This is a genomic window from Thermus igniterrae ATCC 700962 (assembly GCF_000376265.1).
In the GTDB taxonomy this organism is placed as follows: Bacteria; Deinococcota; Deinococci; order Deinococcales; family Thermaceae; genus Thermus; species Thermus igniterrae.
Window position 1 is genome coordinate 1 of sequence record NZ_AQWU01000072.1, and the last position, 53602, is coordinate 53602.

Below are 53602 nucleotides of genomic sequence, written 5' to 3' on the forward strand. Positions count from 1 at the left end.
TTGGGTCCAGACGGTGAAGGAGGAGGGTGAGGATGGTGTGGCCCGGGGGGTTGCGCAGGCCCAGGTGGGGCAAGAGGTGAGGGTTGGCCCGGGCGAAACGTTCCACGCCGCGCAGGGAGTCCACGCGGGCGAGAAAGGCCACCAAGATGAGGGCCAACAAGCCCCACAAGGGATACCGCCGGTTGCGGGCCCTGGGGTCGGGGACTTGGGACAAGGCCTCGCGTAGGGTCATGCCCCCTCTTTACCCCAAGGCCGCATATCGGTCAAGTCTGGGCAAGAGGCTAGCCCTTTCCCCTCCCTGGGGGCTAGCATGGGACCATGCGCTGGCACGGGGTTTTCCGCCGCTGGGTCCTGGCCCGGCACTACCGCTTCGCCCGTGAGGCCCTGGTGCCCTACTTCTTTGACGCCCTCAGCGCCTACGCCCTGGAGCTTGCCCGCCTGGGAGTGCCCCAAGCCGGGGAGGCGGTGCGGGCCTTGCGGGAGCTCCGCACCCTGCCCCTTCCCAGCTTCACCGGGCAGGTGGAGGATGTCTTTTTCTCCATCCAGGCCCAGCTGGCGGAGCACTGGGGGGAGGAGGTGGCGGGGGCGGTACGCCGGGGCCTTTCCCGCAACGACCTGGACCTCACCGCCTTCCGGGCCTACTTGCGGGACCGGGTCTTGGCCCTTTTGGGGGACTTTCTCCGCCTGCGGGCGGTCCTTTTGCGGGTGGCCAGGGCCCAGGCCGGGGTGCCCCTCATCCTCCACACCCACCACCGGCCCGCCCAGCCCACCACCCTGGACCACTACCTCCTGGGGATAGAGGGCTTGCTCTTCCGGGACTACCGCCGCCTGGTCCGGGCCCTTTCCACCCTGGACCGTTGCCCTTTGGGGGCCAGCGCCCTGGCGGGAAGCCCCTACCCGGTGGACCGGGAGCGGCTGGCGGCCCTTCTGGGGTTTTCGGGCCCGGTGGAGAACACCCTGGACGCCGTGGCCTCGGGGGACTATGCCCTGGAGCTGGCCTTTGCCCTGGCGGGGCTTGGGGCAAGCCTTTCCCGCTTCCTCACGGACCTCCTGGCCTTTGCAGAGCGGGGGGCCTTTGTGGTGGGGGAAAGCTTGGCCCAAGGGTCCAGCTTCATGCCCCAGAAGCGGAATCCCGTGGTCTTGGAGCACGCCCGCATTTACGCTGGCCGGCTCACGGGAGGGATAGGGGTACTCCTTGCCCTGAACCACAACACCCCCTTCACCGACCTCAACGACCACTCCACCGGGGTGCTGGAACCCCTGGCGGGGCTTCTGGAGGACGCGGAGGCGGTTTTGGAGCTCACCCGGGCGGCTCTCGAGGAAAGCCACTTTGACCCCGCCTTGCTCCTGGTGGAGTTTTCCCCGGAGGTCCTGGCCTCGGAGGCGGTGGACTTCCTGGTGCGCCGGGGGGTGCCCCTGGGGGAGGCCTACCGCCGGGTGCAGGGGGCTTTGCCCGGGGTTAGGCCCGAGCTTCTGGGGGTGGAGCGAGAGGAGCTGCTGGCCTGGATGGGCCTCGAGGGCTTCTTCGCCCGCCGGGAGGTCCTGGGGGGCGTGGGGCCCAGGGCCAGGGCCGAGACCCTGGGCCGGGCCAGAGGGCGCCTGCGCGAGGACCAGAGGGCCTTAACTGCTCTTCGGGCCCGGGTGCGCCTGGCCCGGCGCCTCCTGGGGGCGCAGGACCTCCAGCCGCCCAAAGGCCAGCAGGCTCCGCAGGAGGAGAGGCAGGTAGAAGGCCAGGAGGAGGCCTAGTAGGAGGTGGGCCGCGGCCCTAAGGAGGAGGCTGGAAAGCCCCACGGCCAGGGTGTGGGTGGCCAAGGTGAAGGCCGCCAGGGGAAAGACCAGCCCCCAAAGGCCAGGCTGGAAGCGGGGCCGTACACGGTGCCAAAGGGGGTTTTCCAGGAGGAGGCCCAAGGAGAGGGCCAACCACCAGCCCCCAAGCCCCCAGAGGGCGGTGCCCAGGAGGTAGAGGGGTTTGGGGTCAACGGCCAAGGGCCCGATGGCCTCACTCCCCTGAAGAAGGGAAAGGGGAGCCAGGATGCCTGTGCCCAGGGGAGCCAGGCCGATGAAAAGGCTGGGTACCAGCTCCGGAGCCGGCCGCTCGTGGGCGTAGAGGCGGGCGAAGAGGCTGGCCCCCACCCAGAGGAAGAGGACCAAGCCCAGGCCCCAAAACATGAAGAGGGCGTAGGCCACCTCCTTGGCCCAGGGGCCCATCCAGGGCAGGAGGGGCCCCCCGGCCAGGGGAACCACCAGGGTGGAGACGGGGGGAATAAACCAGGTGCCGTTGGCCGCCTCAAAGGGCAGGCGCATCCGGGTGAAGATCAGGTAGGCCAGGAGGAGGCTACACCCCAGCACCAGGGGGTCCCCAGGAGGAAGGGAAAAAGGGCGCCCTCCCTTCACCCCAGCACCCTTTCGCTGGCCACCCCTAGGAGGAGGAGGGCTAAGGGGAAGGTAGCGTAAAGCTGGGAGCGCAGGGGGTGGTGGAGCTCTGCCCACACCTGCCTGGGGTAGCCCACCAGCTTGGCCAGGAAAAGGGCCAGGCTGAAGGCAAAGAATAAGCCCGTGAGCACGTAAACACCCAGGGCCAGGGGGTAGAGGCCAAAGGCCTTCAGCACAACGCTCACGCCACTACCCCCCATGACCGCCGCGAACCAGGCGGGATTAAAAAAGCGGGGGCTCATGCCCCCATCATGGTATAGGGGGTGGGGGTATGTCAACTTTTCCGGAAGTATTCCACAGTTAACCGGATGCCCTCCTGGAAGCCCACCTCCGGCTGCCAGCCGTGGGCCATGAGCTTCAGGGGAGAGAGGACGCTCCGCTCCAGGTCCCCGGGGCGCGGGGGGGCGGGGTTTACCTGGGGCTCCCGGCCCGCCGCCTGGGCCACGGCCAGGAGGACCTCCTGGGTGGTGTGCCCCTCCCCGGTGCCCACGTTGTAAACCCCCTCCAGGCCCCTCAGGGCCAGGTTGTGGGCCCGCACCACGTCCCCCACGTAGATGTAGTCCCGCACGCAGCCCTCGTCCCCCGGGGCCTTGCGGGCGTAAAGGGTCACGGGTTCCCCCTTCAGCACCCTTTCCGCAAAGATGGCCACCACCCCCGCCTCCCCGTGGGGGTCCTGCCGCGGGCCGTACACGTTGGCGTAGCGCAGGGAGACCCACTTCAGCCCGAAGTTCTGGCCGTAGGCGGAGAGGTAGTGCTCAAAGCCCGCCTTGCTGGCGGCGTAGGGACTTTTGGGCCTGGGGGGCCAGGTCTCCTCGGCCTTTTCCCCCTCGGGCACCTCCCCGTAGATGGCCCCACCGGTGGAGGCGAAGAGGACCTTTTCCGTGCCCCATTTGCGGGCGGCTTCCAGGAGGTTCAGGCCCCCCAGGAGGTTCACCTCAAAGTCCAGGAGGGGGTTTTCCACGCTTACCTTCACCGAGGCCTGGGCCGCCTGGTGGGAGATGTGGGTGGGGCGGAACTCGCGGAAAACCCGTTCCAGTCCCTCCCGGTCCCGCACGTCCACCCGGTAGAAGTACACCCCCTGGGGGACGTTTTCCCGCTTGCCCGTGGAGAGGTTGTCCAGGACGGCCACCTCCACCCCCTCTTTGAGGAGGCTTTCCACGATGTGGCTGCCGATGAAGCCCGCACCTCCTGTGACCAGTACGCGCATGCTGGACCTCCGGGCAAAACCCGCGCCATCCTATCATGGCGCGGGCCGGGTGGGAAGCGCCCGGAAGCCCCTTAGCCGATCTTGACCTCGGGCTCGTTCCCGGGGCGCCACTTGATGGTGCAGCCCAGGGCGGGGGCTTCCTTCAAGGGGGGGTCCTCCCCCCGTAGGAGAGCTTCGATGGCCGCCTCCAGGTCGTGGCTTTGCACCTCGTTGGGGAACTTGGGGTTGTCGTTCACCCGGCCGTGGTAGCGCAGGAGGCGCCTGGCGTCAAAGAGAAAGACCTCGGGGGTGCGGAGGGCCCGGTAGGCCTTGGCCACCTCCTGGGTTTCGTCCAGGAGGTAGGGGAAGAAGATGCCGTGCTCCTTGGCGAAGGCCACCATGCCCTCGGGGGAGTCCTCGGGGTAGCGCTCGTAGTCGTTGGGGTTGATGCCCACGAAGGCCACCTGGCCCCGGTAGCGCTCGGCCAGGGCCACCAGCTCCCGGATGGACCCCTTCACGTAGGGGCAGTGGTTGCACATGAAGACCACGGCCAAAAGGGGCTCCTGGAACTGGGAAAGCCGGTAGCGGCCGCCCCGGGGATCGGGAAGCTCGGCGTCAATCAGGGGGCTTTCCAGGGGAAGCTCCGGATACTGCAGCATACCCCCATGATACCGGGGAGGGTCTAGGGGGGACAATAAGGAACCCTTCTCCCTTGTATTCTGGACCCATGCAGGGTCTTTCCTCCGAAGAGGCCAGGCGGAGGCTTGAGGAATACGGCCCGAACGCCTTGCCCGAGAAGCCCCCGGAGCCCCTTTGGCGGAAACTGCTGCGCCAGTTTCAAAGTCCCTTGATCTACATCCTTCTCTTTGCCCTTGGGGTGGATTTTTCCCTTTGGCTCCACGAGGGGGCCCAAGGGCTTCCCGTGGAGTCCTTGGCCATCCTGGCCATCCTACTCCTCAACGCCGGGCTTGGAGCCTTGCAGGAAAAGCGCTCCGAGGAGGCCCTGCGCCGCCTGAAGGCCCTGGCGGAGCCCATGGTCTGGGTGCTCCGGGATGGCCATTTTAGGCGCCTTCCCAGCCGGGAGCTGGTGCCCGGGGATGTGGTGCGCCTCGAGGCCGGGGACCGCATCCCCGCGGATGGCCACCTCCTGGAGGCGAGCGGGGTTTTGCTGGACGAAAGCGTCCTCACCGGGGAAAGCGTCCCGGTGGAGAAGGGGGTGGGGGAGGAGGCCTTTGCCGGGACCCTTTTGGTGCGGGGAAGGGCCCTTTTGGAGGTGCGCCGCACGGGGCTAAGGAGCGCCATGGGGCGGATTGCCGGCCTGCTTGCCGAGATGGAGGAGGAGGCCACCCCCTTGGAGCGGCGCCTCCAGGCCTTCGGCCACCGGGTGGCCCGCTGGGTCCTCCTCCTGGCCCTGGCCCTGGTGGCCCTGGGCTTCCTGGTGGAGGGGTTTTCCGCCAAGGTGGTCCTCTTCGCCGTGGCCCTCGGGGTGGCGGCGGTGCCCGAGGGGCTTCCCGCCATCCTCACCCTGGCCCTGGCCCTGGGGGTGGAGCGCATGGCCAGAAGGAAGGCGGTGGTGCGCCGCCTGGCCGCGGTGGAGGCCCTGGGGAGCGTGACGGTGATCGCCACCGACAAGACGGGCACCCTCACGGAAAACCGCATGGAGGTGCAGGAGGTGGTGGGCCCGGATCCCGAGGGGGCGCTTTGGGCCATGGTCCTCTGCAACGACGCCGACCTGGCCACCGGGGCCGGGGATCCCCTGGAACTCGGCCTCCTGCGCTATGCCGCCCAGCACCTGGACGTGGAGGCGGTGCGCCGGGAAAACCCCCGCCTTTCCGAAAGGCCCTTTGACAGCGGCTGGAAGTTCATGCGGGTTACCACGCCCAAGGGGAGCTACCTCAAGGGGGCCCCTGAGGTGCTCATCCCCCGCCTGGACCTGCCGGAGGGGGAGAAGGCACGCCTCCTGGAAGAGGCCGAGGGCCACGCCCGCCAGGGGTACCGGGTACTGGCCCTGGCCTTCGGCCAGGGGGAGCGGGAAGAGGGCCTGGCCTTCCTAGGTTTTGTCCTCCTCCTGGACCCGCCCCGCCCCGAGGTGCCGGAGGCGGTGCGGCGGGTGCAGGAGGCGGGGGTGCGGGTGGTGATGATCACCGGGGACCACCCCGCCACCGCCTTGGCCGTGGCCCGCAGGGTGGGCATCCCCGCGGAGACCGTGGCCGTGGGGGAGGACCTGGCGGACCTTTCCGACGAGGAGCTTCTGGAGGTGGACGTGTTCGCCCGCGTCCGCCCCGAGGACAAACTGCGCATCGTGGAAGCTCTCCAGAAGGCAGGCGAGGTGGTGGCCATGACCGGGGATGGGGTGAACGATGCCCCGGCCCTGAAGCGGGCGGACGTGGGAGTGGCCATGGGCCAGCGGGGCTCAGACGTGAGCCGGGAGGTGGCCGACCTGGTCCTTATGGACGACAACTTCGCCACCATCGTGGCGGCCATTGAGGAGGGGCGAAGCATCTACGAGAACATCCAGAAGTTCATCCGCTTCCTCTTCTCCACCAACCTCTCCGAGGTGCTGGTGGTAGCCCTAGGGATGGTCTTTGCCGCCCTCTTGGACCTGCGGGACGCTTCGGGCCACCTCCTCCTCCCCCTCACCGCGGTGCAGATCCTCTGGATCAACCTGGTGACGGACGGCCTGCCCGCCCTGGCCTTGGCCCTGGACCAAAACCCCGGGGTGCTGAAGCGCCCGCCCCGGCCCAAGGAAAGCCCCCTTCTGGACCCCCCTTCCTTGCGCTTCATCCTCCTCACCGGGGCCCTCAAGGGGGGGATTGCCCTCCTCATCCTGGGGTTCCTTCCCGGGGGGGTGGGCCTCGAGGCCGCCCGCAGCGCTACCTTCCACTTCATGGCCATGGGCCAGCTCTTCTTCGCCTACGCTGCCCGCCACACCCACCTCGTTCCCCTGCCCAACGCTTACCTGCACGGGGCCGTGGCCCTGGGCCTCCTGGCCCAGCTTCTCGTGGGGGTTTTCCTCCCCCAGCCCTTTGAAGCGGTGCCCCTGCCCCCTGGGGTCTGGGGACTGGTGCTGGGCCTAGCCCTTTTGGCCTGGTTGCTGGCGGAGGCGGTGGACCGGATAGTATGGCGGCGAGGGAGGTAAGCGTGAAGGCCAGGGAGGCCATGGTAAGCCCGGTGGTGGCGGTGCCCTTGGGCACCACCTTGGACGAGGTGGCGCGGCTCATGGTGGACAGGCGCATCGGGAGCGTGCTGGTGGTGAACGGGGAGGGAAGGCTTGTGGGCATCGTGACGGAAAGCGACTTCCTGAAGGAAAAGGGCATCCCCTTCTCCACCTACCGCGCCCCCATGCTCCTGGGGCGTTTTTTGGCCCAGGACCAGCTGGAGCGCATCTTCCAGGAGGCCAAGAGCACCCAGGTGGAGGAGATCATGTCCCACCCGGTGCACGCCGTGGCCCCGGAGGACCCCCTTTCCCGGGTGCTGGAGCTCATGCTCCTTTACGACATCAACCACGTGCCGGTGGTGGAAGGGGGGAAGCCCATCGGCATCATCTCCCGCTTTGACCTCCTGCGGCTTCTGCGAGGGGTATGACCCTCCTGGCCTTCTTGGCCGTGGCCCTGGCGGTGGTGTTTGCCGGGCAACGGGTGGCCTTTTATGGGGACGCCCTGGCGGAGAAGCGGGGTTGGGGAAGGGCCTGGGTGGGGCTCATCCTGGTGGCGGCCACCACCAGCCTGCCCGAGCTCATCACCGGGACCAGCGCCGTCCTTCAGGGCCTGGTGGACATTGCCGTGGGGGACGTGCTGGGGAGCACCCTGTTTAACCTCCTCATCCTTTCCCTCTTGGATGCCGTGGGGGGGAGGATTCCCCTTTTGGGAAGGCTCCATGCGGGGCACGCCCTGGCGGTGGGCTTTGCCCTCATCTTTTTGGCCCTGCAGGGCGCGGCCCTCTGGTGGGGGGGGCCCGGGCTGGGACCGGTTTCCTGGTACACGCCCCTGGCCCTCCTCCTCTACCTCCTGGCCACCCGCCTCACCTTCCTCTACGAGCGCAGGCGGCCCGTGGCGGAGGTGGAGCGGCTGGAGCGCCTTTACGGCCATCTGGCGGAGGACCAGGTGGTCCGGGGCTACCTCCTCTGGGGAGGGATGGTGGTGCTGGCGGCCAGCCTCCTGCCCACCCTGGCCGAACGCCTGGCCCAGGAGACTGGTCTGGGGGCAGGCTTTGTGGGCACGGTCCTGGTGGGGGCCATCACCTCCTTGCCCGAGGTGTCGGTCACCCTGGCCGCGGCCCGCCTGGGGGCCTTTGACCTGGCGGTGGGCAACCTCCTGGGGAGCAACCTCTTCAACGCCCTGATCCTGGCCTGGGACGACCTCCTTTACCCAGGGGCTTTCTTCGCCGCTGCCCACGGGAGCCATCTGGCGGCCGTCCTGGTGGCCTTGGCCATGTACGGGGTGGTGCTTCTTGGCATGAGCTACCAGGCCCTGCGCAAGCTGGCGGTGCTCTCCTGGGACACCCTGGCCCTCCTTGGCCTCTACCTCCTGGGCCTCTTCTGGCTTTACGCCCTGCGGTAGGGGACCACCAGCACGGGCTTGGGGGCGCGGCGTACCACCTCCAGGGCCACGCTACCCAGAAGGACCAGGTCGGCCCCCGTGCGCCCGTGGCTCCCCAGGACCACCAGGTCGTGCTTGGCCGACTCGGCCAGGATGACCTCGGCGGCCCGGCCCTCGAGGAGGTGGGCCTCAAAGGGCACGCCCATGGCCTCCGCCCTCTGGGTGGCCCGGTCCAGGGCCTTAAGGCCCTCCCGGCGCAGGTCCTCCAGGAGGGCCTGGTAGTAGGGGAGGGTCTCCGGGCCCAGGAGTAGCCTGGGGCCCAGGGGCTCCAGGGCGTGGAGGAAGGCCACCCTGGCCCCCAGGGCCTTGGCCAGGCGGAGCCCTTCCTCCACGCCCCTTTCTGCCGCCTCGCTGCCGTCGGTGGGTAGGAGCAGGCTCCGGTACATGCCTCACCCCTCAATCACCACGGGCAGGATCACCGGGTCGCGGCCCGTGGCCTTCTTCAGGAACTTCTTCACCGGGTAGTAGATGTCGTCCCGGATGCGCTCCAGGGGCTTTTTCTCCCGCACGCCGTTGTGGAGGGCCTCGAGGGCCATGCGCCGCACCTCGCCCAGGAGCTTCTCCCCGGCCTTCACGAAGCCCCGGGACACCACCTCCACCACCGGGTCCTCCCCGGCCAGGGCGGTGATGACCACCAGGCCCTCCTCGGCCATGTGCCGCCGGTCGGCCAGGATTTCCTCGGTGATGTCCCCCACCCCCAGGCCGTCCACGTAGAGCACCCCATGGGGCACCTCCCCGGCCTTTTCAAAGGTGTGGGGTGTCAGGCGGTAGACGGCCCCGTTCTCCCCGATTAGGGTCTTCTCCGGGGGGCGGCTCATGGCCTCGGCCAGCCACTTGAAGTTGGTCTGGTGCCGCACCTCCCCGTGCCAGGGCAGGAAGAACTTGGGGGTGGTGAGGTTCAGGATCAGCTTCAGCTCCTCCTGGGAGGCGTGCCCCGAGGCGTGGACCTTGTAGGTGGGGGGATAGAGGACGTAGGCCCCCAGGGCGTAGAGGCGGTTGATGACCCGGTTCACCGCCTCCTCGTTGCCGGGGATGGGGCTACTGGAGAGGATCACCGTGTCCCCCGGCTTGATGGCCATCTTGGCGTGCCCCTCAAAGGCCAGGCGGGAGAGCACCGACATGGGCTGGCCCTGGCTCCCGGTGGCCAGGATGAGCACCTGGTGGTCGGGAAGGTCCATAACCTCTTCCAGGGTGTAGAGGCGGTCCTTCACCTTCAGGTAGCCCAGCTCCAGGGCGATGCGGCTAAACTTCAGCATGCTCCGCCCCTCCATGGCCACCTTGCGCCCGTACTTCTCCGCGGCCCAGATCACCGCCTGGATGCGGTGGATGTGGCTGGCGAAGGTGGTGACGAAGACCCGCCCTGGGGCCCGCCCGATGACCCGGTCCAGCTCCTTGGCAATCTCCATCTCGCTGGGGGTGTAGCCTGGCCGCTCGGCGTTGGTGGAGTCGGCGATGAGGAGCAAAACCCCTTCCGCCCCCGCCTGGGCCACCTTGGCCAGGTGGGAGACCTTCCCGTCTATGGGGGTGGCGTCCAGCTTGAAGTCCCCGGTGTGCACGATGGTGCCGATGGGGGTGCGGATGACCACGCCAGAGTTGTCGGGGATGGAGTGGGTCATGCGGAAGAGGTCCAGGGTGAAGTAGCGCCCCACCTGGATCCGGTCGTCGGGGGAGACCTCCTTGAGGTTGAAGCCGCCCGGGCGTAGCCCAAACTCCTCCAGCTTGCCCTTCAGGAGGCCCAGGGTGAGCCGGGCCCCGTAAATGGGCACCGGGCTCTCCTTGCCGTAGACCATGGGCAGGATGAAGGGTAGCCCCCCGATGTGGTCCTCGTGGCCGTGGGTGAGCACCCAGGCCTTGATGAGGTGGCGGTTTTCCACCAGGTAATCCACCCGGGGGATGAGGAGGTCCACCCCGGGCATCCCCTCCTCCGGGAAGGCCAGACCCCCGTCCAGGACGAAGATCTCGTCCCGGAAGCGGAAGGCGGTGATGTTCTTGCCAATCTCCCCCATGCCCCCCAGGGGGATGATCTCCACGAAGTCCTGGGTGCTTAAGGGTATCCCGGCGCCCTCCTGGGGTTTCCGGCGGCGCCGCCTTCTCGGTCTGCGTTCCTGGTTTTCCATAAACCTCCTATCTTCCCGGCGGGGCCGGGATATGCGCTAGGGAAATCCCCAGGGGCTAGCCCCGCCGCCTGGGGGGGATCTTGCCCTCCAGTTCGGGGCGGATCAGGTCAATCTTGCCCCGTTCGTCAATGCGGTGCACCTTGACCTTGATCACGTCCCCCACCTTGAGGTGGTCCTCCACCCGCTCCACCCGCCCCGGGGCGATCTGGCTGATGTGGAGGAGCCCCTCGGTGCCGGGGAAGAGGCTCACGAAGGCGCCAAAGGGGGTGATCTTGGTGACGGTGCCCTCGTAAACCTCCCCCACCTTGGCCTCCATGGTCAGCTCCTCTATGCGCTTCTTGGCCTTTTGCGCCGCCTCCATGTCGCTGGAGTAGATGCGCACCGTCCCGTCTTCCTCAATATCCACCTCTACCCCAAGCTCTTCCAGGGCGCGCACGTTCTTGCCGCCAGGCCCAATCACCAGGCCGATCTTGTCCACCGGCACCTTGAGGGAGAGGATGCGGGGGGCAAAGGGCTTGGGCTCGGGGCGGGGGGCGGGGAGGACGCTTTCCATGAGGGAGAGGATTTGTAGCCTAGCCTCCCTAGCCTGGAGCAGAGCCTCCTTGAGCACCTCCCGGGGCAGGCCTCCCACCTTGTTGTCCATCTGCAAGGCGGTGACGCCTTGGCGGGTACCCGCCACCTTGAAGTCCATGTCCCCCAGGGCGTCCTCGAGGCCCAGGATGTCCGTGAGGATCACCGCCCGGTCGTTTTCCCAGACCAGGCCCATGGCCACCCCGGCCACCGGGGCCCGGATGGGCACCCCGGCGTCCATCAGGGCCAGGCACCCGGCGCAGACCGTGGCCATGGAGCTACTCCCGTTGGACTCCAGCACGTCCCCCACCACCCGGATGGTGTAGGGGAAGGCCTCCTGGGGGGGAAGCACTGCCTTGAGGGCCCGCTTGGCCAGGTTGCCGTGCCCCACCTCCCGGCGGGAAACCCCCCGAAGGCGCTTGACCTCCCCGGTGGAGAAGGGGGGGAAGTTGTAGTGCACCAGGAAGGGGTCGGTCTCGTCTATCCCCAGGTCGTCAATGATCTGCTCGTCCCGGCCCGTGCCCAGGGTCACCGTCCCCAGCACCTGGGTCTCCCCCCGGGTGAAGATGGCGGAACCATGGGTCCGGGGCAGGACGTCCACCTCAATCCAGATGGGCCTCAGGTCCTTGGGCCCGCGGCCATCGGCCCGCTTCCCCTCCTCCAGCACCAGCCGCCTCAGCTCCCGGCGGACCACCTCGTCAAAAGCCCGCTCATAAAGGGGTTTTTGGGCCTCGTCCGGGGTGCCGTCCTCCTTTTTGGGCAGAGCCTCGGCGATCAGGGCCTCGGCGAAGGCGGCAAGGGCCTGGCTTCTCTCCCCTTTGCTGGCGGTCTGCAAAACCCCGGAAAGCCCCCGGGCCACCGCCAAGCGGTAGAAGGCCTCCTTCTCCTCCTCCGGCAGGGATTCCGGCGGGGTCCAGGCCATCTTGGCCTTGCCCAGGTCCTGGGCCATGGCCTCCTGCAACTCCAGAATGGGCTGCATCTCCCGGTGGGCGAACTCCAGGGCCTGCACCAGGGTCTCCTCGTCCACCTCCTGGGCCCCGGCTTCCACCATGAGGATGGCGTCCCGGCTTCCCGCCACCACCAGGTCCAGGGCGCTTTCCTCCATCTCCTGCAGGGTGGGGTTCAGGACGAACTGCCCCCCTATGAGCCCAACCCGTACCGCGGCCACCGGGCCCTCCCAGGGGATGTCCGAGAGCATGAGGGCGGCGCTGGCCGCCGTGGGCCCCAGGATGTCCGGGGGGTTCTTCTGGTCCGCGGAGAGCACGGTGACGATGACCTGCACCTCGTGGCGGAACCCCTTGGGGAAAAGGGGCCTTATGGGGCGGTCCGTCATGCGGGCGGAGAGAATGGCTTTCTCCCCGGGGCGGCCTTCCCGCCGCATGAAGCTTCCCGGGATCTTGCCCACCGCGTAGTGCCGCTCCTCAAACTCCACGGTGAGGGGCAGGAAGTCGGCCTCCACGGGGTTTTCCGAGGCCTGGGCGGTGGCCAGGACCACGGTGTCCCCATAGCGGACCAGCACAGAGCCCGAGGCCTGTTTGGCGTACTTGCCGGTTTCCAGGACCAGGGGGCGGCCGGCCACCTGGACCTCGTAGCGGAAGGCTTTGGGGGTGTTGGGTGTGGCTTCTGGCATGGCTAACCTCAAGGGAAAGGCGGAGCCCTAAGGCCCCGCCCCCGACCTGGATTCCAGTTTACTTCCTCAGGCCCAGCTTCTCAACCAGGGCCTGGTAGCGCTCGGGGTCCTCCCGCTCCAGGTAGCGCAAGAGCCTGCGGCGCTGACCCACCAGCATGAGGAGGCCCCGGTGGGAGTGGTGGTCGTGCTTGTGGTCCTTCAGGTGCTCGGAAAGCCGGTTGATGCGCAGGGTGAGGAGGGCCACCTGCACCTCGGTGCTCCCCGTGTCCCCGGGGAAGCGGGCGAACTCCGCAATTACCTTCTGCTTTTCTTCCTTGGTGATGGGCATCTTTTCCTCCGTCAGGGGGGAAGGCGCTCAGGCCCCTTCCTCCTCAAAGCCCCAAAGGGCCTTAACCAGAATAGGCCCTGGTTCTCCTCCCGTCAAGGAGAAAGAGGGAGAGGGCGGCCAGGGCTAAAAGGGCCCCTGCCAGGAAGGCCACCTCCGCTCCTAGCCCCTGCCAGAGCAGGCCGAAGAGGAGGCTCGCGGGCAGGAGGAGGAGGCCCACCACCGTGTGGTAAAGCCCGATGGCGCTGGCCTTGGCCTCTTCCGGCACCAAAGTGGCCAGGTAGGCCCGGCTGGCCCCTTCAAAGGCGGCGGAGTAGAGGGCGTAGAGGAGGAGAAAGGCCACTCCCCAAAGGGGTGCCTTTGCCCAGGCAAAGCCCAGGTAGACCAGGGCGTAAAGGGAAAAACCTAAGGCCACCACCCGCCTCAGCCCCACCCGGTCGGCCAGGCTCCCCAAGGGGTAGGAGAGAAGGGCATAGAGGAGGTTGTAGCCGGTGTAGGCCAGGGTGACCTCCCCTTCGCTCAGGCCCAGCTCCTTAAGCCTTAGGAGCAGGAAGGCGTTGGAGGAAAGGGCCAGGGCGAACACCCCGGAGACCAGGAGGAAGCGCCGGTAGGCGGGGGGCATGCCGGAAAGGCGCAAGGGGGGCAGGGGGCGCTTAGGAGCGGGTTTTTCCCGTATCCAGAGGAGGACCAAGGCGGCCAGAAGGGCGGGAAGCGCCGAGGCCCAAAACACCCCCCGCACCCCTAGGTGGGGGAGGAGGAGAAAGGCCAGCAAGGGGCCTAAGGTGGCCCCCAGGGTGTCCATGCCCCGGTGGAGGCCGTAGGCCCTGCCCAAGGCTTCCCGGGGAGCGCTTTCTGCCAGGAGGGCATCCCGAGGGGCGGTGCGCAGGCCCTTGCCCGTGCGGTCCAGAAAGCGGTAGAGGAGGACGTGCCAGGGGCTTTGCGCCAGGGCCAGGAGGGGGCGCAAGAGGCCGGGAATCCCGTACCCCAGGAGGAGGAGGGGTTTCCTTCTGCCCATGCGGTCGGAAAGCCGTCCCCCCACCACCTTGAAGAGGCTGGCCGTGGCCTCGGCCACCCCTTCTACCAGGCCGATGGCCCCAGCCCCCGCCCCCAGGCTGGCCAGGAAAAGGGGAAGGAGGGGGTAGACCATCTCGCTGGCCACGTCCATGAGGAAGCTGACCAGGCCAAGGAGGTAGACCACCAGGGGAAGCTTCATGGCCGGTACCTGAGGTAAAGCCCCACTAGCAGGGGCTCAGGAAGGACCATGAGCAGGGAGAGGGGGTCCAAAGGGGCGGGGGCGAGGACGGCCGGACCCAAGGGGGTGCTAAAGGGCAGGGGCAGGGTGCGGGTCAGGAGGAAAAGCAGGAGCATGGTGAGGGAAAGCCCCATTCCCAGCCGCCAGATTCCCAGGGCAAAGGGGGGGTCTTGGTCTGGATACATGAAGCGGAGCACCATGAGGCCTAGCGCATAGGTCACCTTCAGGGCCAGGAGGAGGAGGAAAAGCTGCCCGTACAGGTAGTACTCGCTCACCAGGCCGTACCGAACCGCCTCGGCCTCCGAGATTCCCAGGGCGCTTCCGCAAAGCCCCTGGCCCAGGACCTCGCCCAGGCTGAGGCCCAAAAACTGCAGGAAGAAGGGTAGGAGGGAAAGGGCCACCATCCAGGGGAGGGCAGGTCCGGCCACGAAGCGCACGCCCTTAGCCTTTCCCCTATCCGGAAAAAGGTCAAGGGCCAGGGCGCCCTGGCCCTTGACCCCACACGGCCTTACCAGAGGCGCAGCCCAGGCACCAGGTTCACGTTGCCGAAGAGCTGGACCAGGGTGGGCCCATAGGTGAGGGCCACCAGGATCACCGCCACCACGAACCAGAAGCCCACCCGGTCCAGGGCCTGGACCAGCCTGCGGTCCTCAGGGCCGGAGAGCACCTCGGCGAAGGGCACCGGGGCCTCGGCCAGCTCGGGCCTGCGCTCCCGCCCCAGGAGGACGCCGAAGAGGCCGTAGATGAAGAGGAGAAGGGCCACGAGGAGGATGATCCCGCCCAGGATGTTGAAGACCATGGGGACGGCGCTGTGGGCGTAGGCGTCGGGCACCTGGGCGATGTAGGCCCGCCGGGGCACGTTGAGAAGCCCCTGCCAGTGGAGGCCAATGGCCATGACCAGCATGCCGATGAACCACAGCCAGACCACCGCCAGGCCAACCCGCCTTTGGGCATCGGAGATGGGCTTGCCCGTGAGGTTGGGGATGAGCCACCACAGGGAGCCCATGGCCGTGAGGGTAACCAGGCTGGCCACCTGCAAGTGGAAGTGCCCGGCGATCCAGATGGTATTGTGGACGACGTAGTCCAGGGTGAAGCTGGCGTTCACCATGCCGCCGGCACCGCCAGGGATAAAGCCGATGAGGCCAAGCACCGGGGCCACGAAGGCTGGGTTGCCCCAGGGGAGGACCTTGATCCAGCCAAAGAGGCCCTTACCCCCCCGCATCCGGCCGGCGAACTCCAGGCTGGCGGCGATGGTGAAGGCGGTCATGAGGCTGGGCACCGCCACGAACATGGTGAGGATGGAGTGGATCATCTTCCAGGTGGGGTCAATCCCAGGGTCGGCGAACTGGTGGTGGAACCCCACGGGGGTGGAGAAGAGGAGGAAGAGGAGGAAGACGATGCGGGCGATGGGGTCGGAGACCAGCTTGCCCCCCGCCTGCTTGGGCAGGATGGTGTAGATGATGACGTAAGCGGGCAGGAGCCAGAAGTACACGATGGGGTGGCCCGTCCACCAGAAGAGGGTGCGGGTGATGAGGGGGTCCACCCCCTTGACGAGGCCGAAGGACCAGGGGAGGAGGAAGAGGACGGCCTCGAGGACCAGCCCGATGGAGGCGATGAACCACATCAGCCAGTACACCACGGCCATGTAGGTGACCAGGGGGGTCACCTTGCCGGGGTTCTGGGCCTTCCAGCGCCGCCAGAGGTCCAGCACGATGTAGATGCTCACCCAGGTGGAGAGGACGAAGATGCTGGCCCCCAGGTAGAAGGCCCAGTGGCCCTGGAGGGGCGGGTAGAAGGTGTAGAGGACGGTGGCGTTGTTGGAAAGCAGGGGCAGGGCCGCCATCACCAGGCCGATGAAGGCCATCCACCAGGAGAGCCACATGAGGCCCATGTTGGGCCTGAGGTTCAGCTCCCGGGCCGGCAGGTAGACCATGATGGCCTGGGCGAAGAGCTGGGTGAAGACGATGGCGTTCAGGACCCCGTGCAGGGTCAGGCCCTGGTAGTAGGACTGGACGAAGGGGAGAAGGCGCTTAAGGAGGGGATAGGCGTCCACGTTCCCGTAGTTCAGGGCCTGGAAGGGACCGAAGAGGCTCCCCACGATGACGGCGATGAAGCCCAGGACCAGGAAGTACAGGGTGGCCTTCTTCTCCGGATGGGCCTCGTACACGCGGCTTGCGTCGCTGGTGCGTACTGCCATGGCTCACTCCTTCACCACGATCTTGCCGAACATGTTCTGGTGGCCGAGGCCGCAGTACTGGTTGCAGATGATGCGGTACTCGCCTGCCTTCTTGAAGGTGTAGCGGACGGTGGTGACGTCCCCGGGTAGGACCTCCACGTTGATGTTGGTGCCCTCCACGTGGAAGCCGTGGATCACGTCCGGGCTGGTGATCTTGAAGATGATCTCGGCCCCTTTGGGCACCTCAATGGGGTTGGGCTGGTAGCCGAAGGCGAAGGCCAGCACGTGGACCGTGTACTGGTTGGGCCCGGTCTGCACCACCGCCTGGGCCGCGTCGGCCCAGGGGCCTTCCGTGCGCACCTTGGTGGGGTCAAGGCGCTCCAGCTGACCCGCGGGGATCACTCCGGCGGTGTGGGTGGCCAGGGTGTAGGCGATGAGGGCGATGAAGACCACCACCATGACCAGGGAAAAGGCCAGCCATCCCTTCTCGTACGCCAGTATCGCCTTGTGGGCCTTGTGCTCGTCCACCATGGCCTACCCCCTAGCGAAGAAGAGCGCGTATACCCCCAGCCAGAAGATCAGGATGGTGAGGGTAAGAATCACTATCACACCCATAGCGCCGACCGGTTTTTCCTCCATACCCTTCCTCCCTTACGGCAGGTTGCCGTATACGGGGGACATGTTAGCCAAAGGCGATTTGGAAGGTGAAGTACATTTGTCCCTGCGGTGTGGCGCAGGGTGCCAAGTACCGGTAGGAGGTATAAGGGGGCCGGGGTATGCCCCGGCCCCCCCTCAGCCCCTGCCCCTAGGTGCTCCCTACCCGGGCCAGCACCAACCGGCTCACTTCCTTCAGGGTTTCAAACACGCCCTTGCCCTCGGTGGCCACGGCTTCAAACACGGGGAAGCGCTTCTCGGGGTCCACCACCGCCTGGACCATCTCCACGGGCAGGGCATCGGGCAGGTCGCGCTTGTTCACCTGCAGGACCACCGGCAGGTCCTCCACCTTGAGCCCGTACTCCGCCAGGTTTTCCCGCATGTTGCGCATGCTTTCGGCGTTGGCCCGCAAGCGGCCTGGGGCGGAGTCGGCCACGAAGACGATGCCGTCCACCCCCCTGAGGATCAGCTTGCGGCTGGCGTTGTAGAAGACCTGCCCGGGCACGGTGTAGAGGTGGAAGCGGGTCTTGAAGCCCTTGACCTCGCCAAGGTCCAGGGGGAGGAAGTCAAAGAAGAGGGTGCGCTCGTCCTCGGTGGCCAGGGAGACCATCTCTCCCTTGCGTCCCTCGGGGATTTTCCCGTAGATCCACTTCAGGTTGGTGGTCTTCCCGGAAAGCCCCGGTCCGTAGTACACGATTTTGAAGTTGATCTCGCGGTTGGCGAAGTTGATGGTGCTCATGCTAGTTGCCGAAGAGCTCGTCCAGGAGGGCCTTGGCTTCCTCGCGGTACTGGGTGTCCAGGGAGAGCTTGGGCGGGTTGGCCAAGGCCTCCTCCGCCAGCCGGGCCAGGGCCTCGGCCGCCCGCTTGCCGTAGAGCTTCACCTTGCCCAGAGGGGCGTTTTCGTCAAAGACCAAAAGGAGCAGGGCGTGCTCCCCCGCCTCGTCCACATAGAGGCCCATGCGTTCGCCCTGGTGCACCAGCTCCTGGAAGCGCACCTCCCCCAGGAGCTTGGCCAGGGCCTGGGTGGCGGCGGCGTTGCCCGCCACCAAGGTGGCCAAGGAGTCCAGGGGCGGGGGCTTGGGCGCCCAGAGGGCTTCCTTGTGGGCTAGAACGAAGCCTTTGCGGTCAATGAGGAGGCCGTAGCGGGCCCCGGTCTCCCGGAGGGTCTCCTCCAGGACCTCCATGGCCCGCTCGTAGAGGGCCCCGTACAGGACCAAAGAGGGTTCCACCATAGTATGCTCAGTCTACCATGAGCGCCTTTTTACAAGAGGCCAGGGCCCTTTTGGCCGAGCTGGTGGCCATTCCCACGGTGAGCGCCGAGGGGAGGGCTCTTCGGGAGGGGGCGGAAAGGGTGGCCGGGCTTCTGGAGGCCCTGGGGTTGCGGGCAGAGCTCCAGGAGGGCTATGGGCCGCCGGTGGTCTACGCCGAGGGGGGGGAAGGGGAGAAGACGCTCCTTTTTTACAACCACTACGATGTCCAGCCTCCCGATCCCCTGGAGCTCTGGGAGAGCGACCCCTTTGCCCTAGCCGAGCGGGAGGGGGCCTGGTACGGCCGCGGCACCCACGACGACAAGGGGGAGCTGGTGGCCCGCCTGGTGGCCCTCCGGCTCTTCCGGGAGAAGCACGGGTTTCTGCCCCGGGTGAAGTTCGTGGTGGAGGGGGAGGAGGAGGTGGGAAGCCCCCACCTGGCGGACTACGTGCGGGACCATCGGGACCTTTTGCGGGCCGAGGCCATCCTCTGGGAGGCGGGAGGCGTGGACGCCCAGGGGAGGCCCTACCTCTACGCGGGGCTCAAGGGGATCGTGGCCCTGGAGCTCAGGGTGCGCACCGCCGCCTTTGATCTCCACTCCTCCTATGGGGCGGTGGTGGAAAACCCCATCTACCGCCTGGCCAGGGCGGTGGCCAGCCTGCGGGACGAGGAGGGGCGGGTCCTCATCCCCGGGTTCTACGAGCGGGTGCGGCCCCTCACCCCCAAGGAGGTGGAGGTGCTCTCGGAAATCCCCGATGAGTCGGAGAGCCTGAAGTCGCTTTTTGGCGTGCGGGACTTCCTGGGGGGTGCCAGGAACCTGGAGTTCAACCAGCGCCTTTACGCCGAGCCCTGCGTGAACCTCAACGGCTTCCATGCCGGCTACGGGGGCCCGGGTTCCAAGACGGTTTTGCCAGCCGAGGCCTTCGCCAAGCTGGACTTCCGCCTGGTCCCTGACCAGGACCCGGAGGAGGTTCCCGAGCTCCTTCGCCGGCACCTCGAGGCCCAAGGCTTCCACGACGTGGAGGTGGTGGTCCTGGAGAAGGGGGAGCACCCCGCCCGCTCCGACCTGGCCCATCCCTTCGTGGGCCTAGCCAGGCGGGCCCTGGAGGAGGCCTTTGGCGCCAGGGCCGTCCTCTACCCCAACATGGCGGGCTCGGGGCCCATGTACCCCTTCCTCCACCACCTGAAGGCCCCGGCGGTGGGCCTGGGGGTGGGGTACCCTGGGAGCCGGGTCCACAGCCCCAACGAGCACATCCGCATCGCCGACTTTGAGCGGGGCACCCGGGCCCTCCTGCGGCTTTTGGAGCTTTACTTCCTGGGCGGCTAGGGGTGCTATCCTTGGGCGGTATGCGCCTGGTCTTTGGCGAGCGCGATACCCCTTACGAGGCGGCCCGGGTGGTGGTCCTGCCCGTGCCCTACGACCTCTCCCTCTCCTTCCTCCCCGGGGCGCGGCGGGGGCCGGAGGCCCTCCTTCTGGCCAGCCGGGAGCTGGAGCCCTTCCTGCTGGAGCTGGGCGTGGCCCCGGAGGAGGTGGGGATCCACGCGGCCGAGCCCGTGCCCTGGGTGGCGGGGAGCGCCGAGGAGAGCCACCGCCTCATCCGGGAGGCGGCTTTGGCCCACCTCCGGGCGGGCAAGTTCCTGGTGAGCCTGGGGGGGGACCATTCCATCGTCCACCCCCTGGTGCAGGCCCACCGGGAAGCCCTGGGGGACTTTTCCATCCTGCACATAGACGCCCACGCCGACCTCTACCCCGAGTGGCAGGGCTCGGTCTACTCCCACGCCTCCCCCTTCTTCCGCCTGCTCCAAGAGGGTTTTCCCCTGGTCCAGGTGGGCCTCAGGGCCATGGACCGGGACTCCCTCCACCTGGCGAAGGAGAAGGGCGTGGCCTTCTTCCCTGCCCACCGCCTCCACCGGGAAGGCCTTCCCCTGGAGGAGATTCTGGCCGCTTTGGGCAAGCGGGTCTACCTCAGCTTTGACTTTGACGCCCTGGACCCCTCGGTGATGCCCAGCGTGGGGACCCCTCTTCCTGGAGGGCTCACCTACCGCCAGGCGGTGGAGCTCCTCGAGGCCCTCTTCCGGGAAAAGGAGGTGGTGGGCATGGACTTCGTGGAGCTCTCCCCCAACGGGCAGTTCCACGCGGAGATGACCGCGGCCCAGCTGGTCTACCACGCCATCGGGCTCAAGGGGCTACAGGCGGGCTGGCTCAGGCCCGAGTAGGGCACATTTTTCCCCGGGCCCTGGCTTACCATGGGCCTGTGCTCCGAGCCTTCCTTGTTTTGGGGGCCCTTTGGGCCCCAGCCCTGGCCCAGGTCCTGACCATCCCCCACCTGCGCGCCCGGGCCTACGGGGAAGGGGGGTTTCGGGTGGAGCGGGTCCTGGCCGAGGGACCCCGCTTCACCCGGGTGCAGTTCTCCCACCTCTCCGACGGCCTCAGGGTCTACGGCTTCGCCAACCTGCCCAAAGGGAAAGGGCCTTTTCCCGTGGTGGTGGTCCTCCACGGGTACGTGCCCCCCGCGGGCTACCGCCTTCTGGCCTACACCACCCCCTATGCGGACTGGCTGGCGGAGGAGGGCTTCCTGGTGCTCCACCCCAACTACCGGGGCCACCCCCCCTCGCAAGGGGAGCCCGCCCGGGGCCTGCGCCACGCCTACGCCGTGGACGTGCTCAACCTCCTGGCCGAGGTGCGCAAGGGGGCCTTTCCTCGGGCGGACCCCGGCCGCATGGCCCTCCTGGGCCACTCCATGGGGGGCGGGGTGGCCCAGGTGGTGAGCCTGGTGGACTCGAGGCTCAAAGGGGTGGTCCTCTACGCCAGCATGAGCGGGGACGAGCGGCGGAACCTGGCGCGCATCCTCCGCTGGTCGGGAGGGGAGCGGGGGAGGGAACTCTACACCCTGCCCGCCGAGGTCCTGGAGGCCGTCTCCCCCTGGGCCTATCTGGGGGAGCTTTCCGTGGCCTACAGCGTCCACCACGGCACCCAGGACGCCCAGGTGCCCGCGGAGTGGTCCTGGGAGCTCTGCCGCAGGCTGAAGGCCCTGGAGAAGCCCGTGGAGTGCTTTGCCTACCGGGCAGGCCACCTCTTCCGCGGGGAGGCGGACCTGGCCTTCCGGGAGCGGGCCCTGGCCTTCCTCCGCCGTGCCTTGCGGGCATACTGAGGCCATGCGCGGCTTTCTGGAGAACCTCGAGGCCCTCTTCCTGGCCCTGGCCTTTGGGAGCCTGGTCTTCGGCCTTCTGGCCCGGCTGGTGGGGGTGCGGCGGGCCTGGCCCTTCTTCCTCCTGGCCCTCCTCTTCCTGGGCCTGGCCCTCTACCAGGGGGTAAAATAGCCCCCCGTGGCCAAGCGCGTGGTTTCCGTTTCCCTGGGGGCTAGCCGCCGCGACTCCGTGGCGGAGGTGGAGCTCCTGGGCGAGAGGGTGGTCCTGGAGAGGCGGGGCACGGATGGGGACTTCCAGGCCGCCCTCTGCCTCATCCGCGAGCTGGACGGCCAGGTGGACGCCATCGGCCTGGGGGGGATAGACCTCTACCTCTGGGCGGGAGGGCGGCGCTACACCATCCGCCAGGCCAGGAGGCTCAAGGAGGCGGCCAAGAAGACCCCGGTGGTGGACGGCTCCGGCCTCAAGCACACCTTGGAGCGCCGGGCGGTGGCTGAGCTCAGCGCCCGCATAGACTGGAAGAACACCAAGGTCCTCCTGCCCTCGGCCGTGGACCGCTTCGGCCTGGCGGAGGCCCTCCATCAGGCGGGGGCTCGGGTGCTCTATGGGGACTTCATCTTTGCCCTGGGGCTTCCCATCCCCCTTTACAGCCTCGCCTTCCTGCAAAAGCTGGCCTGGCTCCTTCTGCCCCTCCTTACCCAGCTCCCCTTTGCCCTCCTCTACCCCACGGGGGAGAAGCAGGAACGGCGGGTGGTGGACTGGCGGAGCCGCTACTACCGCTGGGCGGACGTGGTGGCCGGGGACTGGCACTACCTGAAGCGCCACATGCCCGACGAAATGGCAGGGAAGGTCGTCCTTACCAACACCACCACCCTCGAGGACGTGGCCTTCTTGAGGGAAAGGGGGGTGCGCTGGCTCATCACCACCACCCCCCGCTTGGGCGGCCGGAGCTTTGGCACCAACGTGATGGAGGCCCTCCTGGTGGCCCTGGCGGGGCGGGAGCTTGGGGAGGCCGACTATCTCCGGTATATTGACCTCTTAGGGCTTGGGCCCCAGGTCTTGGACCTTCAGGAGGAAAGAGCATGATCAGCGTGACGGATCTGCGTCCCGGCACCAAGGTGAAGATGGAGGGCGGCCTCTGGGAGTGCGTGGAATACCAGCACCAGAAGATCGGCCGCGGCGGGGCCAAGGTGGTGGCCAAGTTCAAGAACCTGGAGACCGGGGCCACCATTGAGCGCACCTTCAACTCCGGGGAAAAGCTGGAGGACATCTACGTGGAGACCCGCGAGCTCCAGTACCTCTACGGGGAGGGGGAGGACCTGGTCTTCATGGACCTGGAGACCTACGAGCAGTTCCACCTGCCCAAGGACCAGGTGGAGGCCGCCCGCTTCCTCAAGGAGGGGATGACCGTCCTGGGGGACATGTACGAGGGCCGTCCCCTGAAGATCACCCCGCCCACGGTGGTGGAGCTCAAGGTGGTGGACACCCCGCCTGGGGTGCGGGGGGACACGGTCTCGGGCGGCTCCAAGCCCGCCACCCTGGAGACGGGGGCCGTGGTGCAGGTTCCCCTCTTCGTGGAGCCGGGAGAGGTCATCAAGGTGGACACCCGCACCGGCCAGTACGTGGGCCGGGCCTGAGGGTTGGAGGCTGGAAAGGGCCCGGGAACCCCGGGCCCTTTCTTCTCCCCTATGGTTTGACCGGGTCCAAGGAGCACTTATCCCTTTATGGGGTAAGCTTTATGCCACGAGGTGTACCTATGACGCCCAAGGAGCTTAAGCAGATCCTTCAGGCCCTGGTGGAGCACGGGGTGAACGAGCTCACCCTGGAGACCCCCGACTACAAGCTCACCGTACGCCGGGGGGGAGAGGTGCAGGTGGTGGCCATGCCCCAGGTGGTGGCCCCCCCGCCCAGTCCACCTGTACCCGTGGCCCCGGCCCCCAGGCCAGAGGTGCCGGCGGCTCCTGCCCCGGTCCCTGCCCCCGAGCCCGTCCAGGCCTCCCCCAAAGAGGAGTGCGCGGGATGCGTGGAGGTGAAGGCCCCCATCGTGGGCACCTTCTATCGGGCCCCGGCTCCCGATGCCCCGCCCTACGTGAAGGAGGGGGACCGGGTGGAGAAGGGCCAGGTCCTCTGCATCATTGAGGCCATGAAGCTGATGAACGAGATTGAGTCGGAGGTCGCGGGCATCGTCAAGAAGATCCTGGTGCAGAACGGGGAGCCCGTGGAGTACGGGCAACCCCTCTTCCTCATCCAGCCGGTATGAAGAAGGTCCTGATCGCCAACCGGGGCGAGATCGCCCTGAGGATCATCCGCGCCGCCCGGGAGCTGGGCATCAAGACCGTGGTGGCCCACTCCACCGCTGACGAGAAGAGCCTGCCCGTGCTCCTGGCCGACGAGGCCATCTGCATCGGCCCGCCCCCCTCGGGCCAGAGCTACCTCAACATCCCCAACCTCCTTTCCGCTGCCATCGTCACGGGGGCAGACGCCATCCATCCCGGCTACGGCTTCCTGGCGGAGAACGCCACCTTCGCCGAGATGTGCCGGGAACACGGGATTACCTTCATCGGCCCCACCCCGGAGAACATGCGGGCCCTGGGGGACAAGGCCACCGCCCGGAAGGTGGCCCGGGAGGCCGGGGTACCCACGGTGCCGGGCACGGACGAACTGGAGAGCATTGAGGAGGCCAAGCGGGCCGCCTTGGAGATCGGCTACCCCGTCATCCTCAAGGCCTCCGCCGGGGGTGGGGGGCGGGGGATGCGGGTGGTGCACACGGAGGAAGAGCTGGAGAGGGCCATCCAGCAGGCCCAGGAGGAGGCCCGGGCGGCCTTCGGCAACCCCGCTGTCTACCTGGAGAAGTACATTGAGGAGCCCAAGCACATTGAGATCCAGGTCCTGGGGGATGGGGAGAACGTGGTCCACCTCTGGGAGCGGGACTGCTCCATCCAGCGCCGCCACCAGAAGCTCCTGGAGGAGGCCCCCAGCGTCCTGCCCTACGAGACCCGCAGGGCCATCGCCGAGGCGGCGGCCCGCCTGGCCCGGCACGTGGGCTACGTCTCCGCTGGCACCCTGGAGTTCTTGGTGGACAAGGAGGGGAACTTCTACTTCATAGAGATGAACACCCGCATCCAGGTGGAGCACCCCATCACCGAGCTCATCACCGGCATTGACCTGGTGCAGGCCCAGTTCCGCATCGCCCAGGGGGAAAAGCTTTGGCTCCGCCAGGAGGACATAGAGGTGCGGGGGCACGCCATAGAGGTGCGCATCAACGCCGAGGACCCCGAGAAGGGCTTTAGACCCTCCATCGGCAAGGTGGAGACCCTGCTCTTCCCCGGGGGGCCCGGCATCCGCGTGGACAGCCACCTCTATGCGGGCTACCAGATCCCCCCTCACTACGACAGCCTCATCGCCAAGATCATCGCCTGGGCCCCTACCCGGGAGGAGGCCATCCGCCGCATGGAAAGGGCCTTGGCCGAAACGGTCATCGAGGGTCCCGGCCTCAAGACCACCATTCCCTTCCACCAGAAGGTGCTGCAGAACGCCTTCTTCCGCCGAGGGGCGGTCTACACCAACTTCGTGGCCCGGCGGATGGAGATGTAGACTGGGCGTGTGATGGTGGACTACGAGATCAGCGACCATGCCCTCGAGGGCCTGGTGCTCCACGCCCTGGCGGGCCTCGAGGGGGTGCGGCTCCTGGAGGTGGCCCCCCGCTCCCTGGGGGAGGTCTTCCGCCGCATGAAGCCCGTGCGGGTGGAGCGCTCCCCCGAGGGGCTTTCCGTGGACCTGGTGGTCTCCGTGGACTACGGGGTGGTCATCCCCGAGCTGGCCCAGGAGGTGCAGAAGGCGGTGGCCGAGGCCCTCTACCTGGCCACGGGGGAGAAGGTGAGGGCGGTGAACCTCACCGTGGCCCAGGTGGAGTACCGCAAGGAGGCCCATGCTTAGGCGGGCGCGGGAGCTGGCCATGCGGGCCCTCTTCGCCCACACCCAGGGCGGGGTGGAGCTGGAGGAGGCCTTCCGCCATGCCCTGGAGGAGATGGGTGGGGAGGACGACCCCTACGGGGACCCCCTGGACGAGGAGGGGGTGGCCTTCGCCCGAAGGCTACTCTCCGGGTACCGGGCCCACCGGGAGGAAGTGGACCGGGTGCTCAAGGAGACGGTGGAGGGCTGGGACTTCGCCCAGATGTCCAAGACCGACCTGGCCGTCCTGCGCCTGGCCGCCTACGAGATGCTCTATGAACCCACTCCCTTCGCCCCCCTCATCGAGGTGGCGGTGAAGATCGCCAACCGCTACGGGGGGGAGCACTCCGGCTCCTTCGTGAACGGGGTGCTGGGCCGCCTTTACCGGCGCATCCAGGAGGGCGAGCTTCAGGCCGTGCCCAAGGAGGACTGAGATGACCCTGGCCCGAACCCTTTCCGGCCATCAGGTGGCGGAGGCCCTTTACCAGGAGCTCCGCCAGACCCTGAAGACCCTGCCCTTCACCCCTTCCCTCCGGGTGATCCGCCTGGGGGAGGACCCGGCCTCCGTCTCCTACGTGCGCCTCAAGGACAGGCGCGCCCGGGAGCTTGGGCTTTTGAGCCAGGTGGAGGTCTACCCGGAGGATACCCCGGAGGAGGCCCTTCTGGAGCGGATTGGGGAGCTTAACCGCGACCCCCATGTGGACGGCATCCTGGTCCAGCTTCCCCTTCCCCGGCACATCCGTACGGAACGGGTCCTCGAGGCCATCGCCCCCGAGAAGGACGTGGACGGCTTCCACCCGGTCAACGTGGGCCGGCTCTGGAGCGGGGGGGAGGGGCTTTTCCCCTGCACCCCCTTGGGCATCCTCCGCCTCCTCCAGCACTACGGGGTGGCCCTCAGGGGCAAGGAGGTGGTGGTGCTGGGCCGCTCCAACATCGTGGGCAAGCCCCTAGCTGGTCTTCTCCTCCGCGAGGACGCCACGGTGACCGTGGCCCACTCCCGCACCCAGGACCTCCCCGCCCTCACCCGCCGGGCCGAGGTGCTGGTGGTGGCCGTGGGCCGGCCCCACCTGGTGCGCAAGGACTGGGTCCGTCCCGGGGCGGTGGTGGTGGACGTGGGGGTGAACCGGGTGGAGGGGAAGCTCCTTGGGGACGTCCACCCTGAGGTAGCCGAGGTGGCGGGGGCCCTCACCCCTGTGCCCGGGGGTGTGGGGCCCATGACCGTGGCCATGCTCATGGCCAACACCGTGAAGGCGGCCCTTCTCAGGCGGCATGGAGCTCCTCGCTAACCAGGTCTTCTGGACCGCCCTCTTGGCCAACCTTCTGGCCCAGACCCTGAAGCTTTTCATCTACTACGTGCTGGAGGGCCGCTTCCAGTGGGAGCGCTTTCTGGAGACCGGGGGGATGCCCAGCTCCCACTCGGCCACGGTGAGTGCCTTGGCCATAGGGGTAGGGCTTCAGGAGGGCTTTGGCAGCACCCTCTTCGCCGTGGCCGCCGTCTTCGCCCTCATCGTCATGTACGACGCCACGGGCATCCGCCGGGCGGCAGGCCTCCACGCCCAGCTCCTCAACCAGCTGGTGCAGGAATTGCAGAAGGTGCTGGAAAAAGGCCCTGCCCCCGAGCCCCTGAAGGAGCTTTTAGGCCACACCTACCTGGAGGTCCTGGTGGGGGCCCTGTTGGGGGCGGCGGTGGCCCTCCTAAGCTTTTACCTCTTCCCCGCCCAGTAGAAGGCCAGGGTCTGGCCCAGGAGGAAGACCAGAAGCCCCAGCACCGGGGAGAGAAAAAAGACGAAGAAGCTCAGGAAGAGTACCCCCAAAAGGGGCAACAGGGGCTTTCGGAAGCGGTGGAAGACGAGGAGGTTCAAAAGGCTGAAAAGCAAGAGGGTGGCCAAGGCCGCGGTTTCCACAGCGCCCCATTGTACGCTCTTGCCAGGCCTGGGGGATGGGGTAAACTTTTACCGAGTATAAGGAGGGTGCACCCATGCTGACCCTACCGGAGAAAATCCTCTTTATCCTGCTCCTTGCGGGGAGCCTCTACTACGCCTACACCGGCTTCCGCCGGGTCTACCTGGCCATCCGCAGGGGCCGGCCCGAGGACCGCTTTGACCGCCTGAGCGCCCGCATAGGCCGGGCGCTTTGGCTCACGCTCACCCAGCAGACGGTCTTCAAAAAGCGGCCCCTGGTGTCCCTGCTCCACGCCTTCGTCTTCTACGGCTTCGTCTACTACCTCCTGGTCAACCTGGTGGACCTTGTGGAGGGCTTCTTCCCCCTGCATGCCCGGGGTGGGCTTTGGAACCCCTTCAATTTGGTAGCCGACCTCCTCACGGCCGCCATCCTGGTGGGCATCCTGGGCCTCATGGTGCGCCGTTACCTGGCGGCCCCCCAGGACTTCACCTGGAACCCCCAGGTCCCCCTCCACGAAAGGGTGCGCCAGGGCATCCCCCGGGACTCGGCCATCGTGGGGGCCTTCATCACCTTCCACGTGGGTAGCCGCCTGCTCTCCAAGGCGGCAACCTTGGCCCAGTCGGAACCGGACCCCTTCCAGCCGGTGGCAAGCCTCTTGGCGGGGGGGCTTGCGGGGCTTTCCCCCACGGCCCTTACCTTCATGGAGCACTTCTTCTGGTGGGGTGCTTTGGGCTCCATCCTCCTCTTCCTGCCCTACTTCCCCCGTTCCAAGCACATCCACCTGATGATGGCCCCCATCAACCTAACCTTCCGAAGCGAGAAGCCCGGCGCCCTCCTGCCCCTGGACCTGGAGAAGGAGGAAAGCTTCGGGGCAGAAAAGCTGGAGGACCTTTCCTGGAAGCGGCTTCTGGACGCCTACGCCTGCATCATGTGCAACCGGTGCCAGGAGGTCTGCCCTGCCTACACCACGGGCAAGGCCCTTTCCCCGGCAGCCATCCTCATCTCGGAGCGCTACGAGCTCAACGACATCCTGCCCGACTTTGCCGCTGGCAAGGAAAGCCCCCGGCCCCTCATGGACTTCGCCCTGAACGAGGAGGCCCTCTGGGCCTGCACCACCTGCATGGCCTGCGTGGAGGTCTGCCCCGTGGGCAACGAGCAGATGCTCCACATCCTGGATGTGCGCCGGGCCAAGGTGCTCATGGAGGGGGCCTTCCCCCAGGAGCTCCAGAATGCCTTCCGGGGCATGGAACGTTCGGGCAACCCCTGGGGCATCGGCCAGGACAAGCGCCTGGACTGGGCCGAAGGGCTGGCCGTCCCCACGGTGGCGGAGAAGCCCAACCCCGAGGTCCTCTACTGGGTGGGCTGTGCCCCCAGCTACGACCCCCGGGCCCAGAAGATTGCCCGCAGCATGGTGGCCATCCTGAACGCCGCCGGGGTAGACTGGGCGGTGCTGGGCAAGCGGGAGAAGTGCACCGGGGATGCCGCCCGGCGCGCGGGCAACGAGTACCTCTTCTTCCAGCTGGCCACGGAGAACGTGGAGACCCTGAACGCCGTGGCCCCCAAGACCATCGTCACCACCTGCCCCCACTGCTTCCACACCCTGGCCAACGAGTACAGGGCCTATGGGGGAGAGTACCGGGTGGTGCACCACACGGAGTTCATCGCCGAGCTTTTGCGCTCGGGGCGGCTTAAGGTCTCCGAGGAGACCCGGCGGGTGGTCTTCCACGACCCCTGCTACCTGGGACGGCACAACGGGGTCTACGAGGCCCCCCGGGTGGTCCTGAAGGGCGTGGGGCTGGCCCTCACCGAGCCCCCCAGGAACCGGGAGGGGAGCTTCTGCTGCGGGGCGGGCGGGGCCCAGTTCTGGAAGGAGGAGGAACCCGGGGCCATGCGGGTCTCGGAGAACCGCTACCGGGAGCTTAAGGCCACGGGGGCGGAGGTCATCGCCACCGGGTGCCCCTTCTGCATGGCCATGATGAACGTGGAGGTGGCCCAGGACCAGGCTCCCCCTGAGGTGCTGGACGTGGCCGAGCTGGTGGCCCGGGGGCTGAAGGCTTAGGCCGGAGGCTTCTGGTAGACGGCGAAAGCTCTGTACCCTTCCCAATCCCCCTCGCCGAAGGCGCGCAGGCGGAAGCCAGGGGGAGGGGTTAGGAGCTCATAGGGTTCCCAGTAGAAGGGGCTTTCCCCTCTACCCCGGCGGAGGGCTTCCTTGCGGGTAAACCCCTCCACCAAGAGGAGCCCCTGGGGGAGGAGAAGGGGCCCAAGGGCCAGGAGGAGGGGCCGGTTCACGTAGTAGCTCATCACCACCCCGGCGAAGGGGCCTGGGGGCAGGCGCCGGAGGGCGTCCCCTTCTTCCAGGTCCAGGGCCACCAGGCTGAGGCCAGGGGTGCCGGCAAGGCGCCTTAGGGCTTCCTGGCTCCTTTCCACCAGGACCACGGGGTGGCCCCGCTGGAGGAAGTAGCGGGCGTTGCGCCCCAGGCCCCCGGCCAGGTCCAGCACCGGCCCCGGGGGCAGGAAGGGCCCGTAGGCCCGCACCACCAGGGCGGGAGGGCGGACCTCGGGGTGCTTTTGGTAGTGGGCGTCCCAGTCCCTAGGCATCCCGGCGCAGGGCCAGGAGGCTGCCCCCCGCCAGGATGAGGAGGGTGCCCCCCCAGAAGACGGCCTTGGGGAGCTCCAGGGCCAGCTCGGCCCGGGCCAGGAGGTGGGCCAGGGTGCTCTCCCCCTGGAGCATGAGCTTCACCCCGGCCCAGCCCACCAGGGCGTAGGCCACCTGCTCCAGCCTGGGGTAGCGTTCCAAAACCCTCACCACCCAGCTGGCTGCCAGGCGGATGAAGAGGATACCCAGGGCCACCCCCAGGAAGACCAGGGCCAGCTCCCGGGAGAAGGCCACCACCGCCAGGATGGAGTCCAGGGCGAAGGCTAGGTCCACCAGGTTGATGAGGAGGACCACCCGGAGGAAGTTCTGGGCGGTCTCCTGGGGGAGGGGCTCGGCCTCCTTGGAACCGCGGAAGTGCTGGACCATGAGGTGGAGGAGGTAGAGCCCGCCCAGCACCTGGACCCACCAGAGCTGGACGATGTAGACGGCAAGGAGGAGGACAAGGCCCCGCAGGACGTAGGCCCCCAGGATGCCGTAGAGGAGGGCCTTCCGCCTCAGGTCCGGGGGCAGGGGCCTCACCATCACCGCCAGGACCAGGGCGTTGTCCCCGGAGAGGAGGGCCTCGAGGGCCACCACGGAAAGGAGGACCAGGAGGGCTTCCGGGTTCATACCGTCCCCAGCAGGTAGCCTAACCCCGGGGCCAGGGCCTGCTTCCAGGTGACCCAGTTGTGCCCCGAGGGCCGTTCCCGGTAGGCGTGGGGGGCCTTCCGGTCGGCGAGAAGGGCGGCGAAGCGGCGGTTGGGTCCCAGGAGCCACTCCAGAAGCCCCACCTCCAGGTAGATCCGGGGAAGCCTTTGGGCTTCCGCATACTGCTCCAGGAGCCATTCCCTGTCCCGGTAGGCGTCCATGCCCCCGGGGTGGGCCTTGAGGGCGGGGGAGAGGGCCAGCACCTTGGGAAAGCGCTCCGGGTGCCTCAGGGCCTGCCACAAGGAGAAGAGTCCCCCCAGGGAAGCCCCCACCAGGACCACCTCCCCCAGGGGGCCGTGGTCTTTTTCCACCTGCTCCAGGACCCGGTGGAACTCCGCCTCGTAGCCCTCATGGAAGCGGTATTCCCGGTTGCGGTCTATGGGCTCCACGAAGACCAGGCGCACCGGGGGGATTTCCCCCGCCTCCAGGAGGGCCTGGGCCACCCTGTGGAGGCCTGCGGTGCGGTAGAAGGCCACCCCGTCCTGGGCCACCACCGTGGCCCTGGGGTAGGGCCCGGTCTCGGCCACGTAGTAGCGCCGCTCCCCCAGGCGGTGCCGGGCCACCTTGGGCTCGGCCTGGGGCTCTGGGGGGGCCTCATAGCGGAAGCCGGGCAGGCGGATGGCCCGGGGGTAGGTCCACCAGGGGTTGTCCGCCCTTTCGGGGTTGTCGGGGTCGGGGAAGGGCCTGCCCTCCTCGTCCAGGAAGGCGTACTCCACGTAGGCCCCTTCCGGGAACTCCAGGGTGAGGGGGCCTGCTAGGGGGATGGGGTCCCGCTCCCAGTCGCTGAAGTCCCCGATCAGGGCCCGGGCCTTGGGAGGGGGAAGGAAGGTCACACTACGCCGGGAGACCTGCACCACGGGTATACTCTACCCATGAAGGTGGGCATCGTGGGCTCGGGGTTGGTGGGGAGTGCCGCGGCCTACGCCATGGTTCTCCTCGGGGGGGTGCGAGAGGTGGTCCTGGTGGACTTGGACCATAAGCTGGCCCGGGCCCACGCCGAGGACATCCTCCACGCCACTCCCTTCGCCCATCCTGTCTGGACCCGGGCGGGGGGGTACGAGGCCCTCGAGGGCGCCAAGGTGGTGGTCATCGCCGCCGGGGTGGCCCAGCGCCCGGGGGAGACCCGCCTCCAGCTTTTGGACCGCAACGCCCAGGTCTTCGCCCAGGTGGTGCCGCGGGTCCTCCAGGCGGCCCCGGAGGCGGTCCTCCTGGTGGCCACCAACCCCGTGGACGTGATGACCCAGGTGGCCTACCGCCTCTCCGGCCTTCCCCCGGGACGGGTGGTGGGTTCGGGCACCATCCTGGACACCGCCCGCTTCCGCGCTCTCCTGGCGGAGCACCTGCGGGTGGCCCCCCAGTCCGTGCACGCCTATGTCCTGGGGGAGCACGGGGATTCAGAGGTGCTGGTGTGGTCGGGGGCCCAGGTGGGGGGTGTGCCCCTGGCGGCCTTCGCCGAGGCCCGGGGGAGACCCCTCACCCCGGAGGACCGGGCCCGCATAGACGAGGGGGTGCGCCGGGCCGCCTACCGCATCATTGAGGGAAAGGGAGCCACCTACTACGGGATTGGGGCGGGGATGGCCCGCCTGGTGCGGGCCATCCTCACCGACGAGAAGGGGGTGTACACGGTGAGCGCCTTTACCCCCCAGGTGGAGGGGGTCAAGGAGGTGGCCCTCTCCCTGCCCCGCATCCTGGGGGCCGAGGGGGTGGAGGCCACCATCTACCCCAGCCTGGACGAGGGAGAGCGGGAGGCCCTGCGGCAAAGCGCCACCATCCTCAAGGAGGCGGCCACTTCCTTGGGCTTTTAGGCCTCCTTCAGAGCTTCTCCAGCTCGGGGTAGAGGCGGAGGAGCTCCTCCTCGGTCAGGGCCTCCCCTTCCCGCTCTGGGGTCCAGGAGAGGTAGGCGGCGAGGAGGGTGAAGGGGCTGGACCCCGCCGCGTCCAGCAGGGCTGCTCGCGCGCCTTCCCGGGTGAGGGGCCGCCTTGGGGTGTGGGTCCGCCGCTCCGCCAGGAGGAGGCTCACCACCAGGTACCTGCCCCCCGGCTCCACCTGGGCTTGGTAATCGGCCAGCGCCTGCTTTTCCCCCTCAAAGTGGCGAAAGGTTTCCTGGTACTTGCTCCGCTCCTCCAGCATCCAGGCGTCGAACCGGGCCAGGACCTCCTCCTCGGAACCCGCCGCCACCTGGTAATCCCCAAAGCGCCAGGCGGGCTCCTCCCTGAGGAGCAAGAGGGCCGCCTCGTCCAGCAGGTCCGCGAGGCCCTTGGCGGAGGTGGTGTCCGCTTCCTCGGCCAGGCGCCTTAAGGTCCTTTGTACCAGGGGGCGGTGGAGAAGGGCCAGGCGCAGCCGGGCCACGCTAGCCGTAGGGCCATCAGGGTACGGCCCGTGGCTCCCCGCCTGCCTGAGGCCCCGCACCAGGTAAGCGGTCACCAGGACCAGGCCGAGGAAGACCAAAACGGGTAGAATGCCTAGGCTTCCCCCACCCCCTCCGGGATAGACCACCACCGGGCCTGGATAGGAGGGGTACGAGGGCGCCGGGGTGGGGAAAACGGGGGCGGGACCGGGGCTCATGGGGGGTGGGCTTGGACTGTACGGGCGCCCGCCCACCCCACCCCCGCTCTTCTGGGCCAGGGCCAGGCTGAGCCCCAGAAGGGCCAGGAGGAGGAGGCGGCGCATGCCCCTAAGCATACGCCTGGGGCGGGACCCTTTGCGCTAAATGCCCTTTCGCAGTAAACTTGATAAAGGTAGGCTTAGGCTATGGACGAACGCGAGAACAGGAGGGAAACCATGTTGCCAGAGACCTTGCCCGTCTGCCCCGTCCGGGGGTCGGTCATCTACCCCACCATGGTGATGCCCATTGACGCGGGCCGGCCCATCTCCATCCGGGCCATTGACGAGGCCCTGGCCCGGGAGCGGGTGCTCCTCATCGTGAGCCAGAAGGACAAGGAGGTGGAGGCCCCCAAGCCCTCCGACCTCTACGAGGTGGGCACCGCCTGCAACATCCTCAAGATGCGCAAGAACCCCGACGGTTCCGTCCAGGTGCTGGTGCAGGCTTTTGCCCGGGTGCGCATCAAGGCCTGGCTGGACCGGGGGGACCACCTCGAGGCCCAGGGGGAGGTGCTGGCCGACGAGCCCGGGGAGCCCACCCTGGTGAAGGCCCTGGTGCGGGAGGTGAAGGACAAGTTCCAGGCCCTCCTCAAGGAGGGCAAGTACCTGGCCCCCGAGGTGGCCCAGTTCGTCCTCAACCTGGAAGACCCCTCCCAGCTGGCGGACTACATCGCCTTCCACATGGAATTCCGCCTCGAGGACAAACAGCGGGTGCTGGAAACCGCCGAGGTGGCCGAGCGGCTCAAGCGGGTCCTGGTCCTCCTGGAGGCCGAGCTCCAGCTCATTGAGACCCAGCGGCGCATCCAGCAACAGGTCAAGGAGGAGATTGACCGCAACCAGCGGGAGTACTTCCTCCGGGAGCAGATGAAGGCCATCCAGCGGGAGCTCCACGGGGAGGAGGGGGAGCAGGAGGTGGAGGAGTTCCGGAAGAAAGTGGAGGAACTCCAGCTTCCCCCCGTGGTACGCCAGGAGGTGGAACGGGAGCTCAACCGCTTCGCCCGCATGCACCCCGACTCCGCCGAGGCCAGCGTCATCCGCACCTACCTGGACTGGATCGTCCACCTGCCCTGGAACCGGCGCACCGAGGACAACCTGGACCTCTCCCGGGCCAAGGAGATTCTGGAGCGGGACCACTACGGCTTGGAGAAGGTCAAGGACCGGGTGCTGGAGTTTTTGGCCGTGCGCAAGCTGAAGGCGGAGAAGGCCAAGCGGGGGGAGATCCCCGAGGAGGAGGTCAACAAGGGGCCCATCCTCCTCTTCGTGGGCCCGCCCGGGGTGGGGAAGACCTCCATCGCCAAGAGCATCGCCGAGGCCCTGGGCCGCAAGTACGTGCGCATCTCCCTGGGGGGGGTGCGGGACGAGTCCGACATCCGGGGCCACCGCCGCACCTACATCGGGGCCATGCCCGGCCGCATCATCCAGGGCCTGAGGCAGGCGGGTACCAAGAACCCCGTCTTCCTCCTGGACGAGGTGGACAAGCTGGGCATCTCCTACCAGGGGGACCCGGCGGCGGCCCTTTTGGAGGTGCTGGACCCGGCCCAGAACAAGGAGTTCGTGGACCACTACCTGGGGGTGCCCTTTGACCTCTCCGAGGTGATGTTCATCTGCACCGCCAACTTCCCCCAGAACATCCCCGCCCCCCTCTGGGACCGGATGGAGGCCATTGAGTTCACCAGCTACATTGAGCAGGAGAAGCTGGAAATCGCCAAGCGCTACCTCCTCCCCCGGCAGCTTAAGGAGACGGGGCTTTCCGAGGGCCAGGTGGTGGTGACGGAGGCCGCCCTCATGCGCCTCATCACCCACTACACCCGCGAGGCCGGGGTGCGGCAGCTGGAGCGGGAGATCGGTTCCCTGTTGCGCAAGGCGGCCCGGCAGATCCTGGAGGAGGGGAAGAAGCGGGTGCGCATCACGGAGAGGGACCTGGAGAAGTACCTGGGCCCACCCCGCTACCTGCCCGAGACCGAGGCCCGCGAGCCCCAGGTGGGGGTGGCCACGGGGATGTACTACACCCCGGTGGGGGGGGACATCATGTTCGTGGAGGTCTCCGTCACCCCGGGCAAGGGGAACCTGATCCTCACCGGGCAGCTGGGGGACGTGATGAAGGAGTCGGCCCGCGCAGCCCTTTCCTACGCCAAGAAAAACGCCCAGCGCTTCGGCATCCCCCTGGAGCGCTTTGACCAGACCGACATCCACATCCACGTGCCCGCCGGGGCCATCCCCAAGGAAGGCCCCTCGGCGGGGGTGGCCATAGTGAGCGCCCTGGTCTCGGCCCTCACCGGGGTCCCCGTGCGCCACGACATCGCCATGACCGGAGAGATCACCCTCACCGGGCGGGTCCTGCCCATCGGGGGGGTGAAGGAAAAGGTCCTGGGGGCCCGGCGGGCGGGCATCCGCGAGGTGATCCTGCCCAAGCAGAACGAGCCCGACCTCTCGGACATCCCCAGGCCCCTCCGCCAGAACATGACCTTCCACTTCGTGGAGGGGCTGGACGAGGTCCTGGACCTGGCCCTGGTGGGGGGGGTGAAGGCCCTGGAGGCCCAGGCTCAAAAGGCCAGCAAGCGCCCCGGCAAGCGGGCCAGGAAGGAGCTGGTGGCCCACGCCTAGCTACCCCAGGGCCCGGGCGTACACCTCCAGGTACTGCCGGGTGATCCTTTCCGGGTGGAACTGCTCCACCGCGTAGGCCCGGGCCCTCTGCCGCATCCGGGGTAGGTGGGGGCTGGCCAAGAGTTCCAGGACCGCCTCGGCATAGCCCTCCAGGTCTCCCAGCTCCACCAGCCGGCCCACCTCCGGGGTGATGAGCTCCGGGACCCCCCCCACGGCGGTGGCCACCACCGGCACCCCCGAGGCCAGGGCCTCGAGGGCCGCCTGGCCAAAGGACTCCTCCTCCGAGGCCAGCAGGAAGAGGTCCGCCGCCCCCAGGACCGCCTCGGGGTGGGGGGTGGGGGGGTGGAGGGTGACCCAGGGGGCCACCCCCAGCTCCTCCGCCACCCGCCGGGCCTCCCCTTCTTCGGGGCCCTTGCCCAGGAGGAGGAGCCTGGCCCGCACCTTCTTTCGCACCTTGGCGAAGGCCCGCACGATGTCGGGCACCCGCTTGATGGGGCGGAAGTTGGAGGCGTGCACCAAAAGCCACTCCCCTTCCTCCGCGTAAAGCCCCTTGCGCTCGGGACGGGGGCGGAAGCGTTCGGGGTCCACGGCGTTGTGGATCACCACGGGCTCCACCCCAAAGGCCCGCCTGGCCTCCTGGGCCAGGGCCCGGCTCACCGCCGTGGTGGCCCGGGCCTCCTGGAGGGCCCTGCGGGTGGGCCCATGGAAGGCGGGGTCCATGCCCAGCACGGAGACGTCGGTGCCGTGGAGGGTGTGCACCAGGGGAAATTCCCTTCCGAAGGCCAGGTAGCTGGCGGCGGCATGGGGGATGGCGTAGTGGGTGTGGACCAGCTCCAGGCCAAGCCGCTTGGCCTCCCGCTCCAGGGTGCCCGCCAGGGAGAGGGTGTAGAGGGGTCCGGGGAAGACGGGGTAGTAGGGGAGGTCCACGGGCACGTAGACCACTGGGCTTTCCTTGGGCAGCCGGAAGGGCCTCTCCGTGGCGAAGAAGTAGACGGCGTGCCCCATCCGGCCCAGGCGGTCGGCCAGTTCCGCGGCCACGATGCCGCTTCCCCCCAGGCCGGGGTAGGCCACCATGCCGACCCTAAGCGGCGCCACCTTCCGAACCTGACGGGAAAGGACGCTTTCCCTTGGCCGTGGACCCAGACCCCGTCATGCTCCCAGTTTAGCCCGGACCCCTCCCCGCGGGAGCCTCGAGGGGGCTGGCCTAGAGGCTTTCCAGGGCATCCTCCGCCTCTTCCATGTACCGGTCCCAGGGGATTAGGGTGTGGCCACCCCTTCCCCGGGCAGCGTAGTAGGGCAGTTCCAGCCGCAAGGGGGTGCGCACCTCCTGGTACTCCCGGACGAGGGCGGGAAGGGACTTGGGGAAGACCCGGGGATGCCTTAGCCGTTCCAGGAGGAGGCTTAGGCGCAGGGCCCGGTAGCCCTTCTTCTTTTCCCCATCCCCTTGCCTTCCCATGGTCCTCCTTCAGTGCCGCTGCACCTTCTTGTTGAGGAAGTCCAGGAGCAGGTACTTGCCGATGTTCCTGGGGTGGGTCAGGTAGGCCTTGCCCCGGGTGATTTGGGAGAGCTTCTTCACGAAGGCCAGAAGCTCGGGCTCCCGGGCCAGCATGAAGGTGTGGATGGGGATGCCCTCCCGCCGGGCCAGGGTGGCCTCCTTGAGGGTCTCGGCCAGGATCAGGGGGTCCAGGCCCCAGGCGTTTTTGTAGACCTCCCCGCTCGGCAGGGTGAGGGCCGAGGGCTTGCCGTCGGTGATGAGGATGATCTGCTTCATCTCCCCGCCCATCTTGCGCAGGAGGGTGCGGGCCAGCTCCAGCCCGGCCTTGGTGTTGGTGTGGTAGGGGCCCACCTGGGCCAGGGGGAGCTTGGCCAGGGGGATCTCCTCCGCGGTGTCGTGGAAGAGCACAAAGCGCACCTGGTCCCCGGGGTACTGGGTGCGGATGAGGTGGGCCAGGGCCAGGGCCACCCGCTTGGCCGGGGTGAAGCGGTCTTCCCCGTAGAGGATCATGGAGTGGGAGCAGTCCAGCAGGACCACGGTGCTCATGCTGGCGGTGTACTCGGCAAGGTCCATCACCAGGTCCTCGGGGGCAAGCTCCGTCAGGCCCTTGGCCGCCGCCTTCTTGAGGGTCTCCGGGACGTTGAGCTCCAGGGGGTCCCCCCACTCCCAGGCCTTGGTCTCTCCGGTGCGCTCCACCCCGGGGGCGTGGTGGGGGGTGGGGTGGAAGCCGGGGGGGTTGCGGCCCAGGGCCCCCAGGAGCTCCCGCAGGCTCTTGAGGCCCAGGAAGTCCGAGGCCTTTTCCGTGAGCTCCAGCCGGGTCTCCCCCGCCTCTCCCCGGTGGCCGCCCTGGGCGGGCTGGGTGGGGTCCTCCCCGGGCTCCCGGATGTACCCCGCCTCCCGCAACTTCTCCAGCATGCGCTCTATGGCCTGGTGGAGCCGGGTCTCCTCCTTGCGGTTGGCGAAGCGGGCTTCCCGGAGCCACTCCTCGGGGACCAGCTCGTTTTTGAGAAGGGCCTGGAGGAGGGCATCGTAAAGGTCCTCCAGGGTGGGGGCGCGGTTGGGGTCGGGGTCGTAGCGCTGGAAGGGATCGGAGAAGCCCGAGTCCAGGAGGAAGTCCTCCAGGAGGGAGAGGATCTCCTCGGGGGAGAGTTCCTCCAGCCCCCCCTCGTAGCGGCTGTAGCGGACGGCTCTCATCCTGACCCCTTGGGGTGGCTAGTTGCCATAGCTCCGCGTCCTCTCCGCCGCCTGGTAGCTGGCCTCCCCCCGGGAGAGCTTCCGGCGGCCCACCAGGCCCTCCAGCACGAACTCCCCGGCGGAGAGGAGGAGTTCGGGTTCCTCGCCTTCCGCCAGGCCCCTCGCTGCTTCCAAGAGCCCGGGCACCTCGGCCATGGCGGCCAGGGCCCCCTCCAGGTCCCCCTCGGGCAGGGTGAGGAGGTGGCCGGCCTCAAAGTGGGCCACGATGCTTTCCGTCTTGAGGCGGTAGCGGGGGAGGACCAGGCCAAAGGCCCGCTGCACCACCTCCTTGGCCACCCGCTCGGCCCCCTGGAGCTCCCCCTCGTATTCCAGCTCCAGCTTGCCGGTGATGGCGGGCAGGCCCACATAGAGGTCCAGGGGCCGGGCCACCGCCCGCTGGCCCTGGAGGAGGGCCCGCCTTTCGGCGCTGGCCGCCACCACCTCCAGGAGGCTGATGGCAAGCCGCTGGGAGACCCCGGCGGTCTGGTCCACCCGCCGGTCCTCCCGGGCGGCGAAGGCCACCGCCTCCACGGAAAGCCGGATCCACTCGGGCACCAGGACTCCTTCCGGCACGTAGGCCTCCTGGGCGCTGATCTTGAGGCCCTCCTCGAGGCTCCGTGGGTAGTGGGTGCGGATCTCGCTACCGATGCGGTCCTTCAGGGGGGTGACGATCCGTCCCCGGGCGGTGTAGTCCTGGGGGTTGGCGGTGAAGACCAGCCACACGTCCAGGGGCAGGCGGATGGGGTAGCCCCGGATCTGCACGTCCCCCTCCTCGAGGATGTTGAAGAGGGCCACCTGGACCTTAGGGGCCAGGTCAGCCAGCTCGTTCACGGCGAAGATGCCCCGGTTGGCCCGGGGCAGGAGGCCGAAGTGGATGCTCTCCAGGTCGGCCAGCCCCGTGCCCCGCCGGGCGGCCTTGATGGGGTCCATGTCCCCCAGGAGGTCGGCCACGGTGGTGTCGGGGGTGGCCAGCTTTTCCACATAGCGCTCCTCCCGGGGGATGTAGACGATGGGGGCATCGTCCCCTGCCTCCTCCAGAAGCCTTTTCCCCTCAGGGGAGATGGGGTGGAGGGGGTTGTCGCGCAGCTCGGTGGGCAGGGCGGGAACCTCCTCGTCCAGGAGACCGATGAGGCTCCGCAGGATGCGGCTTTTGGCCTGGCCCCGGGTGCCCAGGAGGATGAAGTTCTGCTTGGCCAGAATGGCCTGGACCAGGGCGGGGATCACCGTGTCCTCGTACCCGTGGATGCCTGGGAAAAGCCTTTCTCCCCGCCGAAGCTTCTCCCGCAGGTTCTGGCGGGCCTCCTCCTTCACCGTGCGCTTCAGCTTGTCCAGGGGGTAGGTGCGCTTCAGTTCGCCCAGGGTTTTCGCCCTCACCCTTTCCAGTTTAGGGGCAGGACGGCCGGGGTATGTACCCTGGCTTCCCATGCCGGGGGTGGCCCGGGGCAAAGGGCTCCCTAACGCCCTTCTCATCCCTTGGCGGTATCTTGCCCCTGTGGAGATCCACGGCACCACCATCTTGGCCGTACGCAAGGACGGGGTCACCGCCCTCGCTGGGGACGGCCAGGTCACCTTCGGCCAGACGGTCCTCAAGCGGGGTGCGGTGAAGGTACGCCGGCTGGAGGTGGGGGAGGGGGTTCTGGTGGGCTTTGCCGGAGGGGTGGCCGACGCCCTGAGCCTCCTGGAGCGCTTTGAGGAGAGGCTCAGGGAGGCCCGGGGCAACCTCCTCAAGGGGGCGGTGGAGACGGCCAAGCTCTGGCGTACCGACCGGGTCCTGCGCCATCTCCAGGCCATGATCATCGCCGCCGACCGGGAGAGCATGGTCCTCCTCTCGGGGAGCGGGGAGGTGATTGCTCCCGAAGAACCCCTCCTGGCGGTGGGTTCCGGGGGCCCCTACGCCCTCACCGCGGCCAAGGCCCTTTACCGGCACTCGGGGCTTTCCGCCCGGCAGATCGCCGAGGAGGCCCTCAAGATCGCTGCCGAGGTGGACCTCTACACCTCGGGCCAGATCACCGTCCTCACCCTGGGGGAGACATGAACCTGACGCCGGCAGAGATCGTACGGGAGCTTTCCAAGCACATCGTGGGCCAGGAGGCGGCCAAGAGGGCGGTGGCCGTGGCCCTGCGCAACCGCTACCGCAGGAAAAAGCTTCCCCCCGAGGTGGCCCGGGAGGTCACGCCCAAGAACATCCTCATGATTGGACCCACCGGGGTGGGCAAGACGGAGATCGCCCGCCGCCTGGCCCGCCTGGCCGGGGCCCCCTTCGTCAAGGTGGAGGCCACCAAGTTCACCGAGGTGGGCTATGTGGGCCGGGACGTGGACGCCATCGTGCGGGACCTGGCTGAGGCCAGCTACCAGCTGGTCCTCGAGGAGATGAAGAAGCGGGTGGAGGAGAAGGCCCTGGGCCTGGCCGAGGAGGAGCTGGCCACCCTCCTGCGGGCCTCGGTGGCCGAGGTGCGTTCCGGCCGCCTGGACAGCCTTTCCGTGGAGGTGCAGGTGGAGGAGGAGCTGGCCCTGCCCTTCATGGGGGTCCTGGGTGGGGAGGGCATGGGGGGCATGGGGGAGATGCTCCGGGGTCTTCTCCCCAAGAGGCCGGTGCGCAAGCGCATGACGGTGAAGGAGGCGCGGGAGGTGCTGAAGAACCAGCACGCCGAGCGCCTCATTGACCAGGAGGAGCTCAAGGAGGAGGCCCGCAGGCGGGCCCAGGAGGAGGGCATCGTCTTCATTGACGAGATCGACAAGGTGGCCCGGCGCGAGGGCACCGTGGGGCCGGACGTCTCGGGGGAGGGGGTGCAGCGGGACCTGTTGCCCATCGTGGAGGGGACGGTGGTCTCCACCCGCATCGGCCCGGTTTCCACGGAACACGTCCTCTTCATTGCCGCTGGCGCCTTCCACGTGGCCAAGCCCTCCGACCTCATCCCCGAGCTTCAGGGGCGTTTCCCCATCCGGGTGGAGCTTTCCCCTTTGGGCCCCGAGGAGTTCTACCGCATCCTCAAGGAGCCGGAGAACTCCCTGGTCCGCCAGTACACGGAGCTTTTGCGGGCAGACGGCACCGAGCTCGTCTTTGAGGACGAGGCCCTTTGGGCCATCGCCCAGGCCGCCTACCGGGCCAACCAGGAGCTGGAGGATATCGGGGCCAGGCGGCTGGCCACGGTGCTGGAGAGGGTATTGGAGGAGGTGAGCTTCCAGACCGACCTGGGGCGGGTGGAGATCACCCGGGCTTACGTGGAAAAGCGGTTGGAGGCGGTCTTCGCCTCCCCGGACCTCACGCGGTTTGTGCTGTAGGAGGTAAGGACATGCGCTGGTTTCTCTTGGCTCTGAGCTTGCTGGCCGCACCCACCCTGGCCCAGACCCCACCGCCGCCCGCCCAGGCGGCGCAACAGGACGCCCTGAAGCTGGGGGTGCAGCTTTACGCCCTAGGCCGTTACGAGGCCGCCCTGGAGCTCTTTGAGCGGGCGGTGAAGGAAAAGCCTCAGGACCCCGATGCCCTTTACTGGCTTACCCGGGCCCAGCTGAAGGTGGGCCTTCTGAACCCCGCCCTGGAGAACGCCCGGGGGTTGATCGCCAAGAACCCCAGGTACATCGGGGGGTACATGGTGCTGGCCGAGGCCTATGTGGCCCTCTACCGGGCCACCGAGGACCGGGAGAAGGGCAAGGCCTACCTGGAGCAGGCCCTCACCGTGTTGCGGGATGCCGAAAGGGTGAACCCCCGCTACGCCCCCCTCTTCGCCCAGCGGGGCCTGGTCTACGCCTTCTTGGGGCAGGCGGACCGGGCGGAGGAGGCCTTCAAGAAGGCCCTGAGCCTCCAGGACACCCCGGAGGTGCGGGTGGCCTTGGCCGAGCTCTACCTGGCCGCAGGGCGGTTGGACGAGGCCTTGGAGCAGTACGCCAAGGCCCTGCAGCTTTCCCCCAAGGACGCCGACCTCCGGGTGCGCTACGCCTCGGCCCTCCTCCTGAAGGGCAAGGCCGAGGAGGCGGCCAGGGTTCTGGAGGAGGGGCACCGCCTGAAGCCCCTGGACGCCGAGGGCTGGTACACCCTGGGCCAGGCCTACCTGAGCCTGGGCCGGGCCAAGGAGGCGGGGATGGCCCTGGAAAACGCCATCGCCCTAGCCCCCTTGCGCTTCCCCGCGGCCTACGGCTACCTGGGCCAGATCTACCTGGCCCTGGGGGATTTCCAGAAGGCCAAGAGCCGCCTCACGGTGGCCGTGCGCCTCGAGCCCAAGAAGGCCGAGTACCGCTACCAGCTCTGCCTGGCCAACGAGCGCCTGGGGGACAAGGAGGGGGCCCGGTACCAGTGCCAGGAGGCCCTCAAGCTCCGCCCCGGGTACAAGGAGGCGGAGGAAGTCCTGCGCAGGCTTTAAACTAGGGGCTTTCCCCGGGGGTTTGTGCCCCCGGGGTTTTTTCTTACCTCCCTTTGCGGGTAAGGTAAGGGTGTCCATGTGGCGCTACCAGGGCGGAGCCTTCCAGGAGGAGAGCTTCCCCCTGCCGGAGGAGGCGCGCTTCCTCCTGGTGGTGAACGGGAAACCCTGGACCTCCTTCAGCTACACCCCGGGGGATGAGGCCTACCTGGCCCTGGGCCACCTCTTCCTGAGCGGGGTGCTGTGTAGCCTGAAGGGCGTGCGCTACCGGGTGGGGGAGGGGGTGGTCCTGGTGGACCTGCCTGGGGAGCCGGAGCGGGGCGTGGGGGTGAGGGATAGCGGTTGCGCCGCCGGGCTCCGCTATGGGGAGCCCAGGCTTGCCCCCCTGCCCCGCCTGCCCCTGGACCCCGGGCTTCCCCTGGCCCTCATGGCTGCCCTGCGCCAGGGGACCAGCCTTTACGCCCGCACCCGGGGCATCCACGGGGCAGCCCTCTTTGACCCCTCGGGCCGCCTCCTCTACCTGAACGAGGACATAGGGCGCCACAATGCCGTGGACCGCCTGGCCGGCTTCATGCTCCTGGAGGGGGTTTCGCCCCCGGTGCTGGTGGCCTCCACGGGCCGGGTGAGCCAGGAGATGGCCGCCAAGGCCATCGGCATGGGGGCAGTCCTCCTGGCAAGCCGCACCGGGGCCACGCGCCCGGCCGTGGACCTGGCCCGCCGCTACGGGCTGGCCCTGGCGGCCTACGTGCGCCCCACGGGCTACCGCCTGTATGCCCCCGGGGGAATGCCCGTGGGGGAAAGGAGCCCTACGCCTTAGGCTCTTCCTTCTTTTCCTCGCCCTCCTGCAAGCCCTTTTTGAACTCCCTGGCCGACTGGCCGATTCCCCGGGCCAGCTCCGGGAGCTTCTTGGCGCCGAAGAGGAGGAGGATGACCAGGAGGATGAGGAGGATTTCCACCGGACCTAAGCGCATGGGCCCATCATAGCACGCCTTGACCCTCCCCTGCCCAGGTGTTATTGTGGCCTGTGGGGTGACCACGGCCCCGGGGCGTAGCGCAGGCCGGTAGCGCACCTGCTTTGGGAGCAGGGGGTCGCCCGTTCAAATCGGGCCGCCCCGACCATGCGGGAGTAGCTCAGTTGGTAGAGCATCGGCTTCCCAAGCCGAGGGTCGCGGGTTCGAGTCCCGTCTCCCGCTCCAAAGGGCCGGGGTGGTTTTCCACCCCGGCCTCCTTCCATGGGCCCGTAGCTCAGGGGACAGAGCAGCCGCCTTCTAAGCGGTAGGTCGGGGGTTCGAATCCCTCCGGGCCCGCCAGTTGCCTTGACCCCCCGGCCACGCCACCGGGGGGTGTTTTGTGGTTCCTCCGTGGTATCCTCAGGCGGGGCTCGAGGCCCTGCCCATGTTGAAGCTGGAGAACATCACCAAGCGCTTCGGTCCCGTGGTGGCCAACCGCCGGGTGAGCCTCGAGGTGGGCCGGGGAGAGGTCCTGGCCCTCCTGGGGGAGAACGGGGCGGGGAAGACCACCCTGGTGAGCATCCTCTACGGCCTCTATGCCCCCGATGAGGGGCGCATCCTCCTGGAGGGCCGGGAGGTGCGCGTGCCCTCGCCCAAGGCCGCCCAGCGGCTCGGCATCGCCCTGGTGCCCCAGCACCCCGAGCTCATTGAGGCCCACACCGTGGCGGAGAACCTGGCCCTGGGCCTGGACCTTCCCCCCTTCTTCTCCCGTAGGGCCCTGGAGGGGCGGCTTCGGGAGCTCCTCAAGGACCATCCCCTGGGGGTGGCCCTCGAGGCCCCCGTAGCCCGCCTCTCCGCTGGGGAAAAGCAACGGGTGGAGCTTTTGCGGGCCCTCCTTTCCCGCCCCAAGGTCCTCATCCTGGACGAGCCCACCAGCGTCCTCACCCCAAAGGAGGCCCAGGAGCTTTTCCAGGAGATTCGCCGCCTCCAGGCCCTGGGCCTGGCCGTCATCTTCATCAGCCACAAGCTGGACGAGGTCTTGGCCATCGCCGACCGCATCGCCGTCCTGCGCGGGGGGGAGAAGGTGGGGGAGCTTTCCCGCAAGGAGGCGGACAAGGAGACCCTGGTGCGGATGATGGTGGGGCGGAGCGTGGCCCCCCTACCCAAGGTCCCCCCGCCCCGGGAGGAGGTGGTGCTGGAGGTGGAGGACCTGGTGGTGCCCCGGCACGGCTTTCCCGTGCAGGGGGTGTCCTTTGCCCTCCGGGCCGGGGAGGTCCTGGGGGTGGCAGGGGTGGCAGGCAGCGGCCAGAGCGAACTGGTGGAGGCCCTGGCCGGCCTGAGGCCTTACCGGGGTAGCGTGCGCTTCCTGGGCCAGCCCCTACCCAAGGACCCTGCTCGCCTCTACGCCCTGGGGGTGGCCCACATCCCCGAGGAGCGGGCCATGGGGGTGGTGGGGGGGATGAGCGTGGCCGAGAACCTGGCCCTGCGCACCTTCCGGGCCTACGCCCCCAAGGGGCTTCTGGACTACCGGGCCATGGAGCGGGAGGCCAGGGCCCTCATTGAGGGGTATCGCATCAAAACCCCTTCCCCCCGCACCCCGGTGCGCTTCCTCTCCGGGGGCAACGTGCAGAAGGTCATCCTGGCCCGGGAGCTTAAGGGGGGGCCGAGGCTCCTTTTGGCCATGCACCCCACCTACGGGGTGGACGTGGGGGCCGCGGAGGAGGTCCACGGGCGCATCCTGGAGCTGGTCCGCCAGGGAGCGGCGGTGCTTTTGGTGAGCGAAGACTTGGACGAGATCCTGGCCCTTTCCCACCGGGTGGCGGCCCTCTACCACGGCCGCCTCGTGGGACCCATCCCCAGGGAGGCGGCCAGCCGGGAGGCCTTGGGGCGCATGATGGCGGAGGGGCGGGCATGAGGCTGGAGCTGGACCCCAATCCCACTCCCGCGAAAATCCTGGGCCTCTACGCCCTCTTCCTGGGGCTCGCCCTCCTCCTTTTGGGAGGGGTGTTCCTGGCCTACGGGGTCTCCCCCTTACGGGCCTACGCCCTCCTCCTTTCTCCCTTAGGGGATACCCTGGGCCTGGCCGAGGTGGCCCGGCGCACCATTCCCCTTCTCCTCATCGGAGCGGGGCTTTCCCTGGCCTTCCGGGTGGGCTTCTTCAACATCGGGGCTGAGGGGCAGCTCCTCTTGGGGGCGGTGGGGGCGGCTTACGTGGCCCTCTTCCTCCCCCCGGGTCCCTGGACCCTGCCCCTGATGTTCCTCCTGGGCGGTGCCCTGGGGGCTCTTTGGGTGGGGCTGGCCGCCTGGCTGAGGGTACGCTTTGGCGCCAGCGAGATCCTCACCACCCTCATGCAGAACTATCTGGCCTACTACCTAGTGGTCTACCTGGTGGCCGGGCCCTGGAAGGGGCAGTTCGTCTTTGGCTTCCTCTACACGGACCGCTTCCCCCAGGAGGCCCAGCTTCCCCGACTGGGGGATACCCTGGTGCACTGGCCCACCCTGCTCCTGGGGGTGGGGGCGGCCTTGCTCCTCCAGGTCCTCCTCTTCCGCACGCCCTTGGGCTTTGCGTGGCGCATCCTGGGGGAGAACCCTGCCGCTGCCCGGTACCTGGGGCTCAAGGGGGGCAGGCTCCTCCTGGTGGCCGCCCTTGTTTCTGGCTTCCTGGCTGGCTTGGCTGGGGTGGGGGAGGTGGCGGGCATCCACCTGAGGCTTTTGGAACCCGCCCAGATCTCCCTGGGTTATGGCTTCACCGCCATCTTAGCCGCCTGGCTGGCCCGGGGGCGGCCCCTTTTGGTCCTCCTCACCGCGCCCCTTTTGGGGGTGATCCTGGCCGGAGGGGACGCCCTGAAGCTTTCCCTTTCCATGCCCTTTAGGGTGGTGGATGTGGTGGCGGGCCTCTTCCTCCTGGCCCTCATCGGGGCCGAGGCCTTAAGCCGCCACCGCCTGATCTGGAGGCGCTGATGGAAGAAGCCTTGGTGCGCGCGGTCCTCTTCGGTACCCCCATCCTCCTGGCCTCCCTGGGGGCCCTCCTGGCCGAGCGGGGCGGGGTGGTGAACCTGGGGGTGGAGGGCATCATGGCCCTTTCCGCCCTGGCGGCCTTCGCCGCCGCCATGGCCGGGGGGGTTGGGCTTGGGGTGCTGGCCGGGGTGGGGACGGGGGCGGTTTTGGGGGCATTTTTGGGCCTCTTTGCCGTTTCCCTTAGGGCCAACCAGTTCGTGGCCGGGCTGGCCCTGGCCGCCTTGGGCCTGGGGGCCTCGGGGCTTTTGGGCAAGCGCTACGAGGGGGTTCCCCTCCCCAACCCCCTGCCTGAGGAAGGGCTTGCCCTCCTGGCCCTGGCCCTTGCCGCCTTGCTCCACCTCCTCCTTTACCGCACCCGTTTCGGCCTCTACCTGCGGAGCGTGGGGGAAAACCCCAGGGCGGCGGACCTCTTCGGGGTCAGCGTGGACGGGGTGCGCCACCTGGCCCTCTTCCTGGGGGGCGGGCTCATGGGGCTGGCAGGAGCCTACCTCTCCTTGGCCTACCGTCCCTCCTGGACGGACGGCATGACCGCGGGGCTGGGCTGGGTGGCCATCGCCCTGGTGATCCTGGCCGCCTGGCAACCCCTACGGGCGGTGCTCGGGGCTTACCTCTTTGGCCTCCTCTTCTTCCTGCAGTTCCGGTTGCAGGGTAGTGTACCTATACCATCGGAGGCCTTTGCCGCCATGCCCTACCTTCTGGTTATCCTGGTCCTGGCCCTTTCGGGGCGTACCCGGGCCCCCAAGGCCCTGGGAATACCCTTTGAGCGGGGGAGGTAAGGGATGAAACGTTTTTGGGCACTAGCGGTGCTGGCCCTGGGGCTTGCCCTGGGCCAGGGGGATAAGCTCAAGGCCTGCTTCATCTACGTGGGGCCCATCGGGGATGCGGGCTGGACCTATGCCCACGACCTGGGGCGGAAGAAGGCGGAGGCCGCCCTGCCCTGGCTGGAGACCCGGTACGTGGAGAGCGTGCCCGAGGCCCAGGCCCTGCCGGTGATTGACCGCTTCGTGCGGGAAGGGTGCCAGGTGATCTTCGCCACCAGCTTCGGGTACATGGAGGGGGTCCTCGAGGGGGCCAAAAAGTACCCCAACGTGATCTTCGCCCACGCCACCGGCGTCAAGCGTGCCCCCAACGTGGCCACCTACATGGCGGACTTCTACCAGGTCTACTACCTGAACGGCCTGGCCGCCGGGGCCCTGAGCAAGACGGGCAAGATCGGGTACGTGGCCGCCTTCCCCATCCCCGAGGTGAAGCGGCACATCAACGCCTTCACCCTGGGGGTGCGGGCGGTGAACCCGAACGCCCAGGTGCTGGTGCGCTGGATCAACGCCTGGTACGACCCGGCCAAGGCCCGGGAGGCCACGGAGGCCCTTCTGGCCCAGGGGGCGGACGTCTTCGCCTTCACCGAGGACACCCCCACGGTGATCCAGACCGCGGCCAAGAAGGGGGCCTATTCCTTCGGGCACTACACCCCCATGCTCAAGTTCGCCCCCGACCACGTGGTCTCCGGCCAGATCGTTCACTGGGACGTCATCTACATTGACTTCCTCAAGAAGGTGAAGGAGGGGGTTTACACCGCCAAGAACCTGCAGAACGTGGACTACTTCTGGCTCCTGCAGCACAAGGCGGTGGAAATGGGGGCGGACTACGGGGTGCCCATCAACCCCAAGCACGTGACCCTCCTGCAGAAGGCCCAGATGACCGTGGGGGGCAAAAAGGTTTCCGTCTACGACCACATCCTGGCCCTGGTGAAGGACATGTCCAGCCCCAAGCCCACCTTTGACCCCTTCACCGGGCCTATCCGGGACCGCAAGGGGGTGGTGCGCATCCCCGCCGGGAAGAAGGCCACCCTGGAGGAGCTCCTCACCATGGAGTGGGCGGCGGCCGGAGTGGTGGGCGACTGGCCAGGGGAGCCCAAGTAGCCCTGCCCCTATAGGCCTGGGGGACCGGCCTTGCCCGGTCCCCCCCTTTTTAAAGTTCCCTGAAGACCTCTTCCAGGATTTCCAGGCCCATGGCCGCCTCCTCCTTTGAGAGGATGAGGGGCGGGGCGATGCGGACAGCACTCGGGCCCGCCTGCAGGAGGAGAAGCCCCTTCTGGAAGGCCCGCTCCACCACCTGGTCCCTCAGGTGGGGGCGTTCCTCCTCTGGGGTGCCGAAGTCCAGGCCGATCATCAGGCCCCTTCCCCGCACGTCCCCCAGGAAGGGGAAGCGCTTCTGCAGGGCCTTGAGCTCCTCCAGGAGGTAGGTCCCCACCCGGGCAGCATGCTCCATGAGCCCCCCTTCCAGGAGGTCCAGGGTGGCGTGGGCCGCCGCTGCCGCCACCGCCTGGCCGCCGAAGGTGGTGCCGTGGGCCCCGGGGCGCCAGCTCCCCAGCTCCTCGCGGAAGAGGAGGGCGCTAATGGGGTACCCGGAGGCCAGGCCCTTGGCCAGCACGTAGACGTCCGCCTGGATGCCCTCGTGCTCCAGGGCCAGGAAGCGGCCGGTGCGCCCGGCCCCGCTTTGGACCTCGTCGGCCACCAGGAGGATGCCGTACCGCTCCAGGAGGGCCTTGAGCTTGGAGAGGAACCCGGCCGGGGGGACCACGTACCCCCCCTCTCCCTGGATAGGTTCCAGGAAAAATGCTGCCACCTCCTCGGGGGGCAAGACGGTGCGGAAGAGGTGTTCCAGGTACTCCAGGACCGCCTCGCCCACCGTCTCCGGGCTGGCCCCCAGGGGGGGACGGAAGGGGTTGGGGAAGGGCACGTGCACCACCCCGGGCAGGAGGGGGGAGAAGCCCTTGCGGTAGGCGCTTTTGCTGGCGGTGAGGGAGAGGGCGCCCAGGCTTCGCCCGTGGAAGGCCCCGGTGAAGGCCAGGAGGTAGGGCCGGCCCGTGTGGTGGCGCACCAGCTTGATGGCCGCCTCAATGCCCTCGGTGCCGGAGTTGCCGAAGAAGACCCGGTAGCCCCCGCCCAGCCTGGCCACCAGGCGTTCGGCCAGGGAGAGGGTGGGCTCGTGGGTGAAGTCGGAGAAGCAGACATGGGCGAAGCGCTCCGCCTGGGCCCTCACCGCCTCCAGGACCTTGGGGTGGGCGTAGCCGGTGGTGTTCACCGCGATGCCCGCCATGAAGTCCAGGAAGAGGTTGCCGTCCACGTCCTCCAGGAAAACCCCCTGCCCCCGGGCGGGCACGAAGGGGTAGGGCCGGATGTAGGAAGGGGAGAGGACCGCCTGCCCCCGTTCCATGAGCTCCCGGGCCTTGGGCCCGGGGAGGGGCGTGGTGACCTTGGGTTTCATACGGGGCCAGTCTACCAGGGGCCCAGTGGCTTTCCCACAGGGATTTTATGCGGTGGGGTGAGGGGTTTTGCACGCCGCCGGACGCCCGCTTTTTAGAGGAGCCCCCGCTTTTCCAGGTGGGGTCGGGCGTAGAAGAGGGTGAGGGCGGTGGAGGCGTCCTCCACCTGGCCCCTTTCCAGGAGGGTGTAGAGCTCGGTCAAGGGGACCTCCAGGGGTTCTAGAAGCTCCCCATCCTCCAGGCTGGGCGCCCCCACCACCCGGGCCTTTAGGGCCAGAAAGGGGTGGAAGACCACCGCGGTGAAGGAGGGCTGGGGGTGGAAGGGGGGCAGGGCCACCACCTCCCCCGCCACCGCCCCCACCTCCTCCAGAAGCTCCCGCCGGGCGGCGGCCTCGGGGCTTTCCCCGGCATCCACCTTGCCCGCGGGAATCTCCAGGAGGAACTTCCCCGTGGGGTGGCGGTACTGGCGGATGAGGAGGGCGGTGGCCCGCTCGGTCACCGGCAGGACGAAGCTGGCCGCCACCGGTCCGGGGCGGTAGATGTAGGTGAGCTCCTTGCCCGTGTGGGTGCGCACCCTTTCCCGCACCAGCCGCACGGGCTCGGTGAGGATTTCCTCAATGAAGAGGCGTTCCCAGGGGCTCATTGGGTCAGGCGCTCAATCACCCGCCGCACCTTCTCCCCCGGGGCCCGGGGGCCCAGGGCCTTGGTCACCGCCCCGATAGCCGCCAGGGGGGTTTTGAACTGGGAGAAGTCTATGTTTTCCCGGATCCAGGCCTCCAGCTCCTCCTCGCTCATCTCCTGGGGCAGGAAGCGGTCCAGAAAAGCCGCCTCAAAGGTGTTCCCCTGTTCCAGGGCGATCTCCTTGAGGGCCTTAAGCACCTTTACCGCCTCGGCATCGGGAAGGGGCTTGCCATCCCCCTTGCGGTCCAGCTCCGCCTTCACCACCCGGGCGAAGTCCAGGGTCTTCTGGTCCCGGGCCTTCATGGCCTCCTTGATGGTCTCCTTGATGGCCTCGTAGATGCCCATCCCCCTCAGTCTAGCGGGTAAAATCCCCCCATGTGGGCCCTTCTTTCCGTTTCCGACAAGCGGGGGCTGGTCCCCTTTGCCCAGGGGCTTCTTGCCTTAGGTTTCCGCCTTCTGGCCACCGGGGGCACCCATAAGGCCTTGGTGGAGGCGGGGCTTCCCGTCACCTACATCTCCGACTTTACCGGCTTTCCCGAGGTGCTGGAGGGCCGGGTCAAGACCCTGCACCCCAAGGTGCACGCCGGCCTCCTGGCCCGGCCCGACCAGGAGGGGGAGCTAAAGGCCCTGGGCTTTGAGCGCATCGCCCTCCTGGCGGTGAACCTCTACCCCTTCCGGGAGACGGTGGCCCGGGGGGCCTCCTTTGAGGAGGCTCTGGAACAGATAGACATCGGCGGGCCGGCCATGCTCCGGGCGGCGGCCAAGAACCATCTGGCGGTTCTCCCCGTCTGCGACCCCGAGGACTACGGGCGGGTCCTGGAGGCCCTTAAGGAGGGCCCCACCCCCGAGTTCCGCCGGGAGCTGGCCCGGAAGGCCTTTGCCCACACCGCCACCTACGATGCCGCCATCGCCGAGTGGCTTTCCGGGGAGAAATTCCCCGAGGAGAAGTTCCTGGTCCTCAGGCAGGAAGCCCCCCTGCGCTACGGGGAAAACCCCCACCAGGAAGCGGCCCTCTACCGGGTGGCCGGGGAGGAGGGGCCCTTGCTGGCTGCCCGGATCCTTCAGGGCAAGGCCATGAGCTTCAACAACTACCTGGACGCGGAGGCCGCCTGGAACCTGGTCTCCGAGTTCCAGGAGCCCGCCTGCGTGGCGGTAAAGCACCAAAACCCCTGCGGGGTGGCCCTGGGGGAAACCCCTTTGGAGGCCTACCGCAAGGCCTACGAGGCCGACCCCGTCTCCATCTTCGGCGGCATCGTGGCCTTCAACCGGCCCGTGGATGGCCCCACCGCCCTGGCCATGGGGGAGGTCTTCCTGGAGGTGGTCCTGGCCCCCGCCTTCACCCAGGAGGCCCAGGAGGTCTTCGCCAAGCGCAAAAACCTGCGCCTCCTGGAGGTGCCCTTTCCCGCCCAAGGGCCCTACCTGGACCTGAGGCGGCTAAGGGGTGGGATGCTCCTCCAGGACGCGGACACCGAAGACCCCACCGCCCCCAGGGTGGTCACGCAAAAGGCCCCCACGGAGGCGGAGTGGCGCGACCTCTGGTTCGCCTGGAAGGTGGTGAAGCACGTGCGTTCCAACGCCATCGTGGTGGCCAAGGGGGGAAAGACCCTGGGGATTGGCGTGGGCCAGACCAACCGCTACGCCGCCGCCAAGCACGCCCTGAAGAGCGCCAAGGAGGGGGCCAGGGGGGCGGTCCTGGCCTCCGACGCCTTCTTTCCCTTTGACGACGTGGTGCGCCTGGCGGGGGAGTTCGGCATCGCCGCCATCATCCAGCCTGGGGGAAGTGTGCGGGACGAGGACTCCATCCGGGCCGCGGACGAGCTAGGGCTGGCCATGGTCTTCACCGGGGTGCGGCACTTCAAGCACTAGCCGCCTTGGCCCTCTCCTTGAGCCGGCGGTGGGCCTCCCGGAAGCCCACCAGCTTGCGGCTTTCCTCATCGTGGAGGTGGAGGTCGGCGAAGGCGATCTGGAAGGCGTCCTTGAGGGTGACCGTGGGGGCCACCTTCACCAGGTCCACCTCCTCCTGCACTTTGGGCAGAAGGTAGTTGGGGATTTTGGGGGCCAGGTGGTGGATGTGGTGGAAGCCGATGTTCCCCGTGAGCCACTGGAGCACCCTGGGTAGCTTCAGGTAGGTGCTCCCCTCCATGGCCGCCTTGAGGTGTTCCCAGCGGGGGTCGTGCTCCCAGTAGGCGTCCTCAAACTGGTGCTGCACGTAGAAGAGGAAGATTCCTACCATGCCCGCCAGGTACTGGATGGGGAGGTAGACCAGGAGGAGGGTCTTGACCCCAAAAAAGACCACGATGCCCGCCAGCAAAAGGGCCAGGAAGAGGTTGGTGAGGGCCACGGAGTTCCGCACTGAGGGCCGGTCTGCCCCGTAGCCCAAGGGCAGGCGGTAGGAGAGCATGAAGACGTAGATGGGGCCCAGGAAGAACATCACGAAGGGGTTGCGGTAGAGACGGTACTGGAGCCGTTGCCAGGGGGTGGCCTCTAGGTACTCTGCCAGGGTCATGGTGTAGATGTCCCCCACCCCCCGTTTGTCCAGGTTGCCGCTGGTGGCGTGGTGGCGGGCGTGGGAGAGCTGCCAGTGGTGGTAGGGGACCAGGGTGAGGACCCCGGTGAAGAAGCCCAGGAGGTCGTTGGCCCACTTCTTGGGAAAGAAGGAGCCGTGGCCGGCATCGTGCTGCAGGATGAACAGGCGCACCAGGAAAAGCGCCGCCAGGAAGTCCAGGGCCAGGGTGAGGGGGAGGGAGACCGAAAGGGCCCGGTGGGCCAGGTAGAAGAGGAGGAGCAGGGGAAGGAGGGTGTCCGCCACCTGACGGAGGCTTCGTAGGGTGTGGGGTTTGGTATAGGGCTTGATGAGGGGGATCCAGT

The 53602-nt window shown here is 68.1% G+C and carries 57 protein-coding genes, 3 tRNA genes and 1 pseudogene (1 of these 61 cut by a window edge); 31 read left to right on the forward strand and 30 right to left on the reverse strand.

All coding sequences use genetic code 11. The features are described from left to right. The coding region (locus B128_RS0110390; RefSeq protein ID WP_018110544.1) for a transposase family protein at positions 1-232 on the reverse strand (232 nt) is incomplete at its 3' end. Positions 233-318: 86 nt separating this feature from the next. On the opposite strand from B128_RS0110390, the gene B128_RS0110395 reads away from it, so the two are divergent. Next, entirely contained in the window at positions 319-1746 is a 1428-nt protein-coding gene (locus tag B128_RS0110395; protein ID WP_018112208.1) for a lyase family protein, read from the forward strand. An 18-nt stretch (positions 1747-1764) separates the two neighbouring features. On the opposite strand, the pseudogene B128_RS13400 reads toward B128_RS0110395, so the two are convergent. The 4 genes and pseudogenes from B128_RS13400 to B128_RS0110410 form a co-directional block, all read right to left on the reverse strand. After that, a pseudogene (locus tag B128_RS13400) lies at positions 1765-2304 on the reverse strand (SLAC1 family transporter); the annotation flags it as partial. 86 nt (positions 2305-2390) lie between these two features. After that, entirely contained in the window at positions 2391-2675 is a 285-nt protein-coding gene (locus B128_RS13405; protein WP_018112210.1) for an SLAC1 family transporter, read from the reverse strand. Between the two features lie 32 nt (positions 2676-2707). Beyond that, entirely contained in the window at positions 2708-3640 is a 933-nt protein-coding gene (locus B128_RS0110405; RefSeq protein WP_026175191.1) for an NAD-dependent epimerase/dehydratase family protein, read from the reverse strand. Between the two features lie 71 nt (positions 3641-3711). Further along, positions 3712-4278: a thioredoxin family protein gene (locus tag B128_RS0110410; protein ID WP_018112212.1), complete on the reverse strand. Its 567-nt coding sequence runs from the start codon at positions 4276-4278 to the stop codon at positions 3712-3714. A gap of 68 nt (positions 4279-4346) precedes the next feature. Here B128_RS0110410 and B128_RS0110415 point away from each other — a divergent pair, with 68 nt between their 5' ends. From B128_RS0110415 to B128_RS0110425, 3 genes are read left to right on the forward strand one after another with little or no spacing between them, the layout of a single operon-like run. Continuing rightward, positions 4347-6758: a cation-translocating P-type ATPase gene (locus B128_RS0110415; protein WP_018112213.1), complete on the forward strand. Its 2412-nt coding sequence runs from the start codon at positions 4347-4349 to the stop codon at positions 6756-6758. 2 nt (positions 6759-6760) lie between these two features. Next, positions 6761-7204, forward strand: a complete 444-nt coding sequence (locus B128_RS0110420; protein ID WP_245537246.1) for a CBS domain-containing protein — start codon at positions 6761-6763, stop codon at positions 7202-7204. Continuing rightward, the gene (locus B128_RS0110425; RefSeq protein WP_018112215.1) at positions 7201-8178 is read left to right on the forward strand and encodes a sodium:calcium antiporter; all 978 of its coding nucleotides are present in this window, start codon (positions 7201-7203) and stop codon (positions 8176-8178) included. Before B128_RS0110420 ends, B128_RS0110425 begins: the two co-directional genes overlap by 4 nt. Here B128_RS0110425 and B128_RS0110430 read toward each other — a convergent pair. The 11 genes from B128_RS0110430 to mglB all read right to left on the reverse strand — a co-directional run bounded on the left by B128_RS0110430 (position 8163) and on the right by mglB (position 18173). Beyond that, a complete protein-coding gene (locus B128_RS0110430) occupies positions 8163-8603 on the reverse strand; it encodes a universal stress protein (RefSeq protein WP_018112216.1) in 441 nt (146 codons plus the stop codon). The genes B128_RS0110425 and B128_RS0110430 overlap by 16 nt on opposite strands. Positions 8604-8606: 3 nt before the next feature. Beyond that, positions 8607-10334, reverse strand: a complete 1728-nt coding sequence (locus B128_RS0110435; RefSeq protein WP_018112217.1) for a ribonuclease J — start codon at positions 10332-10334, stop codon at positions 8607-8609. 55 nt (positions 10335-10389) lie between these two features. Further along, on the reverse strand, positions 10390-12534 hold the full coding sequence (gene pnp, locus B128_RS0110440) for a polyribonucleotide nucleotidyltransferase (RefSeq protein WP_018112218.1): 2145 nt from the start codon (positions 12532-12534) through the stop codon (positions 10390-10392). Positions 12535-12592: 58 nt separating this feature from the next. Further along, positions 12593-12862, reverse strand: a complete 270-nt coding sequence (gene rpsO, locus B128_RS0110445; RefSeq protein WP_018112219.1) for a 30S ribosomal protein S15 — start codon at positions 12860-12862, stop codon at positions 12593-12595. Between the two features lie 61 nt (positions 12863-12923). After that, positions 12924-14072 carry an MFS transporter gene (locus tag B128_RS0110450; RefSeq protein WP_018112220.1) on the reverse strand — a complete coding sequence of 383 codons (1149 nt, stop codon included), beginning with the start codon at positions 14070-14072 and terminating at the stop codon, positions 12924-12926. After that, the gene (locus B128_RS0110455) at positions 14069-14515 is read right to left on the reverse strand and encodes a hypothetical protein (RefSeq protein WP_156822424.1); all 447 of its coding nucleotides are present in this window, start codon (positions 14513-14515) and stop codon (positions 14069-14071) included. Before B128_RS0110455 ends, B128_RS0110450 begins: the two co-directional genes overlap by 4 nt. 104 nt (positions 14516-14619) lie before the next feature. Then, complete coding sequence (locus B128_RS0110460) at positions 14620-16308, reverse strand: b(o/a)3-type cytochrome-c oxidase subunit 1 (RefSeq protein WP_026175192.1); 1689 nt, start codon at positions 16306-16308, stop codon at positions 14620-14622. A 3-nt stretch (positions 16309-16311) separates the two neighbouring features. Then, complete coding sequence (locus tag B128_RS0110465) at positions 16312-16818, reverse strand: cupredoxin domain-containing protein (RefSeq protein ID WP_018112223.1); 507 nt, start codon at positions 16816-16818, stop codon at positions 16312-16314. Between the two features lie 3 nt (positions 16819-16821). Next, the gene (locus B128_RS0110470) at positions 16822-16926 is read right to left on the reverse strand and encodes a cytochrome c oxidase subunit 2A (RefSeq protein WP_018112224.1); all 105 of its coding nucleotides are present in this window, start codon (positions 16924-16926) and stop codon (positions 16822-16824) included. A 166-nt stretch (positions 16927-17092) separates the two neighbouring features. Beyond that, positions 17093-17680, reverse strand: coding sequence for a GTPase MglA (gene mglA / locus B128_RS0110475; RefSeq protein ID WP_018112225.1), 588 nt, complete (start codon positions 17678-17680; stop codon positions 17093-17095). A 1-nt stretch (position 17681) separates the two neighbouring features. Then, the gene (mglB, locus tag B128_RS0110480) at positions 17682-18173 is read right to left on the reverse strand and encodes a GTPase-activating protein MglB (RefSeq protein WP_018112226.1); all 492 of its coding nucleotides are present in this window, start codon (positions 18171-18173) and stop codon (positions 17682-17684) included. Positions 18174-18190: 17 nt separating this feature from the next. Here mglB and B128_RS0110485 point away from each other — a divergent pair, with 17 nt between their 5' ends. The 12 genes from B128_RS0110485 (at position 18191) to B128_RS0110540 (ending at position 27012) form a co-directional block, all read left to right on the forward strand. Next, a complete protein-coding gene (locus tag B128_RS0110485) occupies positions 18191-19516 on the forward strand; it encodes a M20/M25/M40 family metallo-hydrolase (RefSeq protein WP_018112227.1) in 1326 nt (441 codons plus the stop codon). A 20-nt stretch (positions 19517-19536) separates the two neighbouring features. After that, positions 19537-20406, forward strand: coding sequence for an agmatinase (speB, locus tag B128_RS0110490; protein ID WP_018112228.1), 870 nt, complete (start codon positions 19537-19539; stop codon positions 20404-20406). A gap of 38 nt (positions 20407-20444) precedes the next feature. Further along, positions 20445-21341, forward strand: a complete 897-nt coding sequence (locus B128_RS0110495) for an alpha/beta hydrolase family protein (RefSeq protein WP_018112229.1) — start codon at positions 20445-20447, stop codon at positions 21339-21341. Positions 21342-21345: 4 nt separating this feature from the next. Next, positions 21346-21510, forward strand: a complete 165-nt coding sequence (locus tag B128_RS12970; protein WP_018112230.1) for a hypothetical protein — start codon at positions 21346-21348, stop codon at positions 21508-21510. A 6-nt stretch (positions 21511-21516) separates the two neighbouring features. Next, positions 21517-22422 (forward strand): PHP domain-containing protein, encoded by a 906-nt coding sequence (locus tag B128_RS0110505; RefSeq protein WP_018112231.1) that lies wholly within the window; start codon positions 21517-21519, stop codon positions 22420-22422. After that, positions 22419-22973 carry an elongation factor P gene (gene efp / locus B128_RS0110510; RefSeq protein ID WP_018112232.1) on the forward strand — a complete coding sequence of 185 codons (555 nt, stop codon included), beginning with the start codon at positions 22419-22421 and terminating at the stop codon, positions 22971-22973. The genes B128_RS0110505 and efp overlap by 4 nt, the downstream gene beginning before the upstream one ends. A 119-nt stretch (positions 22974-23092) precedes the next feature. Further along, positions 23093-23596 carry an acetyl-CoA carboxylase biotin carboxyl carrier protein gene (gene accB / locus B128_RS0110515; RefSeq protein ID WP_018112233.1) on the forward strand — a complete coding sequence of 168 codons (504 nt, stop codon included), beginning with the start codon at positions 23093-23095 and terminating at the stop codon, positions 23594-23596. Continuing rightward, positions 23593-24930, forward strand: a complete 1338-nt coding sequence (gene accC, locus B128_RS0110520) for an acetyl-CoA carboxylase biotin carboxylase subunit (RefSeq protein WP_018112234.1) — start codon at positions 23593-23595, stop codon at positions 24928-24930. Before accB ends, accC begins: the two co-directional genes overlap by 4 nt. Before the next feature lie 12 nt (positions 24931-24942). Then, positions 24943-25272 carry an Asp23/Gls24 family envelope stress response protein gene (locus B128_RS0110525; RefSeq protein WP_018112235.1) on the forward strand — a complete coding sequence of 110 codons (330 nt, stop codon included), beginning with the start codon at positions 24943-24945 and terminating at the stop codon, positions 25270-25272. Beyond that, complete coding sequence (gene nusB, locus B128_RS0110530; protein WP_018112236.1) at positions 25265-25720, forward strand: transcription antitermination factor NusB; 456 nt, start codon at positions 25265-25267, stop codon at positions 25718-25720. The genes B128_RS0110525 and nusB overlap by 8 nt, the downstream gene beginning before the upstream one ends. 1 nt (position 25721) lies before the next feature. After that, a complete protein-coding gene (locus tag B128_RS0110535; RefSeq protein WP_018112237.1) occupies positions 25722-26573 on the forward strand; it encodes a tetrahydrofolate dehydrogenase/cyclohydrolase catalytic domain-containing protein in 852 nt (283 codons plus the stop codon). Beyond that, entirely contained in the window at positions 26557-27012 is a 456-nt protein-coding gene (locus tag B128_RS0110540) for a divergent PAP2 family protein (RefSeq protein WP_018112238.1), read from the forward strand. Before B128_RS0110535 ends, B128_RS0110540 begins: the two co-directional genes overlap by 17 nt. Here B128_RS0110540 and B128_RS0110545 read toward each other — a convergent pair. Next, positions 26991-27191: a hypothetical protein gene (locus B128_RS0110545; RefSeq protein WP_018112239.1), complete on the reverse strand. Its 201-nt coding sequence runs from the start codon at positions 27189-27191 to the stop codon at positions 26991-26993. The two genes, B128_RS0110540 and B128_RS0110545, sit on opposite strands and share 22 nt — an antisense overlap. 74 nt (positions 27192-27265) lie before the next feature. Between B128_RS0110545 and B128_RS0110550 the strand changes: the two genes are divergently transcribed. Next, a complete protein-coding gene (locus B128_RS0110550) occupies positions 27266-29248 on the forward strand; it encodes a (Fe-S)-binding protein (protein WP_018112240.1) in 1983 nt (660 codons plus the stop codon). On the opposite strand, the gene B128_RS0110555 is transcribed toward B128_RS0110550, so the two are convergent. Genes B128_RS0110555 through B128_RS0110565 form a run of 3 tightly spaced genes read right to left on the reverse strand, consistent with a single transcriptional unit; the run spans position 29245 to position 31389 of the window. Continuing rightward, the gene (locus B128_RS0110555; RefSeq protein ID WP_018112241.1) at positions 29245-29787 is read right to left on the reverse strand and encodes a class I SAM-dependent methyltransferase; all 543 of its coding nucleotides are present in this window, start codon (positions 29785-29787) and stop codon (positions 29245-29247) included. The two genes, B128_RS0110550 and B128_RS0110555, sit on opposite strands and share 4 nt — an antisense overlap. Continuing rightward, complete coding sequence (locus tag B128_RS0110560) at positions 29780-30454, reverse strand: TerC family protein (protein ID WP_018112242.1); 675 nt, start codon at positions 30452-30454, stop codon at positions 29780-29782. The genes B128_RS0110555 and B128_RS0110560 overlap by 8 nt, the downstream gene beginning before the upstream one ends. Continuing rightward, a complete protein-coding gene (locus B128_RS0110565) occupies positions 30451-31389 on the reverse strand; it encodes an alpha/beta hydrolase (protein ID WP_026175194.1) in 939 nt (312 codons plus the stop codon). Before B128_RS0110565 ends, B128_RS0110560 begins: the two co-directional genes overlap by 4 nt. Before the next feature lie 15 nt (positions 31390-31404). On the opposite strand from B128_RS0110565, the gene B128_RS0110570 reads away from it, so the two are divergent. Further along, positions 31405-32337: an L-lactate dehydrogenase gene (locus tag B128_RS0110570; protein ID WP_018112244.1), complete on the forward strand. Its 933-nt coding sequence runs from the start codon at positions 31405-31407 to the stop codon at positions 32335-32337. Positions 32338-32344: 7 nt separating this feature from the next. On the opposite strand, the gene B128_RS0110575 is transcribed toward B128_RS0110570, so the two are convergent. Beyond that, complete coding sequence (locus B128_RS0110575) at positions 32345-33214, reverse strand: DUF1517 domain-containing protein (protein WP_018112245.1); 870 nt, start codon at positions 33212-33214, stop codon at positions 32345-32347. A 99-nt stretch (positions 33215-33313) separates the two neighbouring features. Between B128_RS0110575 and lon the strand changes: the two genes are divergently transcribed. Beyond that, positions 33314-35737 (forward strand): endopeptidase La, encoded by a 2424-nt coding sequence (gene lon / locus B128_RS0110580; RefSeq protein WP_018112246.1) that lies wholly within the window; start codon positions 33314-33316, stop codon positions 35735-35737. Here the strand turns inward: lon and bshA are convergent, their stop codons facing one another. The 4 genes from bshA to B128_RS0110600 all read right to left on the reverse strand — a co-directional run bounded on the left by bshA (position 35738) and on the right by B128_RS0110600 (position 39839). After that, positions 35738-36811, reverse strand: coding sequence for an N-acetyl-alpha-D-glucosaminyl L-malate synthase BshA (bshA, locus tag B128_RS0110585; RefSeq protein WP_018112247.1), 1074 nt, complete (start codon positions 36809-36811; stop codon positions 35738-35740). It lies immediately after the preceding gene. Between the two features lie 130 nt (positions 36812-36941). Next, the gene (locus B128_RS0110590; RefSeq protein WP_018112248.1) at positions 36942-37193 is read right to left on the reverse strand and encodes a hypothetical protein; all 252 of its coding nucleotides are present in this window, start codon (positions 37191-37193) and stop codon (positions 36942-36944) included. 9 nt (positions 37194-37202) lie between these two features. Further along, complete coding sequence (locus tag B128_RS0110595) at positions 37203-38426, reverse strand: vWA domain-containing protein (protein ID WP_018112249.1); 1224 nt, start codon at positions 38424-38426, stop codon at positions 37203-37205. Between the two features lie 18 nt (positions 38427-38444). Further along, positions 38445-39839 (reverse strand): sigma 54-interacting transcriptional regulator, encoded by a 1395-nt coding sequence (locus B128_RS0110600; RefSeq protein WP_018112250.1) that lies wholly within the window; start codon positions 39837-39839, stop codon positions 38445-38447. A gap of 118 nt (positions 39840-39957) precedes the next feature. On the opposite strand from B128_RS0110600, the gene hslV reads away from it, so the two are divergent. The 4 genes from hslV to B128_RS0110620 all read left to right on the forward strand — a co-directional run bounded on the left by hslV (position 39958) and on the right by B128_RS0110620 (position 43637). Beyond that, entirely contained in the window at positions 39958-40500 is a 543-nt protein-coding gene (gene hslV, locus B128_RS0110605) for an ATP-dependent protease subunit HslV (protein WP_026175196.1), read from the forward strand. Then, positions 40497-41747: an ATP-dependent protease ATPase subunit HslU gene (locus tag B128_RS0110610; protein ID WP_018112252.1), complete on the forward strand. Its 1251-nt coding sequence runs from the start codon at positions 40497-40499 to the stop codon at positions 41745-41747. The genes hslV and B128_RS0110610 overlap by 4 nt, the downstream gene beginning before the upstream one ends. Before the next feature lie 11 nt (positions 41748-41758). Then, a complete protein-coding gene (locus B128_RS0110615; RefSeq protein WP_018112253.1) occupies positions 41759-42823 on the forward strand; it encodes a tetratricopeptide repeat protein in 1065 nt (354 codons plus the stop codon). Between the two features lie 76 nt (positions 42824-42899). Beyond that, positions 42900-43637 (forward strand): formate dehydrogenase accessory sulfurtransferase FdhD, encoded by a 738-nt coding sequence (locus tag B128_RS0110620; RefSeq protein WP_018112254.1) that lies wholly within the window; start codon positions 42900-42902, stop codon positions 43635-43637. Here the strand turns inward: B128_RS0110620 and tatA are convergent. After that, positions 43627-43791 (reverse strand): twin-arginine translocase TatA/TatE family subunit, encoded by a 165-nt coding sequence (gene tatA / locus B128_RS0110625; protein ID WP_018112255.1) that lies wholly within the window; start codon positions 43789-43791, stop codon positions 43627-43629. The two genes, B128_RS0110620 and tatA, sit on opposite strands and share 11 nt — an antisense overlap. Before the next feature lie 71 nt (positions 43792-43862). On the opposite strand from tatA, the gene B128_RS0110630 reads away from it, so the two are divergent. From B128_RS0110630 to B128_RS0110660, 7 genes are all read left to right on the forward strand, one after another. After that, positions 43863-43939: transfer RNA gene (locus B128_RS0110630), tRNA-Pro, on the forward strand. A gap of 1 nt (position 43940) precedes the next feature. After that, positions 43941-44016, forward strand: a tRNA-Gly gene (locus B128_RS0110635). Between the two features lie 38 nt (positions 44017-44054). Then, positions 44055-44130: transfer RNA gene (locus B128_RS0110640), tRNA-Arg, on the forward strand. An 85-nt stretch (positions 44131-44215) separates the two neighbouring features. Next, entirely contained in the window at positions 44216-45685 is a 1470-nt protein-coding gene (locus tag B128_RS0110645) for an ABC transporter ATP-binding protein (protein ID WP_018112256.1), read from the forward strand. Continuing rightward, on the forward strand, positions 45682-46731 hold the full coding sequence (locus B128_RS0110650; protein WP_018112257.1) for an ABC transporter permease: 1050 nt from the start codon (positions 45682-45684) through the stop codon (positions 46729-46731). Before B128_RS0110645 ends, B128_RS0110650 begins: the two co-directional genes overlap by 4 nt. Further along, positions 46731-47564, forward strand: a complete 834-nt coding sequence (locus B128_RS0110655) for an ABC transporter permease subunit (protein WP_018112258.1) — start codon at positions 46731-46733, stop codon at positions 47562-47564. Before B128_RS0110650 ends, B128_RS0110655 begins: the two co-directional genes overlap by 1 nt. A 3-nt stretch (positions 47565-47567) precedes the next feature. Then, the gene (locus B128_RS0110660) at positions 47568-48707 is read left to right on the forward strand and encodes a BMP family ABC transporter substrate-binding protein (protein WP_026175197.1); all 1140 of its coding nucleotides are present in this window, start codon (positions 47568-47570) and stop codon (positions 48705-48707) included. Between the two features lie 49 nt (positions 48708-48756). Here the strand turns inward: B128_RS0110660 and B128_RS0110665 are convergent, their stop codons facing one another. The 3 genes from B128_RS0110665 to B128_RS0110675 form a co-directional block, all read right to left on the reverse strand. Then, positions 48757-50055 carry an acetyl ornithine aminotransferase family protein gene (locus B128_RS0110665; protein WP_018112260.1) on the reverse strand — a complete coding sequence of 433 codons (1299 nt, stop codon included), beginning with the start codon at positions 50053-50055 and terminating at the stop codon, positions 48757-48759. 92 nt (positions 50056-50147) lie between these two features. Then, complete coding sequence (locus B128_RS0110670; protein WP_018112261.1) at positions 50148-50696, reverse strand: NUDIX hydrolase; 549 nt, start codon at positions 50694-50696, stop codon at positions 50148-50150. Continuing rightward, complete coding sequence (locus B128_RS0110675) at positions 50693-51079, reverse strand: GatB/YqeY domain-containing protein (RefSeq protein ID WP_018112262.1); 387 nt, start codon at positions 51077-51079, stop codon at positions 50693-50695. The genes B128_RS0110670 and B128_RS0110675 overlap by 4 nt, the downstream gene beginning before the upstream one ends. A 30-nt stretch (positions 51080-51109) precedes the next feature. On the opposite strand from B128_RS0110675, the gene purH reads away from it, so the two are divergent. Then, positions 51110-52600: a bifunctional phosphoribosylaminoimidazolecarboxamide formyltransferase/IMP cyclohydrolase gene (gene purH, locus B128_RS0110680; RefSeq protein WP_018112263.1), complete on the forward strand. Its 1491-nt coding sequence runs from the start codon at positions 51110-51112 to the stop codon at positions 52598-52600. Here the strand turns inward: purH and B128_RS0110685 are convergent. After that, positions 52590-53602, reverse strand: the 3' portion of a protein-coding gene (locus B128_RS0110685; RefSeq protein WP_018112264.1) for a fatty acid desaturase. 22 nt of this gene lie beyond the right edge of the window; 1013 of the gene's 1035 nt are visible here — the last part of the coding sequence; the start codon falls outside the window, past its right edge; it ends in the stop codon at positions 52590-52592. The two genes, purH and B128_RS0110685, sit on opposite strands and share 11 nt — an antisense overlap.

Bases quoted from the DNA above. Each gene is read 5' to 3' on its own strand.
- B128_RS0110395 (WP_018112208.1), top strand. From the start codon at position 319: ATGCGCTGGCACGGGGTTTTCCGCCGCTGGGTCCTGGCCCGGCACTAC.
- B128_RS13405 (WP_018112210.1), bottom strand. From the start codon at position 2,675: ATGAGCCCCCGCTTTTTTAATCCCGCCTGGTTCGCGGCGGTCATGGGG.
- B128_RS0110405 (WP_026175191.1), bottom strand. From the start codon at position 3,640: ATGCGCGTACTGGTCACAGGAGGTGCGGGCTTCATCGGCAGCCACATC.
- B128_RS0110410 (WP_018112212.1), bottom strand. From the start codon at position 4,278: ATGCTGCAGTATCCGGAGCTTCCCCTGGAAAGCCCCCTGATTGACGCC.
- B128_RS0110415 (WP_018112213.1), top strand. From the start codon at position 4,347: ATGCAGGGTCTTTCCTCCGAAGAGGCCAGGCGGAGGCTTGAGGAATAC.
- B128_RS0110425 (WP_018112215.1), top strand. From the start codon at position 7,201: ATGACCCTCCTGGCCTTCTTGGCCGTGGCCCTGGCGGTGGTGTTTGCC.
- B128_RS0110430 (WP_018112216.1), bottom strand. From the start codon at position 8,603: ATGTACCGGAGCCTGCTCCTACCCACCGACGGCAGCGAGGCGGCAGAA.
- B128_RS0110435 (WP_018112217.1), bottom strand. From the start codon at position 10,334: ATGGAAAACCAGGAACGCAGACCGAGAAGGCGGCGCCGCCGGAAACCC.
- pnp (WP_018112218.1), bottom strand. From the start codon at position 12,534: ATGCCAGAAGCCACACCCAACACCCCCAAAGCCTTCCGCTACGAGGTC.
- rpsO (WP_018112219.1), bottom strand. From the start codon at position 12,862: ATGCCCATCACCAAGGAAGAAAAGCAGAAGGTAATTGCGGAGTTCGCC.
- B128_RS0110450 (WP_018112220.1), bottom strand. From the start codon at position 14,072: ATGAAGCTTCCCCTGGTGGTCTACCTCCTTGGCCTGGTCAGCTTCCTC.
- B128_RS0110455 (WP_156822424.1), bottom strand. From the start codon at position 14,515: ATGGTGGCCCTTTCCCTCCTACCCTTCTTCCTGCAGTTTTTGGGCCTC.
- B128_RS0110460 (WP_026175192.1), bottom strand. From the start codon at position 16,308: ATGGCAGTACGCACCAGCGACGCAAGCCGCGTGTACGAGGCCCATCCG.
- B128_RS0110465 (WP_018112223.1), bottom strand. From the start codon at position 16,818: ATGGTGGACGAGCACAAGGCCCACAAGGCGATACTGGCGTACGAGAAG.
- B128_RS0110470 (WP_018112224.1), bottom strand. From the start codon at position 16,926: ATGGAGGAAAAACCGGTCGGCGCTATGGGTGTGATAGTGATTCTTACC.
- mglA (WP_018112225.1), bottom strand. From the start codon at position 17,680: ATGAGCACCATCAACTTCGCCAACCGCGAGATCAACTTCAAAATCGTG.
- mglB (WP_018112226.1), bottom strand. From the start codon at position 18,173: ATGGTGGAACCCTCTTTGGTCCTGTACGGGGCCCTCTACGAGCGGGCC.
- B128_RS0110485 (WP_018112227.1), top strand. From the start codon at position 18,191: ATGAGCGCCTTTTTACAAGAGGCCAGGGCCCTTTTGGCCGAGCTGGTG.
- speB (WP_018112228.1), top strand. From the start codon at position 19,537: ATGCGCCTGGTCTTTGGCGAGCGCGATACCCCTTACGAGGCGGCCCGG.
- B128_RS12970 (WP_018112230.1), top strand. From the start codon at position 21,346: ATGCGCGGCTTTCTGGAGAACCTCGAGGCCCTCTTCCTGGCCCTGGCC.
- efp (WP_018112232.1), top strand. From the start codon at position 22,419: ATGATCAGCGTGACGGATCTGCGTCCCGGCACCAAGGTGAAGATGGAG.
- accB (WP_018112233.1), top strand. From the start codon at position 23,093: ATGACGCCCAAGGAGCTTAAGCAGATCCTTCAGGCCCTGGTGGAGCAC.
- accC (WP_018112234.1), top strand. From the start codon at position 23,593: ATGAAGAAGGTCCTGATCGCCAACCGGGGCGAGATCGCCCTGAGGATC.
- B128_RS0110525 (WP_018112235.1), top strand. From the start codon at position 24,943: ATGGTGGACTACGAGATCAGCGACCATGCCCTCGAGGGCCTGGTGCTC.
- nusB (WP_018112236.1), top strand. From the start codon at position 25,265: ATGCTTAGGCGGGCGCGGGAGCTGGCCATGCGGGCCCTCTTCGCCCAC.
- B128_RS0110535 (WP_018112237.1), top strand. From the start codon at position 25,722: ATGACCCTGGCCCGAACCCTTTCCGGCCATCAGGTGGCGGAGGCCCTT.
- B128_RS0110540 (WP_018112238.1), top strand. From the start codon at position 26,557: ATGGAGCTCCTCGCTAACCAGGTCTTCTGGACCGCCCTCTTGGCCAAC.
- B128_RS0110550 (WP_018112240.1), top strand. From the start codon at position 27,266: ATGCTGACCCTACCGGAGAAAATCCTCTTTATCCTGCTCCTTGCGGGG.
- B128_RS0110555 (WP_018112241.1), bottom strand. From the start codon at position 29,787: ATGCCTAGGGACTGGGACGCCCACTACCAAAAGCACCCCGAGGTCCGC.
- B128_RS0110560 (WP_018112242.1), bottom strand. From the start codon at position 30,454: ATGAACCCGGAAGCCCTCCTGGTCCTCCTTTCCGTGGTGGCCCTCGAG.
- B128_RS0110570 (WP_018112244.1), top strand. From the start codon at position 31,405: ATGAAGGTGGGCATCGTGGGCTCGGGGTTGGTGGGGAGTGCCGCGGCC.
- B128_RS0110575 (WP_018112245.1), bottom strand. From the start codon at position 33,214: ATGCTTAGGGGCATGCGCCGCCTCCTCCTCCTGGCCCTTCTGGGGCTC.
- lon (WP_018112246.1), top strand. From the start codon at position 33,314: ATGTTGCCAGAGACCTTGCCCGTCTGCCCCGTCCGGGGGTCGGTCATC.
- bshA (WP_018112247.1), bottom strand. From the start codon at position 36,811: ATGGTGGCCTACCCCGGCCTGGGGGGAAGCGGCATCGTGGCCGCGGAA.
- B128_RS0110590 (WP_018112248.1), bottom strand. From the start codon at position 37,193: ATGGGAAGGCAAGGGGATGGGGAAAAGAAGAAGGGCTACCGGGCCCTG.
- B128_RS0110595 (WP_018112249.1), bottom strand. From the start codon at position 38,426: ATGAGAGCCGTCCGCTACAGCCGCTACGAGGGGGGGCTGGAGGAACTC.
- B128_RS0110610 (WP_018112252.1), top strand. From the start codon at position 40,497: ATGAACCTGACGCCGGCAGAGATCGTACGGGAGCTTTCCAAGCACATC.
- B128_RS0110615 (WP_018112253.1), top strand. From the start codon at position 41,759: ATGCGCTGGTTTCTCTTGGCTCTGAGCTTGCTGGCCGCACCCACCCTG.
- B128_RS0110620 (WP_018112254.1), top strand. From the start codon at position 42,900: ATGTGGCGCTACCAGGGCGGAGCCTTCCAGGAGGAGAGCTTCCCCCTG.
- tatA (WP_018112255.1), bottom strand. From the start codon at position 43,791: ATGCGCTTAGGTCCGGTGGAAATCCTCCTCATCCTCCTGGTCATCCTC.
- B128_RS0110645 (WP_018112256.1), top strand. From the start codon at position 44,216: ATGTTGAAGCTGGAGAACATCACCAAGCGCTTCGGTCCCGTGGTGGCC.
- B128_RS0110650 (WP_018112257.1), top strand. From the start codon at position 45,682: ATGAGGCTGGAGCTGGACCCCAATCCCACTCCCGCGAAAATCCTGGGC.
- B128_RS0110655 (WP_018112258.1), top strand. From the start codon at position 46,731: ATGGAAGAAGCCTTGGTGCGCGCGGTCCTCTTCGGTACCCCCATCCTC.
- B128_RS0110660 (WP_026175197.1), top strand. From the start codon at position 47,568: ATGAAACGTTTTTGGGCACTAGCGGTGCTGGCCCTGGGGCTTGCCCTG.
- B128_RS0110665 (WP_018112260.1), bottom strand. From the start codon at position 50,055: ATGAAACCCAAGGTCACCACGCCCCTCCCCGGGCCCAAGGCCCGGGAG.
- B128_RS0110670 (WP_018112261.1), bottom strand. From the start codon at position 50,696: ATGAGCCCCTGGGAACGCCTCTTCATTGAGGAAATCCTCACCGAGCCC.
- B128_RS0110675 (WP_018112262.1), bottom strand. From the start codon at position 51,079: ATGGGCATCTACGAGGCCATCAAGGAGACCATCAAGGAGGCCATGAAG.
- purH (WP_018112263.1), top strand. From the start codon at position 51,110: ATGTGGGCCCTTCTTTCCGTTTCCGACAAGCGGGGGCTGGTCCCCTTT.